The sequence below is a fragment of the Alteromonas sp. Cnat3-28 genome (assembly GCF_022348265.1).
GTDB classification, from domain to species: Bacteria; Pseudomonadota; Gammaproteobacteria; order Enterobacterales; family Alteromonadaceae; genus Alteromonas; species Alteromonas macleodii.
The window spans coordinates 173,014-230,684 of the sequence record NZ_JAKREY010000002.1; the positions used below are offsets into that span (position 1 = coordinate 173,014).

Genomic DNA, 57,671 nt, shown 5'->3' on the forward strand with positions numbered 1-57,671 from the left:
CCCGCATCCCCTTGAAAGAAAGAGGTTTAGCGGTGTGAACATCGATCGTAGCGCCGATGCCACCTGACTGCATAGTCGCCTGGCTTTGTTTGTGCACGGTTACACTACTGACAATCTCAGAGGCCAGCGTATCAAAGCTGAATTCGCGCCCGAGCTTATCGGTTGCCATAGGCCTGCCGTTTAATAACACCCGATTAAATTCCGGCCCAAACCCCCTCACTGTAACAAGTTGGCCTTCACCTTCTGCGCGGTCGATAGATACGCCAGACACACGCTGCAGCGCTTCTGCGAGGTTTTGATCGGGAAACTTGCCCATATCCACCGACTGAATAGTATCAATGATGACGTTCGCGTTGCGTTTAATCCCCACCGATTGAGCAACACGCGCTCGCAAGCCCCTTACTTCAATGTATTCAATGTCGTAACTACCTTGCTCATCCGGTACGGTCACCAAGCTATCGTCTTGTGCGGTAATGGCGTTAAAAAGACGACCAAGCAAGTGATTGTTTTCATCACTATCGCTAGCAGGCACTATTTTTATTCGGGTGTTATCGACAATATCAGCACTCAGGCCTGTACCAGCCAAAAGCTTTTCTATTGCTACTTGCGGGGTATAGTTACCACTTACTTCATTTGCAAAAATATGCCTGACTTTATTGAAGGGAAAGACTACGGTCAGCTCGGCTTGATTGGCAAATGCGATGATTGCCTCGTCTGCACTTTGTGCAGGAATAGCGAAATCTATTGCGGAGACCGGCGATGTATTCTGTGTAATCACTTCTGCTTGTTGGTGGGGCAGCACTGACTGCGCAATAACAGTGTGACTTGCGCCGAACGACATCATGCACAGTGCAACCGTTAAAGCTTTAGGCTTAAAAGGCAGCATGATTATTGTGTCGAATGGTTCACTTGCCACAGGCATATTCGGTTTTACGCTATTGTTATTATTGATTATTAGAGTGTGTGATGCGTATGCGTCACCCTACACGTTATTGTTGGTGTTGTTTTAAACTAGCGTCGCATTATATACAACCCATTAACAAATTTAATTTTTGAGCGATAATGTTGAAAATACTGGGGGAAAATAGCGTGGCTGTCGTCTTAGTAAGTAACAACGATAAAAAATAACAATATGCCCATAGAAACAGCCATACATAATGCCTATATGTCGGCGCGCGGCTCGATGGCCAAAATGCTGTCGCGCCTTGTGCCGCCTAAAGAAGTGGATGACATACTGCAGGATACGTATGTTCGCTTGTGTCAGGCGAAATCTACCGAGCATATTAAAGAGCCCAAGTCGTTTTTGTTTAAAACCGCAAAAAACTTGGCCTACGATCACTTGAAGCGTGCAGAAACACGCATGGTAGACGACAGCGTAGAGGTTGCGGCAGCACTGGAAAGCGCAATTAGCGGTGTTGAAGATGAAACATTTCACAACAACGCCACCCAGCAAGAGTTTAAGTTGTTTTGTGACGCAGTGCGCGCCCTTCCCAAGCAATGCAGGCGCGCATTTGTATTGAAGAAAGTGTATGGCTACTCTCTTAAAGAGATTGCCCAAGAATTAGAGATAAGCGAAAAAACCGTGGAAAAGCATATTGCTGAAGGAATAAAAAGATGCACCTTATTTATGCGACGACAAACGACGTCGCATACACGGCCGAATGCTTATCAAAGTGGTGGGCAACACAGTACGGCGGATGTAAAGAGAGACGCCCATGAATAGTTCAACAAACGAAACAAAAAACGCTAAGTCAGACACCAATAGCAACGTTGTACAGTTTAATAGCGATGAGCGTGTGCTTGATGCCGCTAGCGAATGGCTAGTGAAACTCGACGAAGGGCTTGATGACAATGAAACACAAGCGCTAAAAACATGGCTTGCAACGCCTTTGCATCGAGACACCTTCCTCGAAATAGTAGCCTTGTGGGACAAGATGTCGGTGCTTAGCGAACTGGCTGAGATCGTACCTCATACACCTGAGCCTAGCGTCAAACACAAAGCAAACCACACCGTGACTTGGAAGCGCCCGCTGGCCATTGCTGCCTCGTTTTTAATGGTCGGGCTGTTAAGTTATCAGGGGCTAAATTTATTCTCGCCGTCTAACCAAACCGAACCTGTTTCACAAATGGCAAGCTACTCGTTACAAGCCTCGACCAAACCGGGCGAGCACAAGAGCATTAGCTTAGAGGACGGCAGTACACTATGGCTTAATACCAACTCTCAAGTGAACATCGCTTTTACTGAAACCTCACGGATTATTCAGCTTGTCAAAGGTGAGCTTCATATCGAAGTGGCGAAAGACAAATCCCGCCCGCTCAATGTACTTGCAGCCGGTAAAGCCATACAGGCGGTTGGTACTGCTTTTAATGTGCAATATCACCGCGGCGACCTTGAACTGGTAGTTACCGAAGGCGTGGTAGAAGTCGCCAGCTATACACTTAACAAAGCGAATGGCGAAAGCATTATTGATCCAATTATTAAACCGCAGGCTCAGCCACTGACGTTAGTTCAAGGTGAAAAATCTCTTTTATCTTTGCCTAACAGCACCGTTGAGACCGTGTCAGATGAAGATATCGCGAATGATTTAAGCTGGCGTGAAGGCAAGATTGTATTTCGCGGCGAGCCATTAATTGACGTGATTGAAGAAGTAAGCCGATATACGGATAAAACGGTTGTTTTAGGTGATGCTGCGCTTGCTAACATGCAAGTAGCAGGGCTATTCAACACCAATGATGTAGACGCGCTTATTGCCGCCCTTGCCGACAATTTACAGATATCTACAGACTACTCTAGCGACACTATTGTCCTTCGCCCCCGTTAACGGTGGGTTTGCTCATAAGTTATTACTTAGCATTATTGAGCTACAAACTAAACACAAAGCGCGTTCTAAAGCTTAACTCGCGCTTTTACCCACTCCCCCTTACAATGACGCCTTATACCAGTCGGCATGCATTGGTATGATAGATAAATGCATCAAATAATAAGGCGTCTTTGATATGCAAATAGGCAGTGCTGTAACGGCAATTAAACATTTCACTTCCAGGCTACTATTTCTGGCCACCTGCGCGGTGCTATCTAATACAGCTTTCGCCATTGAAGCTGGCCAATATTACTATTTCATTTCTGACAAGTGCGTGGCTAAAGGCCCTCAAACGCCCGAAGAGCGAGGCGCCGTAACCCCAGATGTTATGCTATTTGAAGTGGTACCTGCGGGGATCAGCGACTACTACGTAAACATGAATACGAGCGCACTGATTCACTATACAGAGGAAGGGCAAGCGCACCTTTCTTCAATGGAAGCAGAGCAGGCCTATACTGCTGGTAAAGCACCGTCGAAAGACAGCCTTAGAAAAGATGGCAATGCCATTCAGCACGACTTCATGCTGCAGCGCGAAGCAATAGATTTAAAAACCCTGATAAACACGTTAAATGGTTTTTCCCAGCTGCAGTCTGATAAAGGCTACTTTTTTAAGAAAATCGTAGGCCTTTCTAACCCCGACGCTAAATTTAAAGCCATTACCCGGGTTCGCTTAAGCGATATGGGTTACGACAATCGCATGATGCTAACAAGCTACTCCAGCGACTACTTTATGCTGGATGAACAAGGTAAGGCCTCTGACACAGCATTTATTACGGTAGATCACGGCGCAGCGCTACGCAATTCACTGCACGACACCAACAGCCCGTACGCCATATTTACCAAAAATTCAGTATGCGGTGAAAAGTGGGAGCCGGGCAATTAACAAGGTAATTAGCTAGGACATACTTTAAACGCTTGTTGAATGGATCGGGCTTACTTCGGCCTTTAGCGGCTTTGGTTTTAAAAGGCTCTGGTTTTAATTACTACGATAAAGCGTTTTAATAAGGTGGTAGCCGAAACGGGTCTTCACCGGCCCGTGTACTTTTAGCACGTCTTTTTTAAATACCACATCGTCGAAGGCTTTTACCATTTGGCCTCTACGGAATTCACCAAGATCGCCGCCACGCTTGCCCGACGGACATTTAGAATGACGCTTTGCTAACGTCGCAAAATCCTTACCCTTTTTAAGCTGCTCTAAAATAGAAAGCGCTTCTTTCTCTGTTTTAACCAAAATGTGAAGTGCGGATGCCGTTGCCATGGAAAGGACCTAATTTGTATCGGGGGTTTAAGAATAATATCGTGCACGATAAGTATACCCTAGTGAACAACCCGCCTGCCATTAGTCAATGTGATGTGTTGGGTTAAAAAAGCGATGTAAAGGCTACTCTGCTGTTTAAAAACTGCGTATCGTTAACCTTTATCAATCATTGACGAGCCTTCCCTTTTGTTACCAGAATTCGACTTGGCCCAAGCGATAGGATTGCTGAGTTTTGCGCTTGGCATTTTGTGCTTTTATCAGCGTGATGATCAGCACCTGCGAATAATGATGGTGGTGATGAATTTAAATCACGCCCTGCATTTTGCGCTACTTGGTGCCGTAACCGCATGCTTAAGTGCCTTGCTTTCAGTGGTAAGAACAGGCATTTCAATTAAAACTCGCTCCCGAAGTGTCGCCTACCTGTTTATATTAATATCGCTAGCAGCCGGGCTGTATTTGGCCGAAGTTTGGTACGACTTATTCCCTATTTTGGGCACGTGTATAGGCACTTATGCCTTGTTTTGTTTGTCGGGAATACGCATGCGTTTAGCGTTTTTGTGCGGCGCTATATGTTGGCTAACCAACAATATTATTGTCGGCTCTATTGGCGGCACCCTGCTTGAAGCTACGCTACTGGCAGTTAATAGCTTCACCATTATTCGCTTGTACAGAGGGCAAAAAGCACTCGGTCAGGCCTGATTGCTCAAAGTGAATGCGTTGCTATACGCACACTGCATTGGAAGCTTTCAAGCCAACCTCGTCGAGTGAGTCGAAACACGTCAATTAGAACGAGAGCGCAAACAGACTCGTTACTGACGTATGATAGTCCAGTGACATAGCGACGGATAACAGCGTTATATTCACAATGGAGAAACCAAAAACACGTTTTGCCCAGCCTTCTACGTTGATGTCTGGTCTGTATCCGCGCAGTGCCATCAATAACCACCAAAGGCTTGTTGCAAAAGCGACTGTCAAAAAGCCAATACCCGTATAGCCGCTAAGTGGAAGCAGCATTACCACTAAAGCAAATAACGCAATATGAAGAACAATATGGCGTTTTGCTTTCGCGATACCTTGCGATACAGGCAATACCGGAATGCCAGCCGCCTTATAGTCGTTATATCTAAAGATAGCGATGGCATAAGAATGGGGCATTTGCCAAATGCTGAACATACCCAGCAAAATAGCCGCAGCCATATCAAACTGACCGCTCGCGGCGCAATAACCGACTACGGGCGGAACGGCCCCCGACAAACTGCCAACGAAGGTGCCATACACAGAATTTCGCTTCATATACAGGCTGTAAACACCCACATAAATGACGTAGCCAAAAGCGGCAAAAAATACCGCGGTAAGGTTGGTGTAAGCTGCTAACAAGCCGAACCCCGAAATGCCTAGCACAGCACCATGCAACATCGCAGTAAGTAATGGCAACTCGCCTGTTACCGTAACTCGGCTAGCCGTGCGCTGCATTTTGCCGTCGATATCTCGGTCAATGCAGTTATTAATGACACAACCTGAAGCCACCACCAGCGATAAACCGATGAGCGTTGCGAGCAATAGCCAATAATCTATATCGCCACGGGACGCGAGCAAGAAACCGCCCGTTACCGAAATAGCATTGCCCATAATAATGCCGGGCTTGGTGACTGACAGGTAACGTTTATAAGTAGAGGTCATGGGTAAAATCCAAATTTAAAACGCGCCCATTTAGACGCGTATCAAGGTGTACTGAGAAGTCCCAATGTTGCCCCCCAAATAGGTTGCCCCAATAGAAGGGCAAAACATGAGGGCTTATCGTACTGACCGCGATGAAGTAATCACATTGAAAAGCCTGACATGATCGTCAGGCTTGACCACGCATATACAGAGATTTGCTAATACATCATCATGGCGTTTGATTCGTAGATGATCCAAACGGATAACCCAACCACCATGAAAATAATAAGCGCACTGAATAAGAATGAAAACGTATTGGCTCTGCCTTCTTCGGTAACAAAGTTAAGGTGCAAAAAGTATTTAAGGTGCACCCAAATTTGAACCAAGCCCAAGGTTACCACGCTCCAAATCGTGGTAACTTTAGATAGGTCGCCATTCATCACTAGAGTGAACGGAATAGCGGTAAGTACCACAGATAGAATGAAGCCAATAATATAAGACTTCACATCGCCATGTGCGTCATCACTATTGTGGGTCGATGAAGCGTGACCGTCCGTATTTGAAGCTAATTTTGCATCGTGTAACGCCATTACATTGCCCCCATTAAATACACTACGGTAAATACACATATCCATACGATATCGAGGAAGTGCCAAAACAGACTTAAGCAACTAAGTCGAGTAACGGTTTGCTCACCTAAACCTCGGCGGGTTACTTCAATAAACATGATTGTCATCCAAATAAGGCCCGCTGTAACGTGCAGTCCGTGCAGTCCCACTAACGAGAAAAACGCCGTTAGAAACGCACTTTGCTGCGGCCCGTTGCCATGCTCAATAAGGTGGTGAAATTCGTACACTTCCATACCAATAAAACACGCACCCAGTGCCCATGTCACTGCCAGCCAAGCAAGGGCGCCTGACTTGTTTTGTCGGTGAGCACATATCATGGCAAAGCCAAAGGTAATGCTGCTTAAAAGCAGAGCGGCTGTTTCAACTGCAACAAAGTTGAGCTCGAAAATATCTTTGCCAGACACACCGCCCGCCGTATTCATAAACAGCACGGCATAGGTGGCAAAGAAAGAAGCAAACAACAAACAGTCGGTCATTAAATACAACCAGAAACCAAACACGGTGTTGTTTTCATGATGTTCTTCGTGTGCGTGTTCATGCGGCATTGATGCGGCGCTTGATGTTGCAATAGTACTCATGAGCGACCTCCCACTGTATTGGCACTTAAGTGCGTAGCTTCAACTCGTTCAACCTCATCTACCTGCACGTAGTAATCAACATCCGAGGTATAGCAACGCTTAATAAATACTCCTATTCCTGCCACTAAACCGACAACAGCAAGCCACCAAATATGCCAGATAAGCGCAAAGCCCATTAGGGTAAAGCTCATGCTCATGAAAACTCCGGCTGAAGTATTTTTTGGCATATGAATAGGTGTGTATTTTTCAGGGCGTTGATACGACTCGCCGCGCTCCTTCATATCCGTCCATGCATCAATGTCTTTGATGTGAGGAATCTTGGCAAAATTGTAAAATTGAGGCGGTGACGCCGTTGACCACTCTAGCGTGTGACCATTCCACGGATCGCCCGTTGTATCGTTAAGCTTCTCTTTGTTTTTGAAGCTTACAAACAGCTGAAGTAGCTGGAAGAAAATACCAATTGCTATAACAAACGCACCAAATGCAGCAATGTATAACCAGATATTCCAGTCAGGATTGTCGGTGTGATTTAAGCGGCGTGTCATACCCAAAAAGCCAAGCACATATAGGGGCATGAACGCCAAAAGGAAACCAATTTGCCAGCACCAAAAGGCTGCTTTTCCGGTTTTTTCGTCAAGCTTAAAGCCCATTGCTTTCGGGAACCAAAAAGCAAAGCCAGCCAGATAGCCAAATACCGCACCACCAATAATGGTGTTGTGAAAGTGCGCAATGAGAAACAAGCTATTATGAAGTACGTAGTCAGCACCTGGAATAGCAAGTAACACCCCTGTCATGCCGCCAATGGTGAAGGTCACCATAAAGCCTAACGTCCACAGTACAGGCACACTCAATATTAAGCGACCGCGATACATGGTGAATAGCCAGTTAAACAGTTTCACGCCCGTGGGCACGGCAATAACCATGGTCATAATGCCGAAGAAGGCATTCACATTGGCGCTCGACCCCATGGTAAAGAAGTGGTGCAGCCAAACAATAAAACCAAGAATGGCAATGGCACCCGACGCATACACCATCGACTTGTAGCCAAACAGGCGCTTAGCGGTAAACGTAGATATAACTTCTGAAAAAATACCGAATGCAGGCAGTACCAGAATATAAACCTCAGGGTGTCCCCACGCCCAGAACAGGTTGATATACATCATAGAGTTACCGCCGGCTTCATTCGTGAAGAAGTGGAAATCCATATAACGGTCTAGGGTTAGCATGGCTAACACAGCCGTCAGAATTGGGAACGAAGCAGCAATCAGAATGTTTGCCCACGTACAGGTCCATGTGAAAATAGGCATTTGCATTAACTTCATGCCGGGCGCACGCATTTTAAACACGGTAACTAAGAAGTTTACGGCGGTTAGCAGCGTACCGAGCCCGGATATCTGCAGGGCCCATATGTAATAGTCGACGCCAACCCCGGGACTAAACTCCAACCCGGCTAGCGGCGGATAAGCAACCCACCCTGTTTTTGCGAATTCACCTAACCCCAAAGACACATTTACTAGAATTGCGCCACCTGCGGTCAGCCAAAAACTTAAGTTATTTAAAAATGGAAACGCCACATCGCGAGCACCAATTTGTAGTGGCAAAATGATATTCATCAACCCAATCATGAACGGCATCGCCATGAAGATAATCATGATAACGCCATGGGCTGTGAAGATTTGGTCGTAGTGCTCTGGCGGTAGATACCCGGGCGCACCATTGGTTGCCATTGCAAGCTGAGTACGCATCATAATGGCGTCGGCGAAGCCACGCAGCAGCATGATCATAGCCAACACAATGTACATAATACCAAGACGTTTGTGGTCGACAGACGTTATCCAATCAAACCATAGGGTTCCCCACTGTTTGTGCTTGGTGATAAGCATGGCTATGACCACACCCACCACTGCCACAACAGCAAGTGTCACCATAATAATCGGCTCGTGATAGGGCACGGCCTCAATAGATAATTTACCTAATAAAGACATGGTTATTGTGCATCCTCTTGGTGATGGCTGTGTTGCATTTCAGGCATGGCGTGATGTTCGCCCATGGCGGCATTTTCCGGCTTGTTGTAGAAATCCATAGAGCCGTGATCTTTCATGTATTTCATAACAATGTTATGAAATAAACCGTCATCGACTTTGCTGAAATAGGTCACCGGATTGTTTTCGCTTGGCTCAGCAAGCTGCTCGTAGGCACCTGACGTTAACGATGTTTGCGACTGCTTAACGCTGGCAACCCACGCCTCGAAGTCATCCTCGGTAGGTGTGGCAATAGCGTTAAACTTCATTCCAGTGAATCCCGCACCGCTGTAATTTGAAGAAATGCCTTTGTACGTACCTGGCTCGTCGGCAATAAGATGAAGCTTGGTTTCCATTCCCGCCATGGAATAAATCTGGCTTCCTAGCTGAGGAATAAAAAACGAATTCATGGTGCTTTCAGAAGTAATCTTAAACGCAACAGGTTTATTGGCTGGAAACACCAATTCATTGACCGTTGCGATACCTTGTTCAGGATAAATAAACAGCCACTTCCAGTTGAGCGAGACTACTTCGACAGTAAGATGCTCTCCTTGACCTTCTAGCGGTGCATAAGGGTCGAGTGCGTGAGTAGAGCGCCAGGTGATCACACTCAACGACACGACAATGAGAATTGGAATGGACCACACCACCGCTTCTATTTTGGTCGAATGTGCCCATTTAGGGGTATAAATTTCGAAATCGCGACTAGCGCGATACTTCCACGCAAAGTAAAGCGTAAGAAAAATAACGGGAACAACAACAATCAGCATTAGGATGGTGCAAAGAATAATCAGATTCTTTTCATCCATACCCACTTGCCCTTTAGGGTCAAGCACGCCACCGCTGCAACCGGCCAACGTCAGCCCTGCACCAGCAACAATTAAAGTAAAAAGGTTACGAATAGACAAAACAAGTTCCTATAACCCACAAGTTAAACGGCGATGACTGGGCCGCTTAATAGAGAATGGCAGCGTTACAGCATCGAAAAACACACCGGTAAAGCTTTGTCACACATACTGCGCAACGCTTTCGGCGTTAGATAATCAAATCGGAGACGTTTAACTAAAAAGTGGGGGCGCTCTACTGCCAACCGTCTGAACAAAAGGCTGGGGGAATGTAGGGCAAAGGTAAGGAATAGGTCGGCGCTGTTTTGTTATTTGCGCCTTTGCTATAGCCGTGGCTTTAACCAAGAGACCAACTAACACTAATGCAATAGTGGGAACAATAAATTGCGAAAGCGTGTGATTGGCCAGTGCAATGAAAAAAGGCTCTACAACCAAACTTTCATTAAACGCACTGACAAATTCTGCCGAGTCAGCCAAGGTACCACTGATAACTAGCGCAATGTTCAGCAGTAACACCAGATTAGCCAACCACAGCATAGCGCCTACACCACTGGTGTAGTTTATTGCGGGTCTAATCGAAGAATTCAGTTCGTCTAAAAAAACGAAAGAACGTGGTGCCATATAGAATGTAATGCCTTACAAGAACAGTGCTCTAAGTTTAACGCTGCTTCAAATGAGAATGAGAAAGCAGGCGTGGCAGAGTAATCTCAAATAAGGACAAGTACAAGCCACCTATCGACGGGCTAAAAAGACCTAGTAATTAAAGCACCAGACACAAATGACTATTTTATTAACATTTAAAAGGTAAAACTCTGCTTCCACAGATTTATCGTCGCCCTTAGCATAGATGTCACGCATTCATTCACTTTTTCGCTCGCTGAGTCTTCAACTTGCACCTCGGCAGCACCTACACATGTTAATTTTTTGTTTTAAATATACAAAATTAAACCGCTTACCGGACGCGGTTGATAAAGCGTTAACCTTCTTATAGATGCGATGAGTTGCACGACAGTTTTCTCTCTTTTCTCAATGTAATTGATTTAAAAATCATCAATAATTTAAAATGCCACCGGTAGCATTTTGTTTAATTCGTGTTAATATCGAGCAGTATTATCTTGATTTCGGGACCGCAAAAAGATGGAAAGGTATGTTATTCCCAGTGTTATGCAGGCGCTGCAGCTATGTCAAGCCATCGCCGAGTCTCGCTCGGGGTTAAGTGCCTCTGAAATTGAGTCAGCGCTTAAACTTCCCCGCACATCAGTATTTAGGTTACTGAGAACATTAACCAGCGAACGGGTAGTCGAAAAGCGTGGTACAAAATACTTCTATGGCACACGCATTTACGAAATTAGCGCCGCTAACTCGCGCAGCAGATACGTTCAGAGAATCACTGCACCTGCGCTTTCGAAACTTATAGCTACAACCAACGCTAGCGCAATTATCTGTACATTAGGCGACTACTGCGCGTTTGTTATTGACGTTTTAGATGCCAGAGAAAAGCAAATAACAACAATAAGGCCAGGGACAAAACTGCCCTTATTTGAATCTGCTGCGGGTCACGTCATGTTGGCCTACCATCCCAAGTATCAAAACATGAACGACAGCACACACCCCGCAAACTTTGATGAACAACAAGCCGCGAAATTACGAGCAACAACTTGTACCAGAGGCTATGCCGTCAGCCACTTCGCACCACGCAACGTAACGCTTGTTGCCGTGCCAGTCTTCATGCGAGATGGAGAGCTTGTATCAATTTTAGCAGTAGAACTAGAGGGTATGATCCACGATGTTAAGGTACTCCAAGCATGGAGCGCTAAACTCAAAGACATCGCCCGCCTTCCAACCACCGGTACCCACCCTTACGAGCAGGACATGCAGTAATGAAACATATTCCAATTCAACTGATTGTCGCTTTCGTCGCGTTCCTCGCTTTGTCTAACTGTCACGCACAATCATTGGCGTTTGAAGGCGCGCTGGGATTCGGAAAATACACGCAAGGTGGAAACCAAGGAAAAGTGTTAGTTGTTAGCTCTTTGTCTGATAATGCCAAAAGCCCACAAGAGGGAACATTGCGATGGGCTATTGCGCAAGACTATCCCAGACTGATTGTCTTTAATGTGTCTGGCGTAATCGCGCTAGAAAAGGAGTTAGAAATAAAACATGGCAACGTCACCATTGCAGGACAGACATCTCCCCACGGAATTGTAATTTCTGGCGCATCAACAAGCGTTGAAGCTAACCAGGTTATTATTCGTCACATGCGTTTTAGGCCGGGGAAAGACAGTGAAGAAGGCGATGCAGTAACCGTTAGAAATACCACTGATGTCATTATCGATCATTGTTCGCTAAGTTGGTCAAAAGACGAAGTAGGCTCTTTCTACAATAACCAACGCTTTACACTGCAATACAGCATACTATCAGAGAGTTTAAACAACGCGGGCCATCACAAAGGTAGCCATGGCTATGGCGGCATTTGGGGTGGCAGTAATGCTAGCTTTTTGCGCAATATATTGGCCAATCATACCAGTAGAAACCCGCGCATTAACGGATGGCGACTGAACCCGCCTTACCCACAGCAGCAAGAATTCGTTGATATCAAAAATAACGTTATTGCCAACTGGCAAAAAAACTCAGCTTATGGCGGCGAAAACGGCACCGCAAATCTGGTTGGGAATATTTATGCCCCAGGCCCCGCTACGAAAAAGCTATGGTTTTTCCAATTATGGGACGATAAGGAATCACTCACTCGACTTTATGTTGCTGAAAACGTGATGAAGGGCTATAGCGACATGTCTGAGGACAACAGTAAAGGCATAGATGTTAAGAGCGCCAAAACCGGTTCAAAGAAAGAAAAAGACGTAATCACTCGTTCTCTTTCAACGTCGCCTTTTCATCAGAATGAAATAGATAAATTAGGCGATGCGCAACTTACTGCACAGCAAACATGGACAAGCTTGATTGAAAACCAAGACGTAGGTGCTAATCTCACCCGCACAGGTAAAGATCTAGACCCTGTAGACTCGCGCATACTTAAGCAAATACAAAGCAATCAGTACACAAGCAAAAATGGGATAATTGATAGTGAATTAGATGTGGTTGACTGGTCAATTTACAGCAGCTACTTTACTGCCAACCCCGCGCCCTCTCTTACTTTTCATGAAGAAAACTCATGGCGGGTACTCGCAGGAATCCCAACACTGTGATCACTAAATATTCATATATTAATAATTTGTGAAATAAACGTTAAATATTAGTGCATTCCCTTCTGACAAGATCAATACTGCCACCGGTGGCATAACAAAATACAAATACTACAGCTATGTCGATTTTGGAATTTAGGAGTTCAAAACATGAAAGTGTTTCAATGGACAGCCCTCGCTCTAGCCGTGTCCACGGCGTTTTCCAGCATGGCGCAAACTGCACCCGCTCAGGAAAATACCGAGCAAACTGAAACAAATGAGACCCCTAGCGAAATTGAAGTAGTTGAAGTAAAGGGTGTTAAACAGGCAGACCTTAAAGCGCGTGACTTAGAACGCATGAAAAGCGGCTTTAGCTCTGTTATTTCTACCGATGATTTAGGCAATTTTGTTGATCAGAACGTGGCGGAGTCCCTTCGACGACTGCCGGGTGTTACGCTACAGCGCTCTGAAGGCGAAGGTAAGTTTGTCACCGTACGGGGCTTAGGACCCGGCTTCGTATCCATAAATATGAACGGCGCACAAATGTCTGGTGCAGGCGAAGAACGGAAAGTGGGATTAGACGCACTTCCTGCTGACCTTCTCGGTACCATTGAAGTGCTGAAAACACTCACCCCAGACCAAAACCTAAATTCCATTGGCGGTACGGTCAACGTTAAAGCAATTTCAGCTTTCGATCGCGGCAAAAATACATTAAAAATACGTGTTCAAGACGCATATTCAGAAGCGCGCGAAAAGCACTCTCCGAAATTTAGCTTAGACGGCACCCAGTTTTTCCTCGACAACACCTTTGGTATTGGCTTTGCCATCTCTCACGAAGACCGCAAAACCCAGATAGACGAAACGCGCCACCACAGCACCAACGAAATGAAGTTTTACACCGCCGACTTGGGTAAAACAGAAGAAGAAATTGCCCAGGGTGACGAAATTCTTGCGCCTTCTCAGTTAGAAGTTCGTCGCGAAATTGCAGGAAGAACTCGTCAAGCTGCAGCACTAAACCTTGAATACAAGCCCTCTGCAGACGCTTACTATTATGCCAAAGGCACGTTCACTCAGTTTGAAGATGATGATCGCGCACAGCGAGAATTTTACGATTTTCAAGATGCAGGCTCTGTCGGAAACGATGAAATTGTATACGTAAACGGCGCTACGAAAGAGTTCATTCTTAGCGATATAGACGTATTCCACCAGCATTTCCTACAAGAAAGTAAGAACAAAACCATAACGTTCAGCTTAGGGGGCGAAAACCGTATTGCTGAACGCTTCGTGTTTGACTACGAATACGCTCAATCTCGCTCTGAAGAAGACTCCACTGGTGACCGCCGCGTTCAGTTTCGTGAACGAGACCTGATTGTTTATGGTCAAGGCGGTCGCGACAACATTAACGCCCGCATTTTAAGCCCACAGGAAGCTGCTGAAATCGCAGGTCTAACCTACGACCCGGAAAACAGTATTTTTGGAACGTCGGGTAGTGGCGATGGTTCTGACCTTTCAAATTATCAATTCGATAACCTGTTTTTAGAAGGCGGAACGCGAATTGATGAAATTAAGACAGTGAACCTTAACTTGCGAACCGACATTTTTAATGACTGGTTAAACACCATTAAATTTGGTGTGCAGGTGAGCGAGCGCGATCACGTGCGTGACAAGGACCGGTGGAGTTTCGACCCTTCTGCCGGCGACTGTAGCGACGATGCATGTATTGCCGCAGTGAATTCTACCCTTGCCGACTATGACACCCAAATACCTTCAAATAGCGCATTCCAGCTGCCGTTTGAAAGCCGCGCAGTTGTCGACCAAATTGTTGATGCCACTCGTCAAACGGTTGAGCCTGCCACAAATGGCGAAGTGTCGATAGAAAGCACTAAGGGCGACTACAGCATTACCGAAGATACGCAGGCTGTATACGCAATGGCAGAGTTGCCATTAGGCGCAGATGCCACACTAACAACCGGCGTTCGCTGGACACAAACCGAGTTCTCTTCTACCGGCTTTTTGTCTTTAGAAAACGATGACTTTGAGTTTAATGGCGCAGGGGCTGGTGCATTGGATATTGCTATCCCTCTTCCAGAAGCATCGATTAAGTACAGTGAGTTTTTCCCTAGTGCACACATTAAATGGGAACCGAGTGAAAATTTCTTAGTGCGTGCCGCAGCATGGACGAGTTTTACTCGCCCGTCGTTTAAACAAGCCCGTGCATTTGCTGTGTTTGACAGCGATATTGAGCTTTGTCCTCCGGGTTCTGACGATTGTGATGACAGTCAAGGTGGCGCATCGCTTCAACAGTTAAGCCAGTATGTGTTGGGTTCTGATAATGCACTAGATGTGGGTAACCCTAACCTCGTTGCAATGACATCTATTAACTACGATGCGTCAATTGGCTGGTATCCAAGCGAAAACCTCTTTATGGAAGCGGCAGTTTTCTATAAAGACATCGACAACTTTATCGTAGATGTAAACGGAATTGGCATGGCGCTTAATGACCTGCCGCTAACGCTTCCGGTAAACCAGGTGACTGAGTTTGTTATTCCGCAAGATTTATATCTTAACGAGATAAACATTACCGTTAACGGCAACAAAGCCTCGGTTATCGGGTTAGAGCTTAGCTACAACCAGTACTTTGAAAATGGTCTATTCATTCAAAGTAATGCCACCATCCTCGATAGTGAAGCCACGCTGGATAGCAGTATTCGTCAAGGCAAGGTAGCACTGCCCGACCAAGCTGATACCACCTTCAACCTTGTATTTGGTTGGGAGAGCGAAACGTTCTCTGCTCGTTTAATTGGAAACGTGCGTTCTGAAGTTCTTGAACAAATTGGCTCATGCCCAATTACTGCCGATCTTAACGACCCGAAAGGCTGCAAGATTTGGGGCGACCAATATCAAGATTCGGTTAAAAGCTTAGACTTTAAACTTCAGTACGACATTACCGAGTACGCACAATTGTACTTTGACGCCATCAACCTTACCGAGGAGTCTGACCTTCGCTACTTCCAAGGTAACGCGTTAAGCGGCGGAAACATTCTGTACCAAAAAGAAGAATACGGTCGCAGCTACCAGCTGGGTGTAAACATTAAGTTCTACTAATTGTCTGCGCCGGGGAAACCCGGCCTTTTCCACATAATAAAGCTGGAGCGGACATGTAGTGCGGTAGTACGCCCAGTAAAATATGGAGATTGAGTACCATGAAACTCACGAAAATTGCTGCCCTTATGGGCGGCGTTATTCTCGTTGCCGCCTGTGGCGAGAAAAGCTCTACCAATGTAACCCTCCCCCCCGACCCAGCACTTACTGGCGTATTTGTTGATAGCCCCGTTGAAGGAATCAATTATTCCTCTGCTTCTGTGGAAAACGGTACCACTAATGCGCAGGGTGAATACTCTTACTTCAGAGGCGAGCAGCTCGCTTTCAGCATAGGTCAGCTGACGTTTCCAGAAACACCGGCATCAAGCGTTATCTCTCCTCTTGACCTGTTCGCAACTGACAACCCTTTTAACCAGTCGGTCGTAAACACGCTTCGACTTTTACAATCTCTTGATACCGATGGCGACCCAAGTAACGGTATATCGCTAAGCGCCAGTGCTGGCGATGTGGCAGTGGCAACCCTCGACGAAGGGCAAACCATTGAAGATTTCTTTAATCAATCTGATGCAGATTTTGCAGCCGATGTAGAGGTGTGGCTTGGTTCTGCTGGCGGAGCCAGTGCTACGCTTGTGGATAAAGCACAGGCTATCAGCCATTTCGTAAATTACCTTGAAGCCGAATTAGGTACGCTGTTCCCTAACACCTTTGATGTAACCCGCTTCACAGGCGACATTTACGCACCAACACTGGAAGGCAGAAGTGTATCTCAGGCCACTTACACCTTTACGCCAGACGACGAAACGAACTTGTCAGGTACATTCGTAAGAGTGCACGGTGAGGAAAGCACAACGGGTAGCTATGAATTCTCTTTTGGACGAAAAGTCATAGCCCTTAGCTACGGTGAGCAAACTGAGTATCTTATTTCCCGTGCTTTCAACACGGTTAACGAAGTATACAGCCTGTGCGTGGTATCCCCAGATAACGCTCAGTCTATGCCGCTAGTGCTGCATGTTGAAAATTGCCTTGCCAACGAAGATCCACAGAACTACCTGTTTGCATTTACCCAAGAACAAGCAGATGTTGAACTGGCAAAGCTAGAGGAAGCAGCGAATTCTATCCAGGCGGCGCTTGAAGAGAATTTCGATACCGACACCGATACGTTTTTCTCATCGTCGTACAAGCGTTTAAGTGAAGAGCCAGATGCTGGCGCGCTTTATTATGTAACAGGTGGTAGCCCACTAGTCGACGCCACCACAGGTCAACTTACCCTTGAAGGCGATCGATTCAGCATAGGTAATGCTGCAGCCAACCCAGGTGCCAATACGTCGGCATCAGATACGGTAGGCATGGGTATTTATAACCTTAGCGAAGGTTTTACCATCAGCTTCGACGTTATTTCTCACAATGGCGGCGGTACATTTAGCCTTTATGTAGATAACAACACCACAGGGCAAGATAACTCTGTACACGGTGCTGCTTCTAAGTTTGTAAGCGAAGGGTTAGCGGACGGCACAATGGTACCCGGCACGCGATTTACCTATACCTATGAGCCAGGTGACGATATTGGTGGCGGCGATCCTAGTGCACCTGACGCGAAAATTCTCGACAGCTCGGTAACCAATAGTTTCTTCCAATTGCGCACAGATTCGAGTGCCACTATCACTATCGATAACTTAAAAATTGAAACGGTAGCTGACGCAGTTGACCCAGTGCCTCCGGTTGAGCCTGAGCCTACCGAACCTGAAGAGCCAGAAGTTATTCCAAGTGTACCGCTGCCGCTTTCCTATACCTTTGCAGGCGAAAGCGAGGATATTTTCTCGACAAACTTTGCCGCGATTGAAAATGCAGCGGGTGAGCAAGTCGCCATGTTTACCATTACCGGTGGCTCGGTAACGCAAATTGACACTGGTATTCAGCTTGACGGCGGACGCTTTACCCTTGGTAATACTGAACCTGATACCCAAAGCTCGTCTGACGATACATCATCAACCGGTGCACTGGATTTGAGCCGTCCTTACAATGTTATCTTTGATGTCATTTCTGCTGAAGATTCCGAAGGCGACAACAAATTCCAGATTTACGTGGATAACAATACATCTGGCAGCGCCAACTCACACCTAGGTTCAGATTCCCGCTTCTTTAATGAGCCTGTGCTCGATTTAGTACCGGGAACCACCATGACAGTAGAAGGACAGATAGCAACGCCTAACTCGTACCTTCAATTTAGAACGGAAAGTGGCTCTATTGTGGTCATCGACAATATTCGCATTGAATATATTGATGAAAACACCCTGTTAGAGGAGACGTTTGAAACAGACGCTGACACCTTCTTCAGCCCTGAATACAAGTCGACCGATGGTGGTGCGACACCGTTTTATAGCGTAACGGGCGGCGGCTCAGGTTTAGTGATCTCCGAAGGCCAACTAGCCATCGACAGTGCACGCTTTACCATGGGCAACAGTACACCAGATACAGACACAACCGCTGATGACATTACTACGACGGGTATATTAGATTTAAGCCGTGAATATACCATTAGTATGGACATCATTGCGGTTGAAGACAGTGAAGGCGACAACAACTTCCAGATATATGTAGATAACAACACCAGCAGTAGCAGCAAATCGATACATGGTGGCGACTCTAAATTCTACAGCGAGCTGGTTAATAACCTTGTGCCAGGACAACGCCTAACTATCGATGGATTTATTGGTACACCCACCTCGTTCCTGCAGCTTCGTACTGAAAGTGGCGGCAAAGTGGTTATCGATAACTTTGTTATATCGTATGTGGGTGAAGCGCCAGATGACAGCAAGTTTAGCTGTGAAAATGAACCACAGCTTTACTTCTGTGACGACTTTGCATCGGGCTCTTTAGATAACTTCACGCTTATTTCAGACGACGCAGGCTCAAACGGTCCACAAGGCACGTTTGATGTTGTAGAAGATGACGGCAACAAAGTGATGCGCTACACCGCTGGCGGTGAAGGTGGCAAGATTTTCTTGGTTAAAGAGTCGGCGCTAAGCAACCTGCCAGAAAATGGAAATTACTTTGTTGAAGCGCGCATTCGTCCAAGACAAAACAGCACCACGCGAAACAAACAGATCTTTCTTCTAGGTCGTTATGATAGCGCTGGAAACTGGTACGGCGGAGGTTTGAATGTACAAAACTCGTCAAGCAGTACACAAGTGGAAGTAGCGGTAAGTACCGAGGGTAGTATTTCTCGCCCTGTCCAAGCTAAGTCACCTATTGTACTGGGTGAAAAAGACGGTACGGACGGCACGTGGTACCGCGTACGTTTTGAAATGGAAAACGAGAAACTCACCGTTTATTTAGACGGCGAGAACATGGGTACAGCAGAAGACACAACCTATAGCGCAGCGGGACTGATTGGCCTTTTCACTAATAACCGCTCGTTCGAGCTGGACGATTTAAAAGTGGGTGACCCCGCTGTTAAACCTGTTCAACTTACTCTGGATTTCAAAGAAACAGAGTGGGAGACCACCACCAGTAGCGATCCGTTATTCGTTTACGTTACCGCAGTACAAAACGACGGTATAACTGAAGACACGTTTACCGTAACCAGCAGTGATGCGAGTGTGGTCAGCGTAGAGCAGCAAGGTCCACAAGTTACCATTACCCCTCGCGCTGCCGGCAGCGCAATGGTAACTTTTACTTCTGGCTCTGACCCTACGTTAAGCAAACACATTGCCGTTAATGTTGGCGAAGGCTTCACAATGCCTACCGCCACCTATGGCGACTTATTCCCGGATACCACACCTTATTCGGGCAATAACAATGCGTATCCCGATACCCTACTCTCGTTAACCTTCGACAGCGAACCCACCTTAGGAAGTAGCGGTGAAGTGCGCATTTACAATGCGACAGACGACACCCTGGTAGACGTTATCAATATTGCAGCGGATGAAGACTTTATTGGCTTTGAAGGCCAAGACAGACAGCGCAAAGTGGCTTACCGCCCAGCATCAGTTGTAGGCAACACATTGGTGATTAAGCCTCATACAAACGCCCTTCAATATGGTCAGTCGTATTACGTAGCCATTAGCGATGGTGCGGTAACCGGCGCAACGCTAAATGGTGAAAGCTTTAGTGGTATTGGCAAGAGTGCGAACTGGCGCTTTGCAACAAGAGCCGCTGCACCTTCTGGCGCGAATGTTACCGTAGATGATGACGGCGAAGCGGATTTCCGCACGGTGCAAGGTGCGCTTAATTACGTGATGCAAAACGTAAGCAGCGATACGCCATCTCGCATTACGATTCGTGACGGCGAGTATCAGGAAATGCTGTTCCTTCGCGGCAACAACAATGTCACGCTTCAAGGCGAGAGCCGAGACAATACCGTGGTGTACTACGATAACTTTGAAAGCTTTAACAGCGGTAGTGGCAAGAGCGAAGCACCTGCGGCGGGCACGCCATCAGGCGGAAGAAGCGTATTTTTAGTGGAAGGCGTAGATAACCTGACGCTAACGAACTTCACTTTGAAAAACTCACACATCAGAAGCAACGACTACTCTAACCAAGCTGAGACGATTTACTTTAACAGTGATTCAGGTCGTCTAACTGCCGTTGATATGAACTTTGTGAGTGAACAAGATACGCTGCTGTTAAAAGGCTTTAGTTGGTTCTACAACTCATTGATTGCCGGCAACGTTGATTTCATTTGGGGTTACGTAAATACCGCACTGTTTGAAAACAGCGAAATTCGCACCATTGGCGACTCTAAAAATGGCAACCCTAACGAAGACACAGCGGGCGGCTACATTCTACAAGCTCGCGTACCTGATATTTCTTATAAAGGGTTTATCTTCTTAAACAGCAGCTTCACCAATGGCCCAGGCCCTATTGGTAACGGTGTACTCGACGACTCTACGTATATTGCAAGAAGTGGCGGCAGCGCAAGCTACTTCGACAATATTACGCTTATTAATAACCGTTTCGACACCCACATTGCCACTATCGGCTGGGCGGGCGAAGGAGTACGCGACCAACCTGCACCAAACCCTAGCCCTGCAACCGCAGCAGCTGGATGGCGTGAATACGGCAGCATGGATATGCAGGGTAACCCGCTTGATCTTTCAAGCCGTCAGTTTGCCCACATTCTTACCGACAGCGAAGTGACTGAACTTACCAGCAGAACGGCAATATTCTCTCACTTTAATAACGGCGAAGGCTGGGTGCCAAGCGAGCCTAACTTACCGAATGTAGCACCTGCTCCAACGCTTGATGCGTACGGTTTTGCGCAATACAACTATGCATTAACCGGCGGTGCTGGCGGTACGGTAGTAACCGTAGATAACGGCGCAGACCTGCAGGCGGCACTAGATAGCGCAGCGAACAGCAACACCCCAGTAACGGTTTATGTAGATGGCACCATTACCGACGCAAACAATGGCGGTACGGGCTCACCGATTGAAATAAAAGACATGAACGATGTGTCAATTATCGGGGTTGCAGACAGGGGCGAATTTGACGGTATTGGCATCTTAATTCGACGTGCAAATAACGTGATTATTCAAAACCTGAAAATCCACCACGTGCTTACTGATGGTAAAGACGCTATCTCTATTGAAGGTGATAACGACGGCTCTACCACCAGCAACATTTGGATTGACCACAATGAGCTTTACAGCACATTGTCTGTGGACAAGGATTTCTACGACGGGTTAGTAGATAGTAAACGCGGCGCGAAAAACATCACTATCTCTTACAACTACCTTCATGATCATTGGAAAGCCTCGTTACACGGCCACACTGAGAATGATGTAGACAGTGATAATACCGAGCGTTTAATTACCTTCCACCACAACCGCTTTGAGAATATCGAGTCACGTTTACCGTTATTCCGCTACGGTCACGGTCACTTGTATAACAACTATTACAATCAGATATCCTCTACGGCAATCAATTCAAGAATTGGTGCAGAGCTACAGGTAGAAAACAATGTGTTTGAGAACACGCAAAACCCAATTGTTTCTTTCTACTCAGACGTTATTGGATACTGGAACACGTCAGGCAACCTGTTTGGCGAAGGCGTAACCTGGACAACGCCAGCTGATGGTGACGTTGTAGCAGGACCTGATGCCACGCCAACATCCAGCTACGAAGTGCCTTACGACTACGTACTAGATGATGCCGACGTGGTTAAGCAGCGAGTTATCAACTACTCGGGCGTAGGTAAAATTAACCAGAATGCCGATGACATTCCTCCGTTAAACTAACTCCCAAAAGAGTTAGCACAAACAAAAAAGGCGCTGCTCTATGAGCAGCGCCTTTCTTTTAAGCGTTAAGCTTGGGGGATGACTGAATAATGCCACTAATTATAATAGACCACATTGACTGTATAAAATATAAAAGTGGTGTCGATTTCAAATGGTGGAACTCCATATAATCTGTTATTCAACCTAATTGGTGACCCTCTAATAGGGTCCCCTTTGATCAAAAATAAAACTATCAATACTCAAGCTTTTAAATAACATTTTTACTGTCGAATATCTTATTATGATGCTCCATATAGTTTGAAAACCTAGCCTTATTCTCAAAGCTCATATGAGTAAAGTCGACAGTTTCCCCTTCATGTATGCCGAGACCTTTCAAGTCCCTTATATTTAGTTTGGTAGACACAGTAAGAGTATAACCCTGCGACTTCGGCTTGAACGTTATTAGATGATTATCAAAGAGTTTATCGATATGAGCACATAGAAGTAGTCCATTCGCCCCATCTAATCTCTCCTCACTATTACTACAATCGCTCCAAGCCTTGATATGAGAAGCAATCAGTAACTCTTGAATATCACATAATGTGACAACACAACTGGATGTTCCCCAAACTCTTTTCACATTCGACTTGAACTTACCCTGTCCTAATCTAGATTTGATAAGGATGTCTTTTTCAGTAGAGCTTAAGTCAATATCATTAATTGAGCTTATATCACTAGTTATAGTGTCATGTTCGCTTCCATGTAGAAAACTCTCTAATACATTCACAACTTCTTTATCTAGTTGGCGCTGGAGAGATGAGCCTTGTTTACAAAAATGCTTTTGAAAATTGTTCCATTGATATTTATACGTGCTCTTAGGTAAAAGGTCGCTCCAAACATTCTCATCTATTTCTAACGCCTCATCTAACTTTGATAGATCTTCTAATTTCACCCTGTAAGGACGATTTTTGAAGTTAAGAGTGTCTTCATATTTGCCTACAATTTTAAATTTCCCGCAAAACTCGAAGTGACTCCAGCCTTTTAATTTTTGAATGACGTAAACAACATCTCCTATGTTTACCTTTTCAACTTTAGTACTTTCTGAAAAGCCGTAGCCTCCCTTGAAATCAAAAGGTTCACTATTTTCATTTGAGTGATAAGCAAAGTAGTAATTCATAATTTAGCCGCATTTCCCTATTTATCGATTCGACTATTTTCTACTTTATATTAAAAAACTCAGTTGATCGAACCTACTCAAAAAGCGAGTGCAGTTTCACTGAAGAATAAGTGGCAAAGACATAAATCCACTTTTGAAAAAATCAATATATGCGTAGCTTGAAGACATTTATTCGAACTGTCGCATCAGCGATGCCATGCAACTTAAAGAAGAAGCATTTTGTTGGCGATGACGGAATCATTGCGATAAACATCGAGATAGGCAAGACGAAAGCAGCAACGCGCACTGTACCTTTACCTGACGTAATAGGTGAAAGGTTGTTAGCCCAAATTAGCAATAAAGAAGGTGATGACTTTGTGATCGGAATTGGAAATAAGGCAGTTACCGAGCGTTCTCGAACTTCAAGACACAACATGTTACTACCAATAGACTCATCATTTAGACACATGTATATAACAGCGATGGAGCGAGCAGGTATCGAGGAGAATGTAATTGCTCAGATTGTTGGTCACGAGCGAGGCAAGACGATGTCTTATGGTTACTACTCGAAGGGGCATGAGCTGAAGAAGCGAAAAGAGGCAGTGGATAATAGTCTCGAGTTTTTACACCCATAACCATTTGTATTAATCTCGAGATACTTAGAGAAAGGAGTTCAATGGAATGAATAAAGTAATACTAACGTTTATAGCTTTACTTGTAACAGGGCCCGCCTGGAGCTCGCTAATAGAAGTAGATATTTTCAGCGATGGAACCAATGCTGGCTTTAAGAATGCAACATCAAACCTCACTTGGCTCGACATGGGCCAGACACAGAATAAATCCTTTAATCAAGTCATTGAGATGACACGGGAAGGGGGCCTATGGGACGGATGGAGATTACCTACGCAAAGTGAAGTAGTTCAATTGTGGAACGAAGCTATTCGAAGCAATTACTCTTGGACGATGAATGGAAATAGTGGCTACTACCTATATGAGCCAATCGATAGTGCTGTTGTAGACCACTGGTATCAGTTAGCTGAAGTAATGGGAACTACAGAGCAGGGAACTTACTTTGACACTGGCGTAAATTGGTTCAGCTCCATTGGTATCTATCAGGCGGACGATGGCCTTTTAGTATCTTCTCACTTTGCAACATATCAAATGATGGATAGTTACCTAGAAGGCCACATTGAGTCGGCAGGCTTGTTCGAGCGCATCTGTGACCCAAATGATACCGCGTGCATCCCTACAGACTACAGAAATGAAGGCCTTATGTTTCGCTCTACGATGCTCGTAAAGAGTGCTGATGTGGCGGTATCTGAGCCAACCTCTCTCCCCTTACTGAGCATAGCTTTTGCCGTATTCATGAGAAACAACAAGAGAGCACGGCGCTTAATTACATCTAGATAGTTGATTACAAAAATCTGAGAGGCTTATTCAGCAATGATAGAGCCTCAACTCCCCCGTAGGGTGTCTCTGCGCATCTCAGGGAAACCGCTAAAACAATCTTCATGCCATTCGCAGCGTTTATCTTGACCAAACACGAAGACAACGCACAGGCTCTGCTGATGGCTTTCAGTCGCTAAGCCTTATTTCGCAAATCTGTGGATTTAACGAGAAATGCAATAATGTATTACTCTAAGCTTGCTCCGAAAATTTCCGGAGATTAGGAGACTGCATTTTTGCATGTTCCTAATCGTCCACCAAAGTAAAAGATTTTTATAGTTAAGCGATGAGGTGTCAATATCTTCCAATTATAGGTTAGTGACAGTGTCAGATTAGGTTCTTGAGTTTTTGGCATGTAAACGAAGTGACATTTTACAGTAGAAGCCCTATATCGTAGTGTATGTAGCCTATCGGTCAAGGGAGTGAAATGTGAGTAGTATCTTTAAGTTCATGTCAGGAGAGGACTATCATATCGAAGCGTTGAAGAACGATAATGTCTATTTCTCTAAGTTTACAGACCTCAATGACCCTTATGAAGGTCTTCTGCACTTCAGCTATAAGAACGTCTCAGACTCAATAAGAATGACGCTGTATGCTAATGGACTTGCAAAGGAAGAAAACATAAGCCTTTCTGACAGCAGAAAAAAAGCGGAGCGACTTCGACAAAAAGAAGGCATAGAGAAGGTTAGGAAAATAGTAAATGAATGGACTGAAATAGCATTTGAGGACTACAAGAACTTTCATTTGGAAAATCGCTTTGTTTTGTCTGTAGCAATACAAAAAGAAGACGACTTATTCCCAGCTCCTTTAACAAGTATGATGATGTGGTCCCACTATGCGAAAGGAATGAGGGGGCTTTGTGTAGAGTTTGACTATCAAACTTTGTTAGATAGCATTCAAACGCTCAATGAGCTTGATGTTAGTACCCGTCTCGTAAGTTATTCAAACAAGCATTTACCTCGCGTATGCGCTAGAACTGTAATTGAGGACTTCATAAAGGACAATGGAAAAGCTGGACTCGAAATGATTAATGCCTTCTGTACGAAGCACAGTGGCTGGAGTTATGAAAACGAACTTAGATTCTTAGGCTCGAAACATGGCTTAGTAAACTATGATACTTCAGCAGTAAAAAGGATATTTGTTGGACACAAAAACAAAGCTCTGCTTCAAACTGTAAAGGAAATCGTCCGTAGCAAAAACCTAAACGTCCCAGTTTATACAGTTAATATACGCCCCAAAACTTATGGTTTGGGTTTTGTAGAGGCTATTTAAAAAATGAACAAAAAGTAAACTACGCTTTTATTTAAGAACATGGAACGACGCAATCTTCACTAAGGGTCATTACCTCGCCCTCTCCCCCCTGTGCCCTACAGAAGATCCTGAGAAGATCTGTGAGAAGACTTTGAGAGTGAGCAGACCATAGACATACCCGACCCATTACGAGATCGTAGAGACGCTTACAGAGCTTACTTTATAGAGTGAAATTTAAGGGTAGCTAATGAGGAGCTGATGGAATATTGTAAAAGGAGATTAAGGAATTGGTGTGAAACTAACCGTGATACAAAACGTACCACAGTTAGTCTCAGAAGGCTTGTAAGCCCTTGATTTAAAAGGGCCTAGAAAGCGGGGCGATTATTACATCATGCCGCCCATTCCGCCCATGCCGCCCATATCAGGCATTGCTGGTGCGTCTTCTTTAGGTAGTTCAGCTACCATTGCTTCAGTTGTGATCATTAGTGAAGCAATTGAAGATGCGAACTGTAGTGCAGAGCGCGTTACTTTAGTTGGGTCAAGAATACCCATCTCTAGCATATCGCCGTAAGTGTCGTTACCTGCGTTGTAACCGTAGTTACCTTCGCCGTTCTTCACTTCGTTAACTACTACTGATGCTTCTGCACCTGAGTTGATAGAGATTTGACGTAGAGGCGCTTCCATTGCACGTAGTGCAAGCTTAATACCTACTGTTTGGTCGTCGTTGTCGCCAGTAAGGTCAGCAAGTTTAGCTGCTGCGCGAACTAGTGCTACACCACCACCAGGTACCACACCTTCTTCAACCGCTGCGCGAGTTGCGTGTAGTGCATCTTCTACGCGGTCTTTCTTCTCTTTCATTTCAACTTCAGTTGCTGCACCAACTTTAATTACTGCAACACCGCCTGAAAGCTTAGCTAGACGCTCTTGAAGCTTCTCTTTGTCGTAGTCTGACGTAGAGTCTTCAATTTGACCTTTGATTTGAGCACAACGGCCTTCAATCGCTTCTTGGTCGCCGTTACCGTCAACAACTGTTGTGTTGTCTTTGTTGATAACTACGCGCTTAGCAGTACCTAGGTCTTCAAGCTGCACTTTTTCAAGGTCTAGACCAATCTCTTCAGAGATTACTGTACCGCCAGTTAGGATAGCGATGTCTTGAAGCATTGCTTTACGACGGTCACCAAAACCTGGTGCTTTAACCGCTGCAACTTTAACAATACCGCGCATGTTGTTAACTACTAGTGTAGCAAGCGCTTCGCCTTCAACATCTTCAGCGATGATCATTAGCGGCTTACCCGCTTTCGCTACGCCTTCAAGGGTAGGAAGTAGTTCGCGGATGTTAGAAATCTTCTTGTCAACCAATAGGATGAACGGGTTGTCTAGTTCAACAGTACCGTTTTCTTGGTTGTTGATGAAGTATGGAGAAAGGTAACCGCGGTCGAACTGCATACCTTCAACAACGTCTAGTTCGTTTTGAAGTGCCTGACCTTCTTCTACAGTGATAACACCTTCTTTACCTACTTTTTCCATTGCCTGAGCAATGATGTCGCCAACTTCTGAATCAGAGTTTGCAGAGATAGTACCTACTTGAGCGATAGACTTGCTGTCTGCACAGTCAGTAGACAGAGCTTTAAGCTCTTCAACTGCTGCCGCAACTGCTTTGTCGATACCGCGCTTAAGATCCATTGGGTTCATACCCGCTGCAACGCTCTTAAGACCTTCAGTAACGATTGCTTGAGCAAGTACAGTAGCAGTAGTTGTACCGTCACCCGCTTCGTCGTTCGCTTTAGACGCTACTTCTTTTACCATTTGAGCGCCCATGTTCTCGAACTTGTCTTCAAGCTCGATTTCTTTCGCTACAGACACACCATCTTTAGTGATAGTCGGTGCACCGAAAGACTTGTCTAGAACAACGTTACGGCCTTTTGGACCTAGTGTTACTTTAACTGCGTTAGCTAGTGTGTTTACGCCTTTTAGCATTTTGCTGCGAGCGTCATCACCAAAACGTACTTCTTTAGCTGCCATGATTAAATTCCTCTAAAATTCGTTTTAACGTTAGTTGTAATTACTCAACAATCGCTAGAATGTCGCTTTCGCTTAGGATTAGTACTTCTTCACCATCCAGCTTTTCTGTTTTAACGCCGTAACCGTCGTTGAAAATAACGGTGTCGCCTACTTTAACGTCTAGCGCTTTAACTTCGCCGTTCTCAAGAATGCGACCGTTACCTACTGCGATTACTTCGCCGCGTGTAGATTTTTCTGCTGCAGAACCAGTCAGAACGATACCGCCTGCAGATTTGCTTTCTTGCTCTGCGCGCTTAAGGATTACGCGGTCGTGTAAAGGACGAATTGCCATTTTCAAGTCTCCTGAAAATTCCACTATTCAAATGAATGTAATTGTCGACATTCAGACAATCTAAATGCCGTGTGTTTAAGGTTGCTCATTGCTGAGCAGTTAAAATCGTTTCTGCACGGATAGATGGGGTAGTACCCAGATAACTTCAAGGGTTTTTAAGCAAAAAAATGTAAAAAATTTGGTTTTTTCGCTAAATACTTCTTTTTATTGGGCAAGTAAACGCCGTTTATCGCGGTAAACGGCGCTCATAACCTGATGGAGAGGGCGTTGGGGCTCGCTATTTTAAGCGCTTATCTGGGTCGTTAGTGGTGTGATCGGTGTACTCACCTTCAAACACATCACCATCGCTATTGTGTGAACGTGGACGCTGGTCGAAAGGACTTTGCCCAAACGGTGACTGACCCTGTCCGAAGCCTGCAGTTCCTGGCCCCATACCCGGAGCGACAACACGCATTTTCATGTGCTTACTGACCTGAGCAGCAAAGAAATGACGTGAGCCCGGCATTGCTAAAAGGAAACCGAAAATATCGGTAATAAAGCCTGGCGTCACAAGTAAAATACCTGCAACCACCAGCATCAAGCCTTCAACTAGTTCTTTTCCTGGCACTTCATTTCGCTGCATTTTTTCTTGTGCAGTTTGCAGTGTACTCACGCCTTCGCGTTTAACAAAGTAAGCACCAATAAAGGCAGAAAGAAGTACCAAGCCAACGGTATTCCAACCACCAATCACGCTGCCCACATTTATCAGCAACGCAATCTCTAAAATAGGTAATAGGGCAAACAGTATAAATAAAACCCGCAAAATGCTTCCTCTTTCATGTATTCATAACCTGTTATAGGGTCTTTGTACGTAATAACAAGAAAAGGTGCCCACCCTTTCGCTTAAATAGCCACTTAAAGCGACCATAACGACCGTGATATACTGTAGCTATGAAAGAATAGTGCAACTTTTCAGGTCAATTACATATCGACCCATTAGCAAAGTAACAGGCGCAAAATAAAGTAGGAAAAGTTCATGACAATTAAGCTTGTATTGTGCACCACGCCCGATGAAAAGACAGCGCAGTTAATTGCCAGCACGCTCGTTGAAGAAAAGCTTGCCGCCTGCGTCAACATAATCAAGGGTATAGAGTCCGTTTATGAGTGGCAGGGGAAGGTGGAAACCGACGCAGAATGCCAACTGCTTATTAAAACGAACACACAACACGTTTTACAGGCCTTCGATAGAGTAAGCGAGCTACATCCGTACGATGTCCCTGAATGGTTAGAACTTAATGCTGAGGCTAGCAGCGCTTACGGTCAGTGGTTACAAACCACGCTACAGCGCTAGTTAAAACGTAATTCTAATAAAAATAACGACAACGCAAAATAGATAAAAATGAACTGTAACTTTATGACTTTACCTCCTTTTCCATCAGGCACTGCATCAGCTTCACTGTTTCGTCGCTTTAGCGCTTATGTACTTTCAGCATTTTGTTTAATGACGTTATTAAGCACGTTCGCCTTGGCTCAGGTGCCCAATGCCTTTGACGATCCGTTCGTGGATGAACCCCAATTTTTAGATGTAGACCAAGCGTTTGCGTTCGATTTTAACCAAAAAGGCGACGCGCTTACGGTAAGTTTCGATATTGCGGAAGGCTATTATCTGTATCTAAAGCAGTTTAAGTTTGTGGCGAAACAAGCCGAAATTGGCGAGCCTGAGTACCCAAATGGGATAATGATTCAGGATGAGTTTTTTGGCGAGTCTGAAGTGTTTTATAACGGCGTATCTATTACCTTACCCATTGAGTCAGCACTCAGTGACGGCGTAGTTAAAATTCGCTATCAAGGCTGCGCTGACGCAGGGCTTTGCTACCCGCCGACAGTGAAAGTCGTGTATTTAAACGAAGTGGGAAGCAGTGCAGTTGCTGATACAGATACGACCTCAGAATCAAATGACGCAGCGGCCTCTTCGCAAAGCGAGCAGTTCGATTTAGCGCAAAGGCTAATTGATAAAGGTAACCTTGCGCTCACTTTAGCTCTATTTTTTGCACTAGGCGTAGGCTTAGCCTTTACGCCTTGCGTATTTCCTATGTATCCCATTGTGTCGGGCATTGTGATTGGTCAGGGCAAGCCTAAAACCGCATCGCATTCATTCTGGCTAACCTTTGTTTATGTACAAGGCATGGCAATTACATACTCGTTGCTTGGATTAGTGGTTGCGGTAGCTGGCGCGCAGTTTCAAGCTGCGCTTCAACACCCTGTAGTACTCGGCGTATTCATTGTGCTATTTGTGGCGCTTGCCGTTGCCCTGTTTGGTGGCTTTGAAATTCAGCTACCGGCAAAGTATCAAGAAAAGCTCACTCACATGAGTAACAATCAAACGCCCGGCAGTTTCGCAGGGGTGTTTATTATGGGCGTATTGTCTGGCCTTATCGCTTCACCCTGCACTACTGCCCCGCTAACCGGTATATTGTTATTCATCGCCCAAACTGGCGATATGACACTGGGCTTTATTTCTCTTTACTTGTTAAGTATTGGTATGGGCGTTCCACTTATTCTGTTCGGCATGACAGGTGGAAAACTCCTACCTAAAGCAGGTAACTGGATGAATGTGGTTAAAGTCACCTTTGGATTTATGATGCTTGCCGTGGCCATTGTGTTTATTGAGCGTTTATATAATAGCCCAGCCACTGGCTTCCTATGGGGATTGCTTGGCTTCGGTTTATTCGGTTACTACTGGGTACTCAATCGCGCCAGCAAAAACTCACTGATGAAGCTTGTACGTGCTGTTGTGGTGGCAATAGGCATTATGGGAAGTGCTGGCCTTACTTATCAAGCAGGACTAAACACAGGCCTTTGGGGCGAGCATGCTGATGGTGTTAACGTGGGTCATCCAGAGTTTGTTGTTGCCCGTGACTTAGCAGATCTACGCAATAAAATAGCCGCCGCTAACGCTGAAGGTAAAACGGTAATGGTCGATTTGTACGCCGACTGGTGCGTGGCGTGTAAAGAGTTCGAGAAATACACGTTCCCAGAGGAAAATGTTGTGGCTGCACTTAGCAATACGGTATGGATGCAAATGGACCTTACCGATAACACACCAGAACGTCAGGAGATTTTCGACACCTTTACGGTGCTAGGCTTGCCGACTATTTTGTTCTTTGACAAAAACGGCGACGAGCTAACCAAAGCCCGCGTTACTGGATTTATGAAAGCAGATGCCTTTGCCGGTCACGTTAACGAATGGCTTAACGATGGGTCTAACACCAGTAACGTCCAAGATAATGGCTCCAACTAAGGAGCCTAAATCCGCGGCACTAATCCCCCTAACATGGCGAGCGTCGCAAGGCGCGCCCATCTTAGTTTCGAGTTGGAGCCAGTCACTAATGAGAAGGTTAGCGTGTTTACTAACCTTCTTTGCTGTTTCCTTTTCTTTCTCTCTTTCGGTGGCAGCAAAAACATCAGGCTGCTTTGATAACAAACGCTTCTGCTTTGAGCTTACCCCTTCGTCTTCTTCACTTTATCTGGTGACAGTGCAAAGAAAAGTGGTACTGCCCGTGGCCCTGACGTTGTATTCAGATACGCTGTTTCAAATACCAACGGGCGAAGATGCGTTACAGTCAAAAGCGCACGTCAATGCGTTTTTAAGTACTGATGAGGCAATACCGCTTGGTGTAGTAAAAGACACCCACGCATTTTGGCAATCAATGCGTGTGAAATGGACGGTAGGGCGCATAGATGCTACGCACGATAACGCTTACACCTATCTATCTCCCCTACAACCTGCTGGTGAATACCGCATTGTTCAGGGCTTTAATGGAAGCTATAGCCATTCAGGGGCGTCACGGTATGCGTTAGATTTTGCCGCCCCTGTGGGCACACCGGTTCTTGCGGCGCGCGATGGCGTAGTGATAGATACCAAAGATGACGGTAACCAAGGCGGCCCCTCTACGCGTTTTGCTAAACACGCTAATTATGTTGTCATTTTGCATAGTGACGGCACCACCGGCGAGTACTATCACTTAAAATATAAAGGCGTTGCGGTTTCAAGAGGTCAAAGCGTGCAGCAAGGGCAACTTATTGGTTATAGCGGCAACACGGGGTTTTCTTCTTTGCCCCACCTTCACTTCGGTATTTATGTGGCTAAGTTCCATGGCAAATATGTAAGTGTACCTTTTTCTCTCACCAAGACGTCTACTGGCAACACACGCTGATACCTCTAAAGAACGCAGCATGTGGCGGTTTTACGTAAAAACACACCTCAAACTTTGCGCCGAAAACACCTGATTAGACCAGTATTTTGCTGCGAAATCTTTATCTATCACTATAATCAGCAATTAACACTGTAGACGAGAAATTTAATTGGCTTTTTTTCGTGCAACTGTCACAAAATTTTGTTGAAATGGCAATAACAGTGACTTTTTCCCGAAGATAGCAGCAAACTAGATGAATATTTTGTTATTGAATGGCCCTAACTTAAATATGTTAGGCCAAAGAGAACCCGACAAATACGGCACGCAAACCTTGCAAGACATCGTTGATGATTTGCAGGCGCAGGCTGAGTCGAGCAACGTGACCTTAACGCATTTTCAGTCAAACGCGGAGTTTGAACTGATCGATCGCGTGCACGCTGCTATGGGTACTGTTGATGCCATTATTATTAATCCTGCTGCCTTCACGCACACCAGCGTCGCCCTTCGCGATGCATTATTAAGTGTCAATATCCCGTTTATTGAGGTGCATTTGTCGAACGTTCATGCCCGTGAACCGTTTCGTCACCATTCCTATTTTTCTGATGTTGCAGCTGGCGTCATTGTTGGCCTTGGTGCCATGGGCTACTCGCTCGCGCTTACTGCAGCAATCAATTTACCGAAATCGCAAAAATAAAGCAGAGACAGAACATGGATATTAGAAAGATTAAAAAACTCATCGAACTAGTGGAAGAATCTGGCATTGCCGAGCTAGAGATCACTGAAGGCGAAGAGTCTGTACGCATCCACCGTGGTCCAACGGGTGTTCAAGCGCCAATGAACTACAGCTTTGCAGCACCAGCGGCACCGCAAATGGCACCTGCTCCAGCAGCGGCAGCTACCACTGCGTCTGAAGCGCCAGCTGAGCCAGCACAGCCAGAGGGTCACGTTGTTAAGTCTCCAATGGTAGGTACTTTCTACCGTGCTTCTTCACCAACTGCAAAACCGTTTGCAGAAGTTGGTCAGCAAGTAAAAGTTGGCGACACGCTTTGTATCGTTGAAGCGATGAAGATGATGAACCAAATTGAAGCAGATAAAGCAGGCGTGGTTAAGGCAATCTTGGTTGAAAACCAAGACCCTGTAGAGTTCGACCAGCCAATGTTCATCATTGAATAAGCGAGTGCTTAACTATGCTAGATAAAGTACTTATTGCTAACCGTGGTGAGATTGCCCTGCGTATTTTGAGAGCCTGTAAAGAACTAGGCATCAAAACCGTAGCCGTGCACTCTACTGCGGATAAAAACTTGAAGCACGTGTTGCTGGCTGACGAATCAATTTGTATTGGTAAAGCATCAGCAACCGAAAGCTACCTGAACATTCCACGCATTATTGCTGCGGCAGAAGTCACTAACTCTATTGCTATTCACCCAGGTTACGGTTTCCTAGCGGAAAACGCAGACTTTGCGGAAGCGGTAGAAAAGAGCGGCTTTATTTTCATTGGCCCTAAAGCTGAAACTATTAACCTTATGGGTGACAAAGTTTCTGCTATCAATGCCATGAAAAAAGCAGGCGTGCCATGTGTACCTGGCTCTGACGGCCCGCTAACTGACGACGTAGAGCGCAACAAAGCTATAGCTAAGCGCATTGGTTACCCAATCATCGTTAAAGCTGCAGGCGGCGGCGGTGGTCGTGGTATGCGCGTGGTTCGCAGCGAAGCTGAGTTGATTAAAGCCATCGAAACAACACAAGCGGAAGCGGGTGCTGCCTTTGGTAACTCAACGGTTTACATGGAAAAATTCCTTGAAAACCCACGTCACGTCGAAATTCAGGTACTTGCTGATGGCCAAGGTAACGCCATTCACTTAGGTGAGCGTGACTGTTCAATGCAGCGCCGCCACCAGAAAGTAGTGGAAGAAGCCCCAGCACCGGGTATTTCTGAGCAAATGCGTACCAAGATTGGCGATCGTTGCCGCAAAGCCTGTATTGAAATTGGCTACCGCGGAGCAGGTACGTTCGAGTTCCTATATGAAAACGGCGAATTCTATTTCATAGAAATGAATACCCGTATTCAGGTAGAGCACCCTGTATCTGAAATGATCACTGGCGTTGATCTTATTAAAGAACAGCTTCGCATTGCAGCGGGTCAGCCACTATCAATTGATCAGTCGCAAATTCAAATTCGTGGCCACGCCATTGAATGTCGAATTAACGCAGAAGACCCTAAAACCTTTATTCCTAGCCCTGGCCAGATTGACATGTTCCATGCGCCAGGTGGTTTGGGTATTCGTTGGGAGTCGCATATTTACGCGGGTTACCACGTACCACCATACTACGATTCAATGATTGGTAAGCTTATCACTTACGGTGAAAGCCGCGACGAAGCGATTGCTCGTATGCGCCATGCTCTTGAAGAGATTGTGGTTGAGGGTATTAAAACGAATATTCCGCTTCAACGCGCCATTATGGCCGACGAAAACTTCTTCGCTGGTGGAACAAACATCCACTACTTAGAGAAGAAACTAGGTTTAGCCTAATCCCCCTTTGGGCTACACGCTGTATTTTTGTGTAGCCCAATTTTCTTATAGTTCGCTATTCGCTATTCGCTATTCGCTATTCGCTATTCGCTATTCGCTATTCGCTATTCGCTATTCAGCAAATTCTAATTTTCCGATTACCACAATCAGTTTTTAACGATTTTTTTATTCAAACGCCCACTCTATACTGCGTACAAGTTTTAAGACATCTCCCTTAAGACCACTCCCTTTTTTGTGTGTTTTACCACTCATTGGAGTCCCACTCCACTTATTGCCGGCAACCTTGCCGGCTTTTTTTTCGCTTTTTATCTACATAGCAAAATTTATCTGTCCGAAAAAGTTATGATTGATGTATAAACTGATTAACTGGAAACGAGAAGGGAAATTGCGTGAGGGTAATCTCTATTTTTATTTGTGTATTCTTATGCGGCTCGCTCTCCGAGGCTTGTGCTGAAGACATCACGCCTTCGTTCTCACAGAAACTCGATATCCAAGTGCGTTACGATAATCGCTCCAATCGCCCTAGCCGTGAACAATATCGATTGCGTTACTATCCATCGCTCTCCCTCACTTCTACATGGTCAGTAAACAGTTTTATTGTTACTGGCGATGACTTTTCATCTAGCCACAATACGTTTGGTAGCGACACAACCGATTATCTTTATGCAAGACGACTGTACCTCAGGCATGAAACAAATGCGGGCAAAACTGAACTAGGCATTATTCCCACTTATAAAGGGCGAGTTTCTTCAACAGGCTTGTCGAAAGATGGATGGATTACTGGCATTCGCCACGTGAGAAAGCTGCAAAACAACACTGCTCTTGAAATAGTGGTTGGACAACTGGCGAATGCCGAAGCTTCCGAGGCGTTTAACGTTGGTGAAGAAGATGAATACTTTGAGGTTGAATATTCGGCAAAGATGGGGGAACGACATAGCTATGAAGCCAGTTTTGAGCGAATGTTAAACGGCACATTCGCCCGCGCTGAATATCGATTCCGAATAAATGAAGAAGACACTGCTTTTGTTGAACTGGTTCAGCGCACCGACGAGAGTGCTGCGAAAATAGTAGTGGGTACTAGCGGCGAGTTTATTATGAACGCGTTTAATACAGCATATCCCGTCGAGTATTTTGCGTATTACTCATATATAGATAGTAGCTTTGGCGAACGCGCCGAATTAATTGAAGATTTCCTTGGAACAGGCCACGGTGGCTCAGTAGAGTTTGGTGGAGTGCTTTCAGAAAAGCGGGACATCGAGTGGTTTATAAGGGCTGATGTGGTTGATAGCATCAGCCGGTTACTGGCAGGGGTAAAACTTTCTTTCGAAAGTTAAGCAGAACCGAATTGGTGGGCCATAATAAAAAAGGCCCACTAATGAGTGGGCCAAACAGCAAGAACGCGTACACACTTTAACAGTGCATAGTGAATTACGGTTTATCGACAAACAGAGTTCAGTTATCGCAGATTACGTATTTTTAATCTTAACAACTTTCAACGATATTTAGGTTTTATTACAATTTTGCGGTGTTGATAGGAATTATCTTCATTTTATTTTAAGTGTTTTACCCGTTAAGAAAAGGTGTTTTTGTGCCAAGCCGCTACGCTCAGTTCAAAGAAAAACTTCCCATTTCTCGACTCTCAGATGAAGCGCTTCTAGCGTTTCGTGTCCTCTTTGATGATCCCCTTGATATAGTAGACTTAGCTCAGGATATATCTGACTTAACGCTCTACCCTGAACGCCTGAAAGACAGTTACAGGAAAGAATGGGAAGCGTACGTGATCAAGGCGCTGGCCTTTGAAATAAGGCAGCATAATGACCTTTCACCAGCAGAATTCATTGAATTAATGATGAAAAAAGTGGAAGCCGTTCAGCAAAATGATGAAACCTATCAGAATTTACTGCGCCAAGTCCATCACGCAAAAAGCATTACCCAATCTAGTAATACCATCATATTCCCTACTCCGTTACGTCAGCAGCTAACCGCATTCCTCTTACCGATAACAACAATGACGCATCCTAAGAAGTAGTGTAGAGCAGCCTTCGCTAAAGGGGCTCTACCGCCCCCACGCGCTGATTGGGTACACTACTTATTGGCACTTTTGTATTTATACTGTGAAGGACAATACCCTCTGTCTACACCTTCAGGTCGCAAACTAGCGTGCTTAGTTTTTCTGCCCGATACACGCTCTCGCCAGTTTTTGAAAGTTTTCTGTTTGAGGTTTTTGCGCATAAGCTTTATTACGTCTTTTTCTGGCAGCCCGTATAAACGCTCAATGGCTTCAAACGGCGTGCGGTCTTCCCACGCCATTTCAATTATTCGTGATTCTTGTTCTTCAGTTAATGCCATTTCTTACATCTCAATATGCGTGTTTAACCCCACTACATACTTATTTTCGGCTCATTTTGTTCAGTTCAACTACGCTAAAGTTCCAAACAATTAGTGGCCGACTTAAACGCTCACTTGCTCATCGTCTTTTTCAAACGCTAGCTTCAACAACTCGGCGGCGGCTTTCGCATCGCTCAGCGCGCGGTGATGCTGCTCCATTTCTATGTGAAAATGCTTTGTTAAGTTTGCCAGCGAGTAAGAAGACAGCCCAGGATAGGTGCGACGCATTTCGCGAACGGTACACATTTTGGGTCGCCTGAAACTCTGCTCTAGTCTTGCAAACTCTTGCTTAATGAACCCGTAGTCAAAGTTTACGTTGTGAGCAACGAACACAGCGTCTTCGGTGAAATTTGCCACGTGCTCCGCTACTTCAGCAAAAAGCGGGGCATCTGCCACCATGTCATCCGAAATTCCAGTAAGGCGGGTAATGTTGCTAGGAATTCGGCGCTGCGGATTTAACAGGGTTTGAAACCTGTCCACCTCTTTCCCACCAACAAGTTTTACCATACCTATTTCGGTAATCCGGTTGTAGCTGCTGTTTCCTCCCGTGGTCTCTATATCTACCACAACATAAGGCTGTGCTGGGTCGCGTATCCATTTCACTGTTGTTACCGCAACGTCAAATCCAGCTTGCTGCAAACGTTGAATTGAAACCAGCTGATTTCGGCGAAGCTGATCGCCAGGCGCTTTGATTTCTTCAAAGCGAAGTGCGCCGTCAAATACCATGATATCGGGGAAGCCATCTCGGAGGCTCTCAAAGTCTTTGCACATCATGCGAAGTAAAGCATAAATCGAATCTAGCGAACCATGCTCAATTAGCGCTTCTATAGGCGTAAGCAAATGACTAGACCACATAAACAGGCTATTCACTTTGCCATAGTGCATCGTGGCCATTTTGTGAATGTGAAAACGCAGTTTTTCTTTGCTATCAAGCGCCTGTAACAACGCTTCAATACTGTGTTCAAACTTGGCGTAAAAGTTATTCTGTTTAAGCGATAACGGTCTGCGATCAAACTCAGTAACCAGCGTGTCTTCTTCGTAAAGTTGCTTCCAAAAGGTAAGGCCGAACAAAGTGCGCCATAATCGGTTTTCCGTGCGCCAGCCTTCAATGCCGTGCCTTGCATAATGCGCCAGCACACCACGCTCAACCTGTTGGTTTTGGCTTACGTCAATATCCAGTGTACGGCTAGCATTGCGAAGCATGTCGGTAACCGTGCTGGTGCGTTTTTTGTGGTATTTACGGGCATAGAAATCTTCTGCAAATGCTAGCAGCGTATCCGATTGCGGATTATCAATTATCTCTTCAAGGGTCTGTTTAACACTATTTTCATTTCCGTCCTTGTAGTTCTCTCTTAACCACTTTTCTTTTGCCTTATCGCTTTGCGCCGCTTTCAATACTTCTAGCCCTTTCGCTCTATCAAACATCAGCACTTTTAGACCTAGTGCATAGAGAAACTGGTCGCGATAAAAACATGCCGACACACCTTCTGTAATGGGCAGTTCACCTTCGGCAATGGCAAGCAACATATCATCGTTATAAAAAGCTAACTGGCTGTAATGGTTGGCGTAAAACCATGACGCTTGGGCGTCGCTTTTAGTTTCAAAACGCGCCGTATCCGTTACGGAATCAGAACGGGTTCTCATTACGCCTAAATCGCGCATAGAAAACTGATTTAGGCGGCTTTTGGTGTTACCAAAATAGATAAACAGCAAATAGCGAAGTGCATCGTCGAACAAGCACACTAAGTAGTTATCTAGCGAAAAACGCTCTGGCCAGCCTCTAGCTTCGATATGTTCATTAAGCAACGTCACGAGTTTAGGCTTGGTGAGAGATGCGAGCCCCTGAATACTGCCGTATTCAGCAAGTAGCTCAAGCAGAGCATCTTTGGTCAAGACACCTGCGATGTCATTAAGCGAAGCGTGGGTAAGGTCACCAAACCAGCCGTTGTCGGTAAGCCAATCTATTTGCTCTTGTGGCACAGCGATTTCGCTATAATTGAACTGCGTCCTGTCAATCACTGCGTACTTGCGATTTGCAGCGCGCACAACAACACACTGTTTGTCATCGTCTAACGCTTTAAAACGCCTAACAAAGTCAGTGGCTTCGTCACTTAGAAGCGCTCTGCTAGCACCCTCAAAGAACCCAAGGAACTCGTGAAAGTGTGTAAGGTAATAACGTGGCGGTAAATCTTTTCGCATGAAGTATCTTTGGCTGTGAAAACACCAGCAGTGTATATTTATACAGCCACGCGAATCAAATTAAATCCTCCGCGATTGGTTATCACATCTGCTGCCAATAGTGCACAGCGTGTACTTTTACACGCGTACGCGCTGTTTAGACACCCAATGAAAGAACGAAGAAAGCTGCGCATCTGCCAATAAACGCTGCAAATTGAAGTAGTGTTTGGCCAACGTCATCTCATCATAAAATCGATGTATACCGCTGTGACATTGTCTGCAAATGTAAATGCCGTCCTGAAGCTCCGCTTTGCTAAAGTGCTTTTTAAAATAGGTACGCCTGTGCATTTTTCGCGGGATAAGATGATGGTAAGTAAGGCGAGTTTCTCTATTACAGCACGGGCATTGACCAACTTTATTTGCCACAAAGTCACCTTTTTCGTCTATCACATCTATTATTTGTGAAACCAATTTTCTGATTACTCATAAGCGTCAAATAGCAGTCTTGCCCTTTTCTCTAAAAATCAGATACAAGGGGCGTGTCTAAAAGAAAATCCACTCGTCTTTGCATTACGTAACAAATAGCATTAGTGATTACAAAGGCATTTAAATATGAGTTTAACTCGTTCCATGGGCTTTTCCTGTCCTTACTGTATGGCTCCAAATGATGTTGAAATAGATGAAATTAACGATGTTGACCAAGTACAAGTGCTCGACTGCCAAGTGTGTTGTCAGCCCATTGAGCTTACTGCTTATCAGCACGGTGATGACATTCAGATAGAGGCAGAAAGAGAGAATGACTAAGCAGTTTACCCGCGGTGATATAGACGCCTTTGCACAGCGCTACCGCGCAAACCTAATTAATAGTTTGTCTGGTTTTAAATCGGCGACTTTGGTGGGTACAACAAACGGCGTTACAAACAATTTGGCTATAGTGAGCTCTATTGTTCATGTCGGTGCAAACCCGCCTCTCATTGGCATGATCATGCGTCCACATACCGTCACGCGAGATACGTTAAGCAATATAAAACAGCAGGGCTTTTATACGCTAAATCACGTGGCTGTTGACTGGGTCGACAAAGCCCACCAAACATCAGCCCGCTATGCGCCAGATGAAAGTGAATTTGAAGCCGTTGGGTTAACCGCGCAGATCAGTGAGTCCTTCAGTGCGCCGTATGTCAAAGAAAGTGAAATTAAAATGGGCTTAAAAGTAGCACAGCATTTTACTTTGCTTAATGAAACCGAAATGGTTATCGGCGAAATCCAGGAGCTCTACGTTCCTGAGCAAATAATAGATTCAGACGGCTATGCTGATATAGAGCAAGCGCAAACGGCCTGTATCTCAGGCCTAGACAGCTACCACAGCACACAACGAATTGCGCAATTTGCATATGCAAAGCCCGATGTAAAGTTAACCGTGAAGTGAACTAATAAACTGTCCAGCGGTCTTATATTCAATACTTATGATTGTAACTCTGAAGTTTATTTAATCTGGATCAAGCGAAAATGCGACATTTCGTTCGATCTTTTTTCAAAAAGAGATAGTATTTAAACATGAAACAAAACCTGCCTCTTTGGGCAGGTTTTTGCGTTTAAGGCACTGAATAAAAAAGAATCATTATCGTTTCTATCTCTTAAGGAGAATGTTATGAAATCTGTAAATCGCCGTGACTTTTTAAAGCTTTCTGGCTCGACGGTTATCGGTCTTACATTAGGTGGTGTAGCGTTACGTGCTCAGGCTCAAGAACAATTGAGTGCTGATGACCCTACTGCAAAAGCACTGAACTACACACCGTCGTCAACTGTTGAAGGTGCAAAATGCGCAAACTGCATGTACGTGCAGGGCGCCGATGGCGAACAACACCGCCCTTGTAACATTTTCCCTAATAAGCTTGTTAACGCTGATGGCTGGTGTAGCGCTTGGGTGAAAAAGCCTGGCTAACCAATCGAAAGAAAAGACGTTCAAAAGCCCTTGAGTTAAACCAAGGGCTTTTTTCGTTTCTGTTGAGGCGAAATACGATTATGTATCCTCATTTCCCGCTAGCGAACTACGTCAATTCCGTCTTCGATACCTTTCAACGCTGGGTTGTCAAAACGTGTAGGCAGAAGGCCAGGCTTAATGAAGAAGCCGTGTTTTGCTTCAAAGACTCTACCTATTTTCAAAACACTTTCGTCTTGCCACTTACCACCAATAAAACTAATTCCCACAGGAAGATCTTTTACTTGTCCGGCAGGCACTGTGAGATGCGGATAACCAGCGATGGCAGCCAAATACCCTATACCAATAAAGCCGGCTGGCGAATGGTCGCCGTATACTCCGTCGATAAGAAATGATGGACTGTTCGAGGGCGCAACCAATATATCAACGTTGTGTTTTGCTAATAATGTATCGATACCGTTCTTGCCTGCAGTGTCTTGAATAAGGCGCAGCGCATTTTGATACTTTTCACTGTTAATGGCTGTCGACGCGAGCGACTTCTCGAATATATCTTGGTCGAATAACGCTAACTCGCGTTCTGTTTTATTATTAAACGCGATGAGCTCTGATAAGTTCCTAACAGGAAGCTCTGCTGGCGACGTCGACAAGTATTCGTTGATGCTATGATGAAACTCGCTAAGCAAAACATTATAAGAGTCGGCCCAAAAAGAATCTGGCTGAGAGAAGTCACTGATGTCCACCAACGTAGCGCCCGATGCTTTTAGCTGATTCAACGCCCTTTCATATACGGCGAGTACATGAGGATTATCGCCTTGGCGGTACCTAACCACACCAATTCGCTTACCTTTTAAATCTGTAGCCAGCATTGAAGATGTTGGCATAGAAGGGCGGTGAGACTCTGCGTCTAGTGTCGCGTTATCGCTTGCATCAGGGCCCGCCATGATTGCCGTCATTAGCCAGGCGTCTTGAACGTTAGACGTAATTGGTCCTGCGGTGTCCTGACTGAAAGAAATAGGCACTATGTGAGTTCTGGAAAGCAAGCCCACGGTTGGTTTAAAGCCGACTACCCCGTTTATGGATGCCGGACAAATAATAGAGCCATTGGTTTCGGTGCCCACGGCAAGTGACGCGAGGCGAAGTGACATGGCAGCGCCCGAGCCCGATGACGAGCCACAGGCACTTCTTGATAGCATATGCGGGTTTCGGGTAAGCCCGCCAACTGCACTCCAGCCGCTGATAGAGGATTCAGAGCGAAAGTTTGCCCATTCAGACAAATTGGTTTTACCCAAAATAATTGCCCCTGCCGCTTTCAGTTTTTCTACGATAGGCGCATCGCGACCAGTGTCATTAGCAATAAGCGCCATTGAGCCGGCTGTGGTGGGCATCTCTTTACTTTCTATATTGTCTTTTAGCAGCACGGGAATACCTGCCAGAGGGCCAAGCGTCTCGCCATTCGCTAGTCGTTTATCGATGGCCTTCGCTTCGGTCAGCGCGTTAGGGTTCAACGCTAAAACGCTATTTACCTTTTCATCTAGCCGTTCGATTCGCGCAAGATAACCGCTAACGAGCTCAGCAGATGTCGTGTCGCCACTCGCAATAGCTTGCGCCTGAACGTGAGCAGGCTTATCTAACCATTGCTCAATCTTATCTGTATGATTTGCTTGAGACACGCATGCAGTGCATAGCACGACTACGGCCAGCAAAAAACCCTGTTTCAACATAAACCTTTCCTTAACGTATGATCCTAGCGCCTGTTACTCCTTCTTATTATGCAGCTTTTGACGGCAATAGAAGGTAACGTAATGTTAGTTTCTTATACGTTGAATCAGAAATAGTTCACTGTCTAAGAATTATTTTGCCGTTTCCGCTACGGGAAGCTTATGAAGGAGGTTATCGAGCTTATATTCATCAAGCAGTAACTGATACCGCCCATCTTCAATAAATAGCCGAAGGGTGGCGTTGAACTTGGCTCTTAGCGCTGGGTCGGGGATTGCAGCACTGTAAGGCGATATAGGAAAAAGCTCATGAAAGACGGTTGCGTCTTCGGCATAAGCACTGTTTGCAGATTTGAAGTAGTTGAAAATATTTCTATCGAGAATGGCAACATCGACACTGCCGCGCATCAGCATGTCCACTTGACGATCTTGTCGTGCCATTTCTAAATAGGTAGTTTGCGATGCGAGAGTTCGCCCAAAGTCCTCACCTAATACCGATTGAGCGGTTTGAAAAGCAATGACGCTTTTACCTTTCAAGTCGTCGATACTGTCTATCGTCAGTTCTCTGTCTGCGCGTGTTACCACGACGTTCTGATAGATAATATATGGCTCAGTTAAAATGCTTTGATCGACTATGTGTGCAGGATTAAGGGTAAGTCCAATGTCAACGGCGTCATCTTTTAATAACCTTGCCGTACGCCCGAAAGGAACATAAATAGGCGACAATCCATATCCCATTTCAGCAAGGATCGCCCGCACCAAGTCAACTTCAAAGCCGGTGTGTTCTTGTGAAATAACGTATGGAGGCTTGTTCCAGCCCACAACCACATCTAGCTCTTTCGCGCTAAGCGGTATGATAAAACACAGTAAACAAACAGCAGATAAAAGTGCGCGCATACAACAGATGAACCAAACTATAAATTAAACGATACCCTTCTCATAATATAAACTTATATTAGAATTTCACCAGTCGACAAAAGGTTAGTTTTTCTCGAGGCTTACGTAATCAATTGAGCAGCCAAGTTTTATTGGGTACTTGAGAGCCTGTTGAGAACCAAAGTGGTTAGATTTGATCATGCCTCTGTAAGCATCGCGTTTTCATTTACTGAAAGCTTTTCGCCTGCCTGCATTTTGTTTACTGCCAAGCAAAGGTACAATAATGAGTAAAGGTCTCAACGATTGATAAATATGGCTTGGCTACAACTTCGAATTAATACCTCTTCTGAACATGCAGAATCAATAGGTGACATGCTTACAGCAAACGGCTCACAAGCAGTTACCTATGTGGATGCGAAAGACACCCCCATGTATGAGCCCAAGCCGGGTGAAGTGTTACTGTGGCCCGATACACAAGTCGTCGGCTTATTTGAAGCTGATGCAGATATGAAAGGCATCCTTCAGCGCTTGGGTAAAGCCAAAGTCTTGGGCCCTGATTTTAAATATAAGCTTGAGCCACTTGAAGACAAAGACTGGGAGCGAGAGTGGATGGATAACTTCCATCCTATGCAGTTTGGCGAGCGCTTGTGGATATGCCCAAGCTGGCGCGATGTTCCCGATCCAAACGCCGTTAACGTAATGCTAGATCCTGGGCTTGCTTTTGGTACCGGCACTCACCCTACCACAGCGCTTTGCTTGCGCTGGCTTGACGGCATAGAGATGACGGATAAAACCGTCGTCGATTTTGGCTGTGGCTCTGGAATATTAGCGCTGGCTGCGTTGAAATTGGGTGCTAAACGCGTCATCGGCATTGATATCGACCCACAAGCGCTACAAGCAACAAAAGAAAATGCACGACGCAACGGCGTTGAAGACCGTTTGGATGTATACCTTCCTGAAGACCAGCCTGAGCTTGAAGCCGATGTGGTGATGGCGAATATCTTGTCAGGTCCATTACTAGAACTTCAAAGCGTTATTACAAACTACTGCAAGCCAGGCGGTTTGTTAGTTCTTTCTGGTATTTTGGCGGAGCAAGTTACGCGCATAGAAGAAGCGTACGCTAACGATATTACTCTTGAACCCAGTGCGATTGATGGCGAATGGGCGAGAGTGTCGGGCAAAAAACACTAAGTTTGAGTGATAAACCGACCAGTCGGTGAAAATTACGCCCAGTTAGAATAGTGTGTTTTCGGTCAACCACCTCAAAATTGCGACGAAAATTTGTACGACAAAGCACGTTACCGCCTAATTAATTGTTAATTTTTTTCACATTACAGCCCTTTCAAATCGGGGGCTGTAAGACTTTCGTACAATATTTAAACTAAAAATCGACGTTAGCTTACTAATGTGACAGATTTTTTTCACTGTCAAGACCACGGAGTGAAATTTTGTGCGATTTTTAGCCTTTTCAAGCCTTGCGAAAACACGTACACTTAGCGCCCCGTTTTAGCCGGGTGTATATTTTCTGTGCAGTTTTAGATGGCGAGCTATACATTTTATAATGCGAATTGGACCTTACGAGTTAGAAAACAATTTGATGTTGGCCCCCATGGCTGGCGTAACAGACAGACCGTTTCGCCAACTTTGTAAGCGCTTAGGTGCAGGGCTTGTTGTTTCAGAAATGCTTTCGAGTAATCCGAAAGTTTGGAACACAGCTAAATCACAAGCGCGTATGAATCATGAGGGTGAAGAAGGCATTCGCTCTGTACAGATAGCTGGGGCTGATCCTGAGCTTATGGCTCAAGCAGCACAATTTAATGTTGAGAACGGTGCGCAAATCATCGATATCAACATGGGTTGTCCTGCTAAAAAGGTCAATAAGAAGCTAGCAGGTTCTGCATTGCTTCAATACCCAGACACAGTGGAAGCGATTATTAAAGCAGTAGTTAATGCTGTTGATGTACCCGTGACACTAAAAATTCGTACCGGCTGGAACCCAGAAAATCGCAATGGGGTAGAGATTGCCCGCATTGCAGAGCAAAACGGCATACAGTCGCTTGCTGTTCACGGCAGAACACGAGCTTGTATGTATAAAGGAGAAGCTGAATACAGCACCATACGTCAAATAAAGGCGGCAATTTCAATTCCTGTTATTGCAAATGGTGATATTACTTCTCCAGAGAAAGCACAAGAGGTGCTGAATTACACCGGTGCAGATGGCGTAATGATAGGTCGCGGCGCGCAAGGTAAACCTTGGATATTTAAGCAAATCCAACATTATCTTGAAACGGGCGAGAACCTACCAGCACCGCCGCTGTCAGAGTTATATGAACTCTTGCATGAGCACGTAGCCAATGTGCAGGACTTTTATGGCGACATAGCCGGTGTGAGAATTGCCCGTAAGCACGTGGGCTGGTATCTCGCGGAGCACGATACGGATCGTCAGTTTCGTAAAACGTTTAACGCTATCGATGATGCGAATGAGCAACTCGATGCACTAAATGCATATTTTCAAGCGCTGCAGACACGAGAAACCCGACAGATTTCTCCCGCAGCATAGTGATGACTAACTTAAGAGCAACACAGTATTATGTTCGATCAAAACGTGACTTCACCTTTTACTACTACAGTAACTACGCCTTCACAAACGCAAGCTCAAAAGCCACTGCGTGACTCTGTAAAGCAAGCGGTTAATAAGTACCTTAAGCAATTGGATAACGCAAACATCGATAACCTGTACGAAATGGTACTGGCTGAAGTTGAAGCGCCGCTGCTAGAAGAAGTCATGACTTACACACGCGGCAATCAAACCCGCGCTGCCATCATGATGGGCATCAACCGTGGCACACTTCGCAAGAAGCTTAAGCAATACGGCATGAACTAAGATTCCAAGGGCTTTGCCCACCAAAGAGCACCAATCGGTGCTCTTTTTGTTTCAACACTACAACATTAGAAACTTAAAATTTATGCAAACACCAAAACCAATTAAACGTGCTCTCCTTAGTGTCTCTGATAAAACCGGTATCCTCGATTTCGCGACAGCGCTGCATAACGCTGGCGTAGAACTTCTGTCGACGGGCGGTACTGCTAAACTTCTCGCTGACGCTGGCTTACCTGTTAAAGAAGTGTCTGATCACACAGGTCACCCAGAAATTATGGCTGGCCGCGTTAAAACCCTTCACCCGAAAATTCATGGCGGTATCCTTGGTCGTCGCGGTACCGATGAAGCAGTGATGGAAGAACACAGCATTGCGCCGATCGACCTTGTGGTGGTTAACCTTTACCCGTTTGCTGCTACCGTGGCAAACGAAGACTGTACGCTAGAAGATGCGATTGAAAATATTGATATCGGTGGGCCAACGATGGTTCGCGCTGCAGCGAAAAACCATAAAGATGTCACTATTGTTGTTAATGCGGCGGACTACTCTCGCGTGCTTGCAGAGATGAACGACAACAATGGCTCGTTAACGTACAACACCCGTTTTGACCTTGCGATTAAAGCGTTTGAACATACGGCCGAATACGACGGCATGATTGCAAACTACTTTGGTGCTCGTTTAGACAGCACAGGTTGTGAAGCAGACTGTGACCACCAGCACAGTGAATTCCCACGTACCTACAACATGCAGCTTACTAAGAAGCAAGACCTTCGCTATGGCGAAAATAGCCACCAAGAAGCGGCATTCTATGTTGAAAACAATGTTCAAGAAGCGTCTGTGGCTACCGCTACTCAGCTTCAGGGTAAGGAACTGTCATTCAACAACATTGCTGACACGGATGCGGCGCTTGAGTGCGTAAAAGAATTCGAAGAGCCAGCATGTGTAATCGTTAAGCACGCTAACCCATGTGGTGTAGCGATTGGCGAAGATATTTTAAGTGCCTACGACCGTGCGTTTAAAACTGACCCAACGTCTGCATTTGGCGGAATTATCGCGTTTAACCGCGAGCTTGATGCGAAAACGGCGCAAGCAATTGTTGACCGTCAATTTGTGGAAGTCATTATTGCGCCGACAGTAAGCGATGAAGCGAAAGAAGTAGTAAGTGCGAAGAAAAACGTACGTCTTCTAGCATGTGGTGACTGGGCTGGTCAGCTAACTGAAGGTTATGACTTTAAGCGCGTAAACGGCGGTTTATTAGTACAAGAGCGCGACTTCGGCATGGTTGAAATGGAAGACCTAGAAGTTGTGACTAAGCGTAAGCCAAGCGAAGAAGAACTACGCGACCTGATGTTCTGCTGGAAGGTAGCAAAGTACGTGAAGTCAAACGCAATTGTTTACTGCAAAGACGGCATGACAGTGGGCGTAGGCGCAGGCCAAATGAGCCGCGTTTATTCTGCGAAAATTGCGGGTATTAAAGCTGCCGACGAGAACCTTGAAGTAGCAGGCTCTGTAATGGCGTCTGATGCATTCTTCCCATTCCGCGACGGTATCGACGCTGCAGCTGAAGCAGGTATTAAAGCAGTAATTCAGCCAGGCGGCTCTATGCGCGACCAGGAAGTCATTGACGCAGCTGACGAACACGGCATTGCTATGGTGTTCACGGGTATGCGCCACTTCCGTCACTAATAAGTATTTACGCAATACCTTTTAGTGCAGGCTTAGTGAGGGACACCAACACCTAAGTTAAACACGCAGTAAAGTGGCATTTAGTGGCTTTACTGTGTGTTTGTTATTTTTCCTTAACCCTTTTAAATACGCAGACTCGAGGTCATTTGCTTGGTTGTAGTGAAATCTCATCGAAGCGACAGAGTTGCGAATTATTCTGCTAAGGCGTAAGTGCAAATAGGGGTTAGCTGATAGGCTTGATCTGACCCGTGGTAATTTGTAGTAATAGTGTTATGTTATTCGCCTACCCTCGACAGAAAAAGGAAATAAGAATGAAAAAGTTAGCCCAATATGTGTTAGCCGCAACCCTAGGTGTAAGTGCTACTTATGCCAGCGCAGATGCGATTTCTGATGCCGCAATGAGCGATATCCGCTCTGCTAGTGCAAAAGTACGCGATGAGTACCGTAATCCTCAGCAAACACTGCGCTTTTTTGGCCTTACCCCAGACATGACTGTGGTAGAAGTCTCTCCAGGTGGTGGTTGGTACGCCGACATCCTTTATTCTGTTGTAAAAGATAACGGTAAGTATGTAGCTGCTCACTTTTACGTTGATGATGAAACCAGCGGTTACTTTAAAAAATCGGTGGAAGGCTTCAAAGAAAAAATGAAACCGGGCATGAAGTACGAAGGTGCTGAGCTTACTGCATTCGACCCAATCAAAGCGTTAGATATTAGCGACGCAGGTAGTGCCGATATGGTGCTGACGTTTCGCAACGTACACAACTGGTATATGCGTCACGGAGACGAGGGTATCGACAATGCATTTGGCGCATTTTTCAAAGCGCTTAAGCCAGGTGGCGTACTGGGCGTAGTGGAACATGAGCTTCCTGAAAGCGCAGATGATGAAGCAATGAAGAAAAGTGGCTACATGAAGCGCTCTTATATTGTGGCTGCCGCCGAAAAAGCAGGCTTTGTGCTTGAAGCAAGCAGCGATGTCAACGCCAACCCAATGGATACTGCCGACCACCCGAAAGGTGTGTGGACGCTACCTCCACGTTTGGCGCTAGATGATCAAGATCGCGAAAAATACATGGCGATTGGCGAGAGCAATCGCATGACCCTAAAATTCACCAAACCAAAATCATAAAATTAAACACTCAAAACGGAACAGTTAATGAACGTACTTGTAATTGGCGGCGGTGGCCGCGAACACGCGCTAGCGTTTAAAGCAGCGCAGTCTTCTGATGTTTCAACAGTATTTGTAGCACCTGGCAATGCCGGCACAGCTACAGAACCTAAGCTTGAGAACGTAGCTATCGATGTAAATGATATTGCTGGCTTGGTTTCTTTTGCTCAAGGTAACGATGTTGAGCTTACTATTGTAGGCCCAGAAGCGCCGCTAGTTGCAGGTGTTGTTGATGCGTTCACAAACGCTGGTTTAATGATTTTTGGCCCCACTCAAGCTGCCGCGCAGCTTGAAGGCTCTAAAGCTTTTACCAAAGACTTTTTAGCTCGACACAATATTCCTACGGCTGAATACCAAAACTTCACAGAAATTGACCCAGCTATTGCCTATGTTCGCGAGAAAGGCGCGCCGATTGTAGTAAAGGCTGACGGTCTTGCTGCGGGTAAAGGTGTTATTGTTGCAATGACTCTTGAAGAAGCGGAAGACGCTATCCGCGACATGCTGGCAGGTAATGCGTTTGGCGAAGCCGGCAGCCGCGTAGTTATTGAAGAGTTTTTAGACGGTGAAGAAGCGTCATTCATTGTCATGGTAGACGGTAAGAACGTACTACCTTTTGCCACCAGCCAAGACCACAAGCGTGCTGCTGACGGTGACAAAGGGCCCAACACAGGCGGAATGGGTGCATATTCTCCGGCTCCGGTTGTAACGCACGACATTCACGACCGTATTATGCAAGAAGTGATTATGCCAACAGTTAACGGCATGGCTGCTGAAGGCAACGACTACGTTGGCTTTTTATATGCTGGCCTTATGATTATGGCCGATGGCACTCCAAAGGTAATCGAATACAACTGTCGCTTTGGCGATCCGGAAACCCAGCCAATCATGCTGCGCTTAAAGTCTGACTTGGTTCCACTTTGCCAAGCAGCGTGCAAAGGCGAACTTGCTGGCAAAACGATTGAGTTTGATGAGCGCGCGTCGGTAGGTGTTGTGCTTGCCGCTGGCGGCTATCCAGGCAGCTATGATAAAGGCGACGTGATTACTGGTTTTGAAGAAGCTGCTAAGTTAGACGGAAAGGTTTTCCATGCAGGCACCGCCCTTCAAGATGGCGAAGTGGTAACCGCAGGTGGCCGCGTACTTTGCGCTACAGCTTTGGGTAACAGCGTTACCGAAGCCCAGCAAAAAGCCTACGAGCTACTTAAAGCCATTCAGTTTAAAGATGTGTACTACCGCACTGATATTGCGCACCGTGCGATTGCGCGTGAAGCTGAAGCCAAGTAGCCGAAAGCCTCATAGAAAGTGCTAAATGAACGCAGCTTAACGCTGCGTTCTTACATCATTACGAAAAGCCAGGGGTGAATTCTACGCCCCCCACTTTTACTCTTACCTACTCTTACCACTTACTCACCATGCTAACGTGCAGCAAAAGCAGAAATCGTAGTTTCCCAGCTACATATCACTGCTTAACCTGATACTAACGCTCAACACAAAAGAAAACTCGCGCTCAGTACATAAGCAATAAGGTATTGAATTTCACATTGAGTCTGATTTGGTACTTGCCGATAGTACTGTATACATTATAAATCTTTAATTTGCTGGCTCTCTCCATATGTTGCAGCGCATACAAGAACCTGTATGGTATTAATATCAATCCGCATAGATGATTAACCACTTAGCGAGATTTAATAAGCTCAGGTAGTCCGCTTAAAAAGCGTATTATTTCATTCTAATAAAAGAGGTATCACCTGATGTCGAACACTAAACTTATTGCTGTGTTGCTTGTAGCAGTAGTGGCGAGTACCGCAGCGTGGTTCGCCTTTTTTGCCAAAGAATCTGCTCCAGACTTTACTGCTTATGCCGCAGGCCCTGACCGAAAAGCGGCATTTTTTGAGTATTTCACTCCTATTGTAGTCGAGGTGAACAAAGAGCTAGCCACCGATAGAGTGCAAATTCAAAGTTCTTGCGACGCGGATGAAGCAGACAATCTAGACCAGTTCCTGACAAAGTTTCGTGTTGACGATGCTGACCTTGAACAGGAGTCAGCCTGCGAGGTGTTGTTAAGACGTGCCGACATTGTTCCTGCGTCGTTAGCAATTGCACAAGCAGCGAATGAAAGTGCATGGGGTACCTCTCGTTTTGCAAAATTAGGGAACAACTTTTTTGGTCAGTGGTGTTTCTCTAAGGGCTGCGGTATCGTTCCAAAATCGCGTGACACTAACAAAAATCATGAAGTTGCTGATTTCCGTTCGCCTGCCGACTCAGTAGAAAGCTACATGCTAAATTTAAACACCCACGATGCTTACAAACCATTGCGTAAAATTCGCCAATCCTTACGTGAAGAAGACAAGGCTGTCACCGGGGTTGCGCTCAGCTATGGCTTAGGGAAGTATTCTGAGCGTGGCGATGAATATGGAAAAGAAATACGTGAGATGATCAGTTTTAATAAACTTGCAGTGCTGGACAAGTTAGATCTGAGTAAGCAGGAAGGCGAAGCCAATTAACTCAACCAGACAGAGCGTGACGAGCTCTGTAGCACATTTATTTATCGCCAAATGGCATGGCTTTTAGTCAAGGTGAGTGATTGCAGGTTAAAAGGAGTGGCATTTTTGCGACTCCTTCCAATTACGCGCTGCAAGTCAATCAATTAAAGTAGCGACAAATTATGGTTCACTACTTTGTCAGCTTCACCTTTCCAAACACCGACGCATCTTTATACCCCAAGTTTTTATCGCCGTTTACTGGGGTGATCTCATGAGAGCCTAAAAAGTGTTCTCTGTCGCCACCATCCGCATCGCAATAGGCAAGCATAAAGCCCAGTGTCATACCTTCTTTTAAGGTGACAGGCGAATTATCTTTTCCGTGTTGATAGCTATCATCAAATACACGTACCGCTGCTTCCCAATGAATCTTATGCGGCGCCGATATATCTCGCTGCCATTTGTTCTCTACGTGATCATTGTAGAGTTGTGGTACAGCCTCTCCTGCTTCATTTGGACCTATATCAACAACCTGATTATCTAACGCTAAGTGATAGGCAAACGCATTGTAGTTATTAAGGTGATCGCCACCAGAGGCATCAGCATCAATGAAAATTTCTAAACAGTCATCATCCCAATAACGTTCAAGGGGATTGGGATAGGTATCTGAGAGGTGATCGTCTTGTATTTCTGCCAACAGATACAGCGCATCCTTGTTCCATCGCAGTTTATATCGACCAGAAAAATCACCGGACTCAGGAGCCGAGCCCCACATAAGCGACGTCATTTCATGCCAATCGCCCCCTTTCCATGCAGCGTCATTGGCTACACCATCTATAACAGGTGGCGTTGATGAAAAAAGTACGCTGTCAGACTTAGCTTGTGCCGTGGGCACAGACACAGCCACAAGCAGTGCCGAGGTTAGTACTGCCCCTAAATGTTTTGCACTTTTCAATTGGATACGCTCTTTGTTTGCTTATTTGTATTTTAAACTACCATGTTTTGACCCCATCCGCGCTTGAAAATAGCACCGAACACCTCCTTCTTTTTTAGAAGCATTACCAATTTGCAACGGTAATTGGTATAAAAAGGACATTCGTTCCCTCACCACCATGGCTATGTCATTTCAAAACGCGTGCTATCACATCCTTGCGCCTGCCAGCGAGGCTCACGAGTACAAAAAGCTCAGCAAAATATTTGATGTATTTCTTATCGCGTTAATTATCGTAAATGTTGTCGCTATGATGCTGGAAACAGTGCCGGGTATCCCTGCCATTTGGCAGTACGAACTTCATATAATCGAAGTGGTTTCAGTACTGATATTTACCGTTGAGTACTTTCTTCGTTTATACGGCAGCGCATCGGCCCCAAACCGTCCTAATCACGAACGCACAACGACATGGCAAAAGCGCTGGACCTATTTGAAAAGTCCCATGGCGCTCGTCGACCTAATGGCAATTCTGCCTTTTTACTTAAGCGTTTTCGTGGCGTTCGATTTACGTATTTTGCGAATATTTCGGGTAATGCGAATTCTAAAAATTGGGCGCTATTCGCGCTCTATGCAAACTCTCGTTACCGTATTGCGCAACGAGTCTCACAGCCTTATTGCGGCGTTAAGCGTACTTTTGTTGTTCACGATTATCGCCGCCACCTGTATTTACTATATTGAACATGCTGCTCAGCCCGATGTTTTTAGCAGTATTCCCGCTTCATTGTGGTGGGCACTCGTCACGCTGACCACGGTGGGCTATGGTGACGCCGTTCCCATAACTGCGCTGGGTAAAATATTTGGCGGCCTCATAACTATTATGGGGATCTGTTTTTACGCCTTACCAGCGGGTATTTTATCTTCTAGCTACACATCGCAGATGCAGCTTAAACGCGATAGGTTTAAAGACACAGTAAGAAGCGTTTTGGACGACGGAAAGTTGAGTGAGCACGATGTGCACCACCTAGAACATGTTCGCGCACTTCTTGATTTAGACGAAGAAGAGGCAAAGCTAATTGTGCGCCTATTGCAGCACCATCACAAACGGCTAGATGATTGATTACACGCAGGCTGGAGCGAAAGCAACTCCCAAGAATCGAGTGGTAAGCGCTTATACCTCCCCTTGATTCTTAGCTCACATCAGCTTATAACTAGTACCCGTCATTTCCAAAAAGAATTCCTATGTCTGTCAAACACCCTATTATTGCTATAACAGGTTCTTCTGGCGCGGGTACTACTACCACGACCAACGCTATACGTCATATTTTCAGGAACTTAAGTGTTAATGCTGCGGTTGTAGGAGGCGATAGTTTTCACCGTTTTACCCGCCCGGAAATGGAAGTGGAAATTCGCAAAGCCCAAGAACAAGGCAGACATATCAGCTACTTTGGCCCTAAAGCCAACGACTTTGAGCTACTGGAATCCCTGTTTAGGGAATACGGCAGCTCGGGTACAGGACAGTTTAGACAATACCTTCACACGTTCGATGAAGCCGTGCCTTTTAACCAAATGCCCGGCACCTTTACACCTTGGCAAGATTTACCCAAAAACACTGATTTGCTGTTCTATGAAGGTTTACATGGCGGTGTAAAAACGGAAGAAAATGACGTAGCAAAACATGTAGATTTACTGGTCGGCATGGTGCCGATTGTAAACTTAGAGTGGATTCAAAAAATTGTACGCGACACCACTGACCGAGGACATTCTCGTGAAGCGGTAATGAGCAGCATAGTGCGAGGACTGGACGACTATTTCCACTACATCACGCCACAATTTTCACGCACCCACGTTAACTTCCAGCGCGTACCAACCGTTGATACCTCCAACCCCTTCAGTGCACGGGAAATTCCAACCCAAGATGAAAGCTTTGTGGTTGTGCGCTTTAGACGGGAAATGAAGACTGTGGACTACCCCTACCTCCTTCAAATGATCGACGGCGCGTTTATGTCTCGCATCAACACCTTGGTTGTACCCGGCGGAAAGATGGGCTTAGCCATGGAGCTCATTTTAACTCCGCTCCTTGAAGACATCTTAAATAAAAAGCGCAGAGCTGGTCATCAGATGGATTGGTTGAGCAGCGACGAGTAACCCCAATATACATCGCTTCTATAGGCATATATTTAAAACAGTAAGTCGTAATGGCTCATGCCCTGCGTCAATCTAGGTTCTATTCGGAAACTTTCTTGGTTTAGCTTCTTGATTTAGTTTCTTGATTTAGTTTCTTGATTTAGTTTCTCGACCTAGTTTTTGACACAGCAGGCTCCTATTATGACCACAATTAAAAGCCAACAAATTTGGGTAGACCAGCAAAACCTTGCCAACACTAACGTTGTTTCCCGCGATATAAACATCAGCGACTTACAGCAAGACGAAGTATTGCTTGAGACAGACAGCTTTGGCTTTTCTGCCAACAACATCACCTATGCTGCACTGGGTTTTAAAATGGGCTATTGGGGCTTTTTCCCTGCAAAGAGTGATAATGACGTTGATGAAGCACATGGCTTCGGTATTGTGCCCGTTTGGGGCTTTGCTACCGTTAAGGCGTCTTGTCATAGCGATATCAAAGTAGGTGAAAAGGTGTTCGGCTATCTGCCTATGGCTAGCCATTGGGTGATAAAAGCTGGAAAAGTTGCCCCTCACGGCTTTTCAGACATCCACGAAAAACGGAAAAGCATTAGCCCTGTTTACGATCAATATCTTCGCTGTGCCGCCGACCCCGGCTACGACAAAAACCGCGAAGCATGGCAGCTTAACTTTAGACCCCTTTATATGACTTCGTTTGTGCTCGATGACTATGTGGCAGAGAAAGCAAACAATGAAACCTTACTGCTGTCGAGCGCTTCAAGTAAAACCGCATTGGGTACAGCGCAACTACTTAAAGACCAGAAGGCCTCTCGAAACGCAAGCTATAAGGTGGTTGGGCTAACCTCGAAACAAAACGTGGATATGTTAAAAGCGTCCGGCTGCTACGATGAAGTGTATAGTTATGACGAACTCTCTGCCCTAAGTAGCGAAGGCAATAGCAGTAATAGCAGCGATGAGCGCTACTGGCTGCTTGATTTCGCTGCCAACGGTACATTGATTAATAACCTTACCAAGCAGCTTGGCGACAGCCTGAGCGACGTTACACTCATTGGTGCGACAGATTGGAAAGCCCAAGAGAAGCCCAACCCCAAATTGCTCAATGCAGAGATATTCTTTGCGCCAGCTCGCGTGAAACTGCGCCAACATGAATGGGGGCACGAGGCCTTTTTGGCAAAATACGCCAGTGCATGGAAACGCTTCGCAGAAAAAGTGAGCGATCAGTTTTATGAGCAGTCGCACAGCGGAGCTGATGCTATAACGCAGTTATATTTAGAAACGCTTAATGGAACGGCGCAAACAAAAGCCCTTAACGTCGTCACTTTTGATTAGTGCCCCTTGTGGATTACAACTTGAACTGCTGGTGTGTTGTTACAGCGCCTACGTTTTTTACAGCTTGTAATCAACGGGCAGTTCTCAATGAGTTTAGGGAGGAGAAATGCTTAACGACCTCCTTTTCTCTAAAGCTTGCTGGGCCTTTGCTGGGTCTTTACTGGGTCTTTACTGAATCTTGCTGTACATAAAAGAGCAACAGGCCCTAGACACTATTTGTAACAAACATCCCTAGCCTTTTACGCTTTTCTCGCTTTTGTATTTCACATCTTGTGGTTATAGTGAAACAAAAGTAAAACGAAAGGTATGAGTATGGGTCAGGAAACCTCTAAAATTCTCGTTGTTGATGATGACATGCGTCTGCGCAGCCTATTAGAGCGCTATTTGCTTGAGCAGGGCTATCAAGTTCGCAGTGCGGCTAACGCAGAACAAATGGACAGACTGCTTGAGCGCGAGAATTTTCACTTAATGGTTTTGGACCTTATGCTACCTGGCGAAGACGGCTTGTCTATATGCCGCAGATTGCGCCAGCAAGAAAACGACATGCCCATTATTATGCTTACTGCAAAAGGCGATGAAGTTGACCGTATTATCGGCCTTGAAATGGGCGCAGACGATTATTTGCCTAAACCATTTAACCCACGCGAGCTACTAGCACGCGCTAAAGCGGTATTGCGCAGACGCAGCAGCGAAGCGCCGGGCG

General features: G+C 45.5%; 51 protein-coding genes (2 of these 51 only partly in view). 33 read left to right on the plus strand and 18 right to left on the minus strand.

Going from position 1 to position 57,671, the window contains the following annotated elements; all coding sequences use genetic code 11:
* Positions 1-922 carry the 5' end (the start) of a TonB-dependent receptor gene (locus tag MHM87_RS02900; protein ID WP_239257729.1) on the minus strand. The gene continues 2,243 nt to the left of window position 1, outside the view, so 922 of the gene's 3,165 nt are visible here — the first part of the coding sequence; it begins with the start codon at positions 920-922; the stop codon falls past the left edge of the window.
* A 210-nt stretch (positions 923-1,132) separates the two neighbouring features.
* Here MHM87_RS02900 and MHM87_RS02905 point away from each other — a divergent pair, with 210 nt between their 5' ends.
* The 3 genes from MHM87_RS02905 (at position 1,133) to MHM87_RS02915 (ending at position 3,744) form a co-directional block, all read left to right on the plus strand.
* Entirely contained in the window at positions 1,133-1,723 is a 591-nt protein-coding gene (locus MHM87_RS02905; RefSeq protein WP_039229032.1) for a sigma-70 family RNA polymerase sigma factor, read from the plus strand.
* Positions 1,716-2,822: a FecR domain-containing protein gene (locus MHM87_RS02910; RefSeq protein WP_239257730.1), complete on the plus strand. Its 1,107-nt coding sequence runs from the start codon at positions 1,716-1,718 to the stop codon at positions 2,820-2,822. The genes MHM87_RS02905 and MHM87_RS02910 overlap by 8 nt, the downstream gene beginning before the upstream one ends.
* Before the next feature lie 175 nt (positions 2,823-2,997).
* Positions 2,998-3,744, plus strand: coding sequence for a hypothetical protein (locus MHM87_RS02915; RefSeq protein ID WP_187446354.1), 747 nt, complete (start codon positions 2,998-3,000; stop codon positions 3,742-3,744).
* Between the two features lie 93 nt (positions 3,745-3,837).
* Here the strand turns inward: MHM87_RS02915 and ppiC are convergent, their stop codons facing one another.
* Complete coding sequence (gene ppiC, locus MHM87_RS02920; RefSeq protein ID WP_012520075.1) at positions 3,838-4,119, minus strand: peptidylprolyl isomerase PpiC; 282 nt, start codon at positions 4,117-4,119, stop codon at positions 3,838-3,840.
* A 186-nt stretch (positions 4,120-4,305) separates the two neighbouring features.
* Here ppiC and MHM87_RS02925 point away from each other — a divergent pair, with 186 nt between their 5' ends.
* Entirely contained in the window at positions 4,306-4,818 is a 513-nt protein-coding gene (locus tag MHM87_RS02925; protein WP_275443074.1) for a YgjV family protein, read from the plus strand.
* Positions 4,819-4,902: 84 nt separating this feature from the next.
* Here MHM87_RS02925 and cyoE read toward each other — a convergent pair whose 3' ends face one another.
* The 6 genes from cyoE to MHM87_RS02955 all read right to left on the minus strand — a co-directional run bounded on the left by cyoE (position 4,903) and on the right by MHM87_RS02955 (position 10,472).
* Positions 4,903-5,799, minus strand: coding sequence for a heme o synthase (gene cyoE, locus MHM87_RS02930; RefSeq protein WP_239257731.1), 897 nt, complete (start codon positions 5,797-5,799; stop codon positions 4,903-4,905).
* Positions 5,800-5,996: 197 nt separating this feature from the next.
* The gene (cyoD, locus tag MHM87_RS02935) at positions 5,997-6,368 is read right to left on the minus strand and encodes a cytochrome o ubiquinol oxidase subunit IV (RefSeq protein ID WP_012520077.1); all 372 of its coding nucleotides are present in this window, start codon (positions 6,366-6,368) and stop codon (positions 5,997-5,999) included.
* The gene (gene cyoC, locus MHM87_RS02940; RefSeq protein ID WP_014977735.1) at positions 6,368-6,985 is read right to left on the minus strand and encodes a cytochrome o ubiquinol oxidase subunit III; all 618 of its coding nucleotides are present in this window, start codon (positions 6,983-6,985) and stop codon (positions 6,368-6,370) included. Before cyoC ends, cyoD begins: the two co-directional genes overlap by 1 nt.
* Positions 6,982-8,970, minus strand: a complete 1,989-nt coding sequence (gene cyoB, locus MHM87_RS02945; protein ID WP_014980664.1) for a cytochrome o ubiquinol oxidase subunit I — start codon at positions 8,968-8,970, stop codon at positions 6,982-6,984. The genes cyoC and cyoB overlap by 4 nt, the downstream gene beginning before the upstream one ends.
* A 2-nt stretch (positions 8,971-8,972) precedes the next feature.
* Entirely contained in the window at positions 8,973-9,914 is a 942-nt protein-coding gene (gene cyoA / locus MHM87_RS02950) for a ubiquinol oxidase subunit II (RefSeq protein ID WP_014951264.1), read from the minus strand.
* Between the two features lie 150 nt (positions 9,915-10,064).
* Positions 10,065-10,472, minus strand: coding sequence for a hypothetical protein (locus tag MHM87_RS02955; RefSeq protein ID WP_014951265.1), 408 nt, complete (start codon positions 10,470-10,472; stop codon positions 10,065-10,067).
* Between the two features lie 516 nt (positions 10,473-10,988).
* Between MHM87_RS02955 and MHM87_RS02960 the strand changes: the two genes are divergently transcribed.
* The 4 genes from MHM87_RS02960 to MHM87_RS02975 all read left to right on the plus strand — a co-directional run bounded on the left by MHM87_RS02960 (position 10,989) and on the right by MHM87_RS02975 (position 22,371).
* On the plus strand, positions 10,989-11,732 hold the full coding sequence (locus tag MHM87_RS02960) for a helix-turn-helix domain-containing protein (protein WP_239257732.1): 744 nt from the start codon (positions 10,989-10,991) through the stop codon (positions 11,730-11,732).
* Positions 11,732-13,054: a pectate lyase C gene (locus MHM87_RS02965; RefSeq protein ID WP_239257733.1), complete on the plus strand. Its 1,323-nt coding sequence runs from the start codon at positions 11,732-11,734 to the stop codon at positions 13,052-13,054. Before MHM87_RS02960 ends, MHM87_RS02965 begins: the two co-directional genes overlap by 1 nt.
* A 147-nt stretch (positions 13,055-13,201) precedes the next feature.
* Positions 13,202-16,135, plus strand: a complete 2,934-nt coding sequence (locus MHM87_RS02970; protein WP_239257734.1) for a TonB-dependent receptor — start codon at positions 13,202-13,204, stop codon at positions 16,133-16,135.
* Between the two features lie 98 nt (positions 16,136-16,233).
* Positions 16,234-22,371: a pectinesterase family protein gene (locus MHM87_RS02975; protein ID WP_239257735.1), complete on the plus strand. Its 6,138-nt coding sequence runs from the start codon at positions 16,234-16,236 to the stop codon at positions 22,369-22,371.
* Between the two features lie 247 nt (positions 22,372-22,618).
* Here the strand turns inward: MHM87_RS02975 and MHM87_RS02980 are convergent, their stop codons facing one another.
* On the minus strand, positions 22,619-23,527 hold the full coding sequence (locus tag MHM87_RS02980) for an HNH endonuclease signature motif containing protein (RefSeq protein WP_239257736.1): 909 nt from the start codon (positions 23,525-23,527) through the stop codon (positions 22,619-22,621).
* A 191-nt stretch (positions 23,528-23,718) separates the two neighbouring features.
* Here MHM87_RS02980 and MHM87_RS02985 point away from each other — a divergent pair, with 191 nt between their 5' ends.
* From MHM87_RS02985 to MHM87_RS19950, 3 genes are all read left to right on the plus strand, one after another.
* Entirely contained in the window at positions 23,719-24,141 is a 423-nt protein-coding gene (locus MHM87_RS02985) for a tyrosine-type recombinase/integrase (protein ID WP_239257737.1), read from the plus strand.
* A gap of 46 nt (positions 24,142-24,187) precedes the next feature.
* Positions 24,188-24,916, plus strand: coding sequence for a hypothetical protein (locus tag MHM87_RS02990; RefSeq protein WP_239257738.1), 729 nt, complete (start codon positions 24,188-24,190; stop codon positions 24,914-24,916).
* A 465-nt stretch (positions 24,917-25,381) separates the two neighbouring features.
* A complete protein-coding gene (locus tag MHM87_RS19950) occupies positions 25,382-26,224 on the plus strand; it encodes a DUF2971 domain-containing protein (protein WP_239257739.1) in 843 nt (280 codons plus the stop codon).
* A 363-nt stretch (positions 26,225-26,587) separates the two neighbouring features.
* Here MHM87_RS19950 and groL read toward each other — a convergent pair whose 3' ends face one another.
* The 3 genes from groL to MHM87_RS03010 form a co-directional block, all read right to left on the minus strand.
* Positions 26,588-28,225 (minus strand): chaperonin GroEL, encoded by a 1,638-nt coding sequence (gene groL, locus MHM87_RS03000; protein ID WP_014951270.1) that lies wholly within the window; start codon positions 28,223-28,225, stop codon positions 26,588-26,590.
* Positions 28,226-28,265: 40 nt separating this feature from the next.
* The gene (locus tag MHM87_RS03005; protein ID WP_012520088.1) at positions 28,266-28,556 is read right to left on the minus strand and encodes a co-chaperone GroES; all 291 of its coding nucleotides are present in this window, start codon (positions 28,554-28,556) and stop codon (positions 28,266-28,268) included.
* Positions 28,557-28,833: 277 nt separating this feature from the next.
* The gene (locus MHM87_RS03010) at positions 28,834-29,358 is read right to left on the minus strand and encodes an FxsA family protein (RefSeq protein WP_039228989.1); all 525 of its coding nucleotides are present in this window, start codon (positions 29,356-29,358) and stop codon (positions 28,834-28,836) included.
* Positions 29,359-29,571: 213 nt separating this feature from the next.
* On the opposite strand from MHM87_RS03010, the gene cutA reads away from it, so the two are divergent.
* The 8 genes from cutA (at position 29,572) to MHM87_RS03050 (ending at position 37,291) form a co-directional block, all read left to right on the plus strand.
* On the plus strand, positions 29,572-29,886 hold the full coding sequence (gene cutA / locus MHM87_RS03015; RefSeq protein WP_014951272.1) for a divalent-cation tolerance protein CutA: 315 nt from the start codon (positions 29,572-29,574) through the stop codon (positions 29,884-29,886).
* Between the two features lie 63 nt (positions 29,887-29,949).
* Positions 29,950-31,836, plus strand: coding sequence for a protein-disulfide reductase DsbD (locus MHM87_RS03020; protein WP_239257740.1), 1,887 nt, complete (start codon positions 29,950-29,952; stop codon positions 31,834-31,836).
* A gap of 88 nt (positions 31,837-31,924) precedes the next feature.
* The gene (locus tag MHM87_RS03025; protein WP_239257741.1) at positions 31,925-32,752 is read left to right on the plus strand and encodes a M23 family metallopeptidase; all 828 of its coding nucleotides are present in this window, start codon (positions 31,925-31,927) and stop codon (positions 32,750-32,752) included.
* Between the two features lie 232 nt (positions 32,753-32,984).
* Positions 32,985-33,425, plus strand: coding sequence for a type II 3-dehydroquinate dehydratase (aroQ, locus tag MHM87_RS03030; protein ID WP_014999994.1), 441 nt, complete (start codon positions 32,985-32,987; stop codon positions 33,423-33,425).
* A gap of 14 nt (positions 33,426-33,439) precedes the next feature.
* The gene (accB, locus tag MHM87_RS03035; RefSeq protein WP_039221534.1) at positions 33,440-33,904 is read left to right on the plus strand and encodes an acetyl-CoA carboxylase biotin carboxyl carrier protein; all 465 of its coding nucleotides are present in this window, start codon (positions 33,440-33,442) and stop codon (positions 33,902-33,904) included.
* Positions 33,905-33,918: 14 nt separating this feature from the next.
* On the plus strand, positions 33,919-35,262 hold the full coding sequence (gene accC, locus MHM87_RS03040; protein WP_014999996.1) for an acetyl-CoA carboxylase biotin carboxylase subunit: 1,344 nt from the start codon (positions 33,919-33,921) through the stop codon (positions 35,260-35,262).
* A 389-nt stretch (positions 35,263-35,651) separates the two neighbouring features.
* Positions 35,652-36,596 (plus strand): hypothetical protein, encoded by a 945-nt coding sequence (locus MHM87_RS03045; protein WP_239257742.1) that lies wholly within the window; start codon positions 35,652-35,654, stop codon positions 36,594-36,596.
* Positions 36,597-36,850: 254 nt separating this feature from the next.
* The gene (locus MHM87_RS03050) at positions 36,851-37,291 is read left to right on the plus strand and encodes a hypothetical protein (protein ID WP_061487017.1); all 441 of its coding nucleotides are present in this window, start codon (positions 36,851-36,853) and stop codon (positions 37,289-37,291) included.
* 56 nt (positions 37,292-37,347) lie between these two features.
* Here the strand turns inward: MHM87_RS03050 and MHM87_RS03055 are convergent, their stop codons facing one another.
* The 3 genes from MHM87_RS03055 to MHM87_RS03065 all read right to left on the minus strand — a co-directional run bounded on the left by MHM87_RS03055 (position 37,348) and on the right by MHM87_RS03065 (position 40,254).
* Complete coding sequence (locus tag MHM87_RS03055) at positions 37,348-37,611, minus strand: TIGR03643 family protein (protein ID WP_015000000.1); 264 nt, start codon at positions 37,609-37,611, stop codon at positions 37,348-37,350.
* Between the two features lie 102 nt (positions 37,612-37,713).
* The gene (locus MHM87_RS03060; RefSeq protein ID WP_239257743.1) at positions 37,714-39,849 is read right to left on the minus strand and encodes an exonuclease domain-containing protein; all 2,136 of its coding nucleotides are present in this window, start codon (positions 39,847-39,849) and stop codon (positions 37,714-37,716) included.
* Between the two features lie 117 nt (positions 39,850-39,966).
* Entirely contained in the window at positions 39,967-40,254 is a 288-nt protein-coding gene (locus MHM87_RS03065) for a hypothetical protein (RefSeq protein ID WP_230598863.1), read from the minus strand.
* Between the two features lie 186 nt (positions 40,255-40,440).
* Here MHM87_RS03065 and MHM87_RS03070 point away from each other — a divergent pair, with 186 nt between their 5' ends.
* From MHM87_RS03070 to MHM87_RS03080, 3 genes are all read left to right on the plus strand, one after another.
* A complete protein-coding gene (locus tag MHM87_RS03070) occupies positions 40,441-40,632 on the plus strand; it encodes a CPXCG motif-containing cysteine-rich protein (RefSeq protein WP_239257744.1) in 192 nt (63 codons plus the stop codon).
* The gene (locus MHM87_RS03075) at positions 40,625-41,254 is read left to right on the plus strand and encodes a flavin reductase (protein WP_239257745.1); all 630 of its coding nucleotides are present in this window, start codon (positions 40,625-40,627) and stop codon (positions 41,252-41,254) included. Before MHM87_RS03070 ends, MHM87_RS03075 begins: the two co-directional genes overlap by 8 nt.
* A gap of 222 nt (positions 41,255-41,476) precedes the next feature.
* Positions 41,477-41,770: a high-potential iron-sulfur protein gene (locus MHM87_RS03080; protein ID WP_014951285.1), complete on the plus strand. Its 294-nt coding sequence runs from the start codon at positions 41,477-41,479 to the stop codon at positions 41,768-41,770.
* A gap of 98 nt (positions 41,771-41,868) precedes the next feature.
* On the opposite strand, the gene MHM87_RS03085 is transcribed toward MHM87_RS03080, so the two are convergent.
* Both MHM87_RS03085 and MHM87_RS03090 read right to left on the minus strand, forming a co-directional pair.
* A complete protein-coding gene (locus tag MHM87_RS03085; protein ID WP_239257746.1) occupies positions 41,869-43,488 on the minus strand; it encodes an amidase in 1,620 nt (539 codons plus the stop codon).
* 129 nt (positions 43,489-43,617) lie between these two features.
* Positions 43,618-44,379 (minus strand): transporter substrate-binding domain-containing protein, encoded by a 762-nt coding sequence (locus MHM87_RS03090; protein WP_239257747.1) that lies wholly within the window; start codon positions 44,377-44,379, stop codon positions 43,618-43,620.
* A gap of 291 nt (positions 44,380-44,670) precedes the next feature.
* On the opposite strand from MHM87_RS03090, the gene prmA reads away from it, so the two are divergent.
* The 7 genes from prmA (at position 44,671) to MHM87_RS03125 (ending at position 52,590) form a co-directional block, all read left to right on the plus strand.
* The gene (gene prmA / locus MHM87_RS03095; RefSeq protein ID WP_239257748.1) at positions 44,671-45,549 is read left to right on the plus strand and encodes a 50S ribosomal protein L11 methyltransferase; all 879 of its coding nucleotides are present in this window, start codon (positions 44,671-44,673) and stop codon (positions 45,547-45,549) included.
* Positions 45,550-45,919: 370 nt separating this feature from the next.
* Complete coding sequence (gene dusB / locus MHM87_RS03100; RefSeq protein ID WP_014951289.1) at positions 45,920-46,918, plus strand: tRNA dihydrouridine synthase DusB; 999 nt, start codon at positions 45,920-45,922, stop codon at positions 46,916-46,918.
* Between the two features lie 30 nt (positions 46,919-46,948).
* Positions 46,949-47,242 (plus strand): DNA-binding transcriptional regulator Fis, encoded by a 294-nt coding sequence (gene fis, locus MHM87_RS03105; protein ID WP_012520109.1) that lies wholly within the window; start codon positions 46,949-46,951, stop codon positions 47,240-47,242.
* Positions 47,243-47,324: 82 nt separating this feature from the next.
* Entirely contained in the window at positions 47,325-48,923 is a 1,599-nt protein-coding gene (gene purH, locus MHM87_RS03110) for a bifunctional phosphoribosylaminoimidazolecarboxamide formyltransferase/IMP cyclohydrolase (RefSeq protein ID WP_239257749.1), read from the plus strand.
* A gap of 311 nt (positions 48,924-49,234) precedes the next feature.
* On the plus strand, positions 49,235-50,050 hold the full coding sequence (locus MHM87_RS03115) for a methyltransferase (protein ID WP_239257750.1): 816 nt from the start codon (positions 49,235-49,237) through the stop codon (positions 50,048-50,050).
* 27 nt (positions 50,051-50,077) lie between these two features.
* On the plus strand, positions 50,078-51,370 hold the full coding sequence (gene purD, locus MHM87_RS03120) for a phosphoribosylamine--glycine ligase (protein WP_239257751.1): 1,293 nt from the start codon (positions 50,078-50,080) through the stop codon (positions 51,368-51,370).
* Between the two features lie 467 nt (positions 51,371-51,837).
* Positions 51,838-52,590 carry a glucosaminidase domain-containing protein gene (locus tag MHM87_RS03125; protein ID WP_014977767.1) on the plus strand — a complete coding sequence of 251 codons (753 nt, stop codon included), beginning with the start codon at positions 51,838-51,840 and terminating at the stop codon, positions 52,588-52,590.
* 169 nt (positions 52,591-52,759) lie between these two features.
* Here MHM87_RS03125 and MHM87_RS03130 read toward each other — a convergent pair whose 3' ends face one another.
* Complete coding sequence (locus tag MHM87_RS03130; protein ID WP_239257752.1) at positions 52,760-53,521, minus strand: CBM9 family sugar-binding protein; 762 nt, start codon at positions 53,519-53,521, stop codon at positions 52,760-52,762.
* A 157-nt stretch (positions 53,522-53,678) separates the two neighbouring features.
* Between MHM87_RS03130 and MHM87_RS03135 the strand changes: the two genes are divergently transcribed.
* The 4 genes from MHM87_RS03135 to ompR all read left to right on the plus strand — a co-directional run.
* On the plus strand, positions 53,679-54,614 hold the full coding sequence (locus MHM87_RS03135) for an ion transporter (RefSeq protein ID WP_014977768.1): 936 nt from the start codon (positions 53,679-53,681) through the stop codon (positions 54,612-54,614).
* A 122-nt stretch (positions 54,615-54,736) separates the two neighbouring features.
* Positions 54,737-55,642, plus strand: a complete 906-nt coding sequence (locus MHM87_RS03140; RefSeq protein ID WP_014951296.1) for a phosphoribulokinase — start codon at positions 54,737-54,739, stop codon at positions 55,640-55,642.
* A gap of 180 nt (positions 55,643-55,822) precedes the next feature.
* Positions 55,823-56,968, plus strand: a complete 1,146-nt coding sequence (locus MHM87_RS03145) for a DUF2855 family protein (RefSeq protein ID WP_239257753.1) — start codon at positions 55,823-55,825, stop codon at positions 56,966-56,968.
* 312 nt (positions 56,969-57,280) lie between these two features.
* Positions 57,281-57,671, plus strand: the 5' portion of a protein-coding gene (gene ompR, locus MHM87_RS03150; protein WP_014951298.1) for a two-component system response regulator OmpR. Its footprint extends 332 nt past the window's final position; only the first 391 of its 723 coding nucleotides appear in the window; the start codon lies at positions 57,281-57,283; its stop codon lies beyond the right edge, outside the window.

Bases quoted from the DNA above. Each gene is read 5' to 3' on its own strand.
- MHM87_RS02915 (WP_187446354.1), top strand. From the start codon at position 2,998: ATGCAAATAGGCAGTGCTGTAACGGCAATTAAACATTTCACTTCCAGG.
- MHM87_RS03080 (WP_014951285.1), top strand. From the start codon at position 41,477: ATGAAATCTGTAAATCGCCGTGACTTTTTAAAGCTTTCTGGCTCGACG.
- MHM87_RS03140 (WP_014951296.1), top strand. From the start codon at position 54,737: ATGTCTGTCAAACACCCTATTATTGCTATAACAGGTTCTTCTGGCGCG.
- ppiC (WP_012520075.1), bottom strand. From the start codon at position 4,119: ATGGCAACGGCATCCGCACTTCACATTTTGGTTAAAACAGAGAAAGAA.
- MHM87_RS03115 (WP_239257750.1), top strand. From the start codon at position 49,235: ATGAAAAAGTTAGCCCAATATGTGTTAGCCGCAACCCTAGGTGTAAGT.
- MHM87_RS02965 (WP_239257733.1), top strand. From the start codon at position 11,732: ATGAAACATATTCCAATTCAACTGATTGTCGCTTTCGTCGCGTTCCTC.
- prmA (WP_239257748.1), top strand. From the start codon at position 44,671: ATGGCTTGGCTACAACTTCGAATTAATACCTCTTCTGAACATGCAGAA.
- aroQ (WP_014999994.1), top strand. From the start codon at position 32,985: ATGAATATTTTGTTATTGAATGGCCCTAACTTAAATATGTTAGGCCAA.
- MHM87_RS03085 (WP_239257746.1), bottom strand. From the start codon at position 43,488: ATGTTGAAACAGGGTTTTTTGCTGGCCGTAGTCGTGCTATGCACTGCA.
- MHM87_RS02985 (WP_239257737.1), top strand. From the start codon at position 23,719: ATGCCATGCAACTTAAAGAAGAAGCATTTTGTTGGCGATGACGGAATC.
- MHM87_RS03055 (WP_015000000.1), bottom strand. From the start codon at position 37,611: ATGGCATTAACTGAAGAACAAGAATCACGAATAATTGAAATGGCGTGG.
- MHM87_RS03020 (WP_239257740.1), top strand. From the start codon at position 29,950: ATGACTTTACCTCCTTTTCCATCAGGCACTGCATCAGCTTCACTGTTT.
- cutA (WP_014951272.1), top strand. From the start codon at position 29,572: ATGACAATTAAGCTTGTATTGTGCACCACGCCCGATGAAAAGACAGCG.
- MHM87_RS02910 (WP_239257730.1), top strand. From the start codon at position 1,716: ATGAATAGTTCAACAAACGAAACAAAAAACGCTAAGTCAGACACCAAT.
- purH (WP_239257749.1), top strand. From the start codon at position 47,325: ATGCAAACACCAAAACCAATTAAACGTGCTCTCCTTAGTGTCTCTGAT.
- groL (WP_014951270.1), bottom strand. From the start codon at position 28,225: ATGGCAGCTAAAGAAGTACGTTTTGGTGATGACGCTCGCAGCAAAATG.
- cyoC (WP_014977735.1), bottom strand. From the start codon at position 6,985: ATGAGTACTATTGCAACATCAAGCGCCGCATCAATGCCGCATGAACAC.
- accC (WP_014999996.1), top strand. From the start codon at position 33,919: ATGCTAGATAAAGTACTTATTGCTAACCGTGGTGAGATTGCCCTGCGT.
- purD (WP_239257751.1), top strand. From the start codon at position 50,078: ATGAACGTACTTGTAATTGGCGGCGGTGGCCGCGAACACGCGCTAGCG.
- cyoD (WP_012520077.1), bottom strand. From the start codon at position 6,368: ATGGCGTTACACGATGCAAAATTAGCTTCAAATACGGACGGTCACGCT.
- MHM87_RS03075 (WP_239257745.1), top strand. From the start codon at position 40,625: ATGACTAAGCAGTTTACCCGCGGTGATATAGACGCCTTTGCACAGCGC.
- MHM87_RS03145 (WP_239257753.1), top strand. From the start codon at position 55,823: ATGACCACAATTAAAAGCCAACAAATTTGGGTAGACCAGCAAAACCTT.
- fis (WP_012520109.1), top strand. From the start codon at position 46,949: ATGTTCGATCAAAACGTGACTTCACCTTTTACTACTACAGTAACTACG.
- cyoE (WP_239257731.1), bottom strand. From the start codon at position 5,799: ATGACCTCTACTTATAAACGTTACCTGTCAGTCACCAAGCCCGGCATT.
- MHM87_RS02970 (WP_239257734.1), top strand. From the start codon at position 13,202: ATGAAAGTGTTTCAATGGACAGCCCTCGCTCTAGCCGTGTCCACGGCG.
- MHM87_RS03070 (WP_239257744.1), top strand. From the start codon at position 40,441: ATGAGTTTAACTCGTTCCATGGGCTTTTCCTGTCCTTACTGTATGGCT.
- accB (WP_039221534.1), top strand. From the start codon at position 33,440: ATGGATATTAGAAAGATTAAAAAACTCATCGAACTAGTGGAAGAATCT.
- dusB (WP_014951289.1), top strand. From the start codon at position 45,920: ATGCGAATTGGACCTTACGAGTTAGAAAACAATTTGATGTTGGCCCCC.
- MHM87_RS02990 (WP_239257738.1), top strand. From the start codon at position 24,188: ATGAATAAAGTAATACTAACGTTTATAGCTTTACTTGTAACAGGGCCC.
- MHM87_RS02905 (WP_039229032.1), top strand. From the start codon at position 1,133: ATGCCCATAGAAACAGCCATACATAATGCCTATATGTCGGCGCGCGGC.
- MHM87_RS02960 (WP_239257732.1), top strand. From the start codon at position 10,989: ATGGAAAGGTATGTTATTCCCAGTGTTATGCAGGCGCTGCAGCTATGT.
- MHM87_RS03060 (WP_239257743.1), bottom strand. From the start codon at position 39,849: ATGCGAAAAGATTTACCGCCACGTTATTACCTTACACACTTTCACGAG.
- MHM87_RS02980 (WP_239257736.1), bottom strand. From the start codon at position 23,527: ATGAATTACTACTTTGCTTATCACTCAAATGAAAATAGTGAACCTTTT.
- MHM87_RS03090 (WP_239257747.1), bottom strand. From the start codon at position 44,379: ATGCGCGCACTTTTATCTGCTGTTTGTTTACTGTGTTTTATCATACCG.
- cyoB (WP_014980664.1), bottom strand. From the start codon at position 8,970: ATGTCTTTATTAGGTAAATTATCTATTGAGGCCGTGCCCTATCACGAG.
- MHM87_RS03125 (WP_014977767.1), top strand. From the start codon at position 51,838: ATGTCGAACACTAAACTTATTGCTGTGTTGCTTGTAGCAGTAGTGGCG.
- MHM87_RS02955 (WP_014951265.1), bottom strand. From the start codon at position 10,472: ATGGCACCACGTTCTTTCGTTTTTTTAGACGAACTGAATTCTTCGATT.
- MHM87_RS03005 (WP_012520088.1), bottom strand. From the start codon at position 28,556: ATGGCAATTCGTCCTTTACACGACCGCGTAATCCTTAAGCGCGCAGAG.
- MHM87_RS03135 (WP_014977768.1), top strand. From the start codon at position 53,679: ATGGCTATGTCATTTCAAAACGCGTGCTATCACATCCTTGCGCCTGCC.
- MHM87_RS02975 (WP_239257735.1), top strand. From the start codon at position 16,234: ATGAAACTCACGAAAATTGCTGCCCTTATGGGCGGCGTTATTCTCGTT.
- MHM87_RS03025 (WP_239257741.1), top strand. From the start codon at position 31,925: ATGAGAAGGTTAGCGTGTTTACTAACCTTCTTTGCTGTTTCCTTTTCT.